This window comes from Curtobacterium sp. Curtsp22 (assembly GCF_059492135.1).
The window spans coordinates 1,419,081-1,476,751 of record NZ_CP168519.1 but is presented as its reverse complement, the minus strand read 5'-3'; the positions used below and the strand labels follow the sequence as shown (position 1 = coordinate 1,476,751).

Below are 57,671 nucleotides of genomic sequence, written 5' to 3'. Positions count from 1 at the left end.
ATGTCCTTGGCGGTCTGCAGGACGTCGAGGATCTGTGCCTGGATCGTCACGTCGAGCGCCGTGGTCGGCTCGTCGGCGATGATCAGCTTCGGGTCGTTGGCGATGGCGATCGCGATCATGGCGCGCTGCCGCATGCCGCCGGAGAACTCGTGCGGGAAGGCGTCGAGCCGCCGCGAGGGGTTCGGGATGCCGACGACGCGGAGGAGTTCCTCGGCACGGGCCCGGGCGGCGTGCGCGGTGAGGTTCCGGTCGTGCAGCCGCAGCCCCTCGACGATCTGCTGGCCGATCGTGTACACGGGCGTCAGGGCGGAGAGCGGGTCCTGGAAGACCATCGCGATGTCGCCGCCACGGAGCTTCGACATCTCGCGGTCGTTCAGGCCGAGCAGCTCGCGGCCGTCGAACCGGATGCTGCCCTCGACCTTGGCCGACGACGGGAGCAGACCCATCACGGCCATCGAGGACACCGACTTGCCCGATCCGGACTCGCCGACGATGCCGAGGAACTCGCCCTGGTTGACGGAGTAGTCCACGCCGCGCACGGCGTACACGGGCTTGGAGCCCGGGTTGAACGTGACGGCGAGGTCGGAGACGGTGAGCAGCGGCTCAGTCACGGTTGGCTCCCGAGGTGGGGTCGATGGCGTCGCGCAGGGCGTCGCCGAGCAGGCTGGTGGAGAGGACCGTGGCGACGAGCGTCGCAGCCGGCAGGACGAACAGCCACGGCCGGGTGACCGCGGACTGGCTGCCGGCGGCGAGCAGGGTGCCGAGCGACACGTCCGGCACCTGGATGCCGAAGCCGAAGAAGCTCAGGGCGCTCTCGGAGAGGATCATCGCGCCGACGCCGAGCGTGGCGTCGATGATGAGCAGCGAGGCCACGTTCGGCAGGATGTGCCGCCGGATGATCGTGAACGACGGGACGCCCATGAACCGTGCGGCCTTGACGTAGTCGCGCTCCCGGAGGGACATCGTCTGTCCGCGGATCACGCGGGCCATGATCATCCACCCGAAGATCGCCAGGCCGACGATGAGCGCCAGCCAGCTGAGGTTCTTGAACAGCGGGCTGAGGAGCACGAGCGCGTAGAACGACGGGATGACCAGGAGCAGGTCGATGCCCCACACGAGCGCCCGGTCGACGAACCCGCCGAAGTACCCGGCGATCGCTCCGACTATGCCCGCGATGAGGGTCGCGGCGGGACCGGCGATGAGCCCGATGAGCAAGGACTTCTGCAGGCCCACCAGGGTCTGGGCGTAGATGTCCTGGCCGATGTCGTTCGTGCCGAACCAGTGCGAGGCGCTCGGCGGCATGCCGAAGGCGAGCCCGTCGGAGTCGACGGCGTTCCAGTGGTACAGGTACGGACCGACGAAGGCCCAGAGCAGGATGAGGAGGAGTGCACCGCCACCGATGCGGGCACGCCAGGTGCCGAGCACCTTGCGCCAGAGCGGGGTGCGGCCACCCTTCACCTCGACGACGTGCGCCGGCTGCCCGGCGTTGCCGTCACCGGGGTCGCCGGCGGTGGTCGTGGTCGTGGGGTCGAGAACTGACACGGGTCACACCCTCACTCGCGGGTCGAGCGCGGCGTAGAGCAGGTCCGCGAGGGTGCCTGCGATGAGCACGAGGATCGCCGTGAAGAGGATCGTGCCCGCTGCCGCGTTGATGTCGTTGTTGCTGATGCTCTGGACGAAGTACTCGCCCATGCCGTGCCAGCTGAAGACCAGTTCGGTGATGCTCGCACCGGTCAGGATGAGGCCGAACGAGTACGCGAAGAACGTCGACATCGGGATGAGGGCGACGCGGACACCGTGCCGCATGATGGCCGATCCACGTGTCCGGCCCTTCGAGCGCGCCGTCCGGATGAAGTCGTTCGACAGCACGTCGAGCATCGCGGAGCGCTGGTAGCGCGAGTACGAGGCGACGGCGCCGACCGTCAGCGAGATCGTCGGTAAGAGCAGGTGCACCAGCCGGTCGCCGAGCACCGGGAAGAACCCGGTCACCCCCGGGGTGTACTCACCGGTGAACGAGATCAGCTGCGTCCCGACCGCCCCGTTGAGGGTCGTCGCGAGGATCATCAGCACCACCGCGATGACGAAGGGCGGCGTCGCGAGCACCGCGAACGACAGGTAGGTCGACACCTGGTCGGAGGTCTTGTACTGCTTGACGGCGTTCCAGACGCCGAGCAGGACGCCGAGGATCGCACCGAGCAGGGTGCCGATCACCAGCAGCCGCAGGCTCGTGCCGGAGCGGGCGACGATGTCGGCCGTGACCTCGGTGCCGCGGGCGCTGATGCCGAGCGAGCCGTGCGTGACCAGGTTCACCCACCAGTTCCACGTGCGGACCAGGAGCGGGGTGTTCGGGTCGGCGCCGAGCTTCTGGAGCGCGGCGTCGATCGAACTCTGCGGGACCGGCGGGTTCTTGCCGAGGTACCGGGACGTCGGGTTGAGCGTCGCGCTGGCGAGGATGTAGCCGAGCGTCGTCGCGACGATCGTCAGGATCACGTAGTTGACGATCCGCTTCGCGAGGAAAGCAAGCATGTACTGGGACCTCAGTGGGGTGCGGCCGTCCGTCCGGACGGCGTTGTTCGGTGGCGACAGGCTAGCCGCTTCCGAGCCGGGGTGGGTGATCCCTGTTGACGCTATGCAACATTCGTTACGAGCATGTTTCGATTCGGTACAGCAGCCCTTGTGCGACCTTCGGATGTGACTAGGGTTCTCAACCAACAGGCGTGGCGGCGGGGGCCGTCGCGTCCCGGCGCTCCGGCGCGAACCACAACGAAAGGGAATCCTCGCCATGCGAATGAGGATCAAGACGACGGCCGTGCTCGCCACAGCAGCCGCCGCGGCACTCGTGCTCGCGGGCTGCTCCGGCGGCGGATCCGCCGGACAGAGCAGCTCGGCCGTCGCCACGTCGTCGCTGAAGTCGACGGGTTGGACGGTCGCCGACCGCGACACGATCAAGGACGGCGGCTCGCTCACCCTGCCGATCGACTCCGCACCGGCGAACTGGCAGCTGTCGAACCTCGACTCCGGGACGGTCGACGACAACACGATCGCGGGCACCTACCTGCCCGGGTTCATCCAGTTCAAGGCCAACGGCGAGTGGGAGGCGAACAAGGACTACGTCGACTCGATCGAGCTGACGAAGGACTCGCCCCAGACCGTCGAGATCAAGATCAACCCCAAGGCGGTCTGGTCCGACGGCACCCCGATCACCGAGAAGGACGTCGAGGCGAACTGGAAGGCGCTGAACGGCACGAACAAGGCCTTCGCCCCGCTCGCCACCAACGTCTGGGAAGACGTCGACTCCGTCACGCAGGGTTCGGACGAGCGCGACGTCATCGTGACGTTCTCGAAGACGAACGCCGACTGGCCGAGCGTCTTCACCGCGATCTACCCCTACTGGGCCGTGGACACCCCCGACCACTTCAACAACTCGTGGGCGAAGGGTCCGTTCGCCGCGGACGGCAAGACGTACGTCTCCGCCGGCCCGTACATCCTCAAGACCTTCGACGCCAACGGCGGCGTCGTGACCTTCGAGAAGAACTCGAAGTGGTGGGGTGACGCGCCGAAGCTCGACACGATCGTCTTCAAGACCGTGTCCCGCGACGGTGTCGCGCAGGCCTACGCGAACAAGGAGTTCGACGCCTTCAACCTGAACGGCAGCGCGGACAACTTCAAGACCGCGAACAGCCGCTCGGACTCGAAGATCGAGCGCTCGCTCGGCACGACCCAGCGTCAGATCACCCTGAACGGCACGTCGGACGTCTTCAAGGACCAGGAGGTCCGCCAGGCGTTCGCCCAGGCGATCAACCGTCAGGTGGTCGCGCAGGCGATCCTCTCGCCGGTGAAGAGCCCGGTGCAGGTCCTCAACAACCTCGTCTACCTGCCCGGCCAGAAGGGCTACCAGGACAACGTCTCCTCGGTCTACGGCTACAGCACCGACAAGGCGAAGAAGAAGCTCGAGGACGCCGGCTACACGATCGGCTCGGACGGCTACGCGACCAAGGGCGGCAAGACGCTCGACGTCCGCTTCGTCATCCCGTCGGACAACCAGAACTCGGCGAACGTCGCGCAGCTCGTGCAGCAGCAGACGAAGCTCGCCGGCTTCAAGGTGACCATCGACACCGTCCCGACCGACGACTTCTTCACGAAGTACGTCACCACCGACGGCCGTGACTTCGACGCCACGTACTTCGCCTGGCAGGGCACGCCGTTCCCGGTGTCGTCGCTGAAGTCGATCTACTACCCGGCCGACGCGGGGCAGAACTACACGGGCGTGACCGACGACTCGCTCGGTGCCGCCTGGGACAAGGCGAACGCCGAACTCGACGCCGACAAGCGCATCGAGGACGCGGACGCGATCGACAAGAAGATCGTGAAGGTCGCGGGCACGATCCCGCTGTTCCCGGAGCCCTACGCCTGGGGTGTGCGCAAGGACCTCGTGAACTACGGTCCGGCGCAGTTCCAGCAGTCCTCGGTGAAGTGGCAGGACGTGGGCTACAAGAAGTAGTCCGCAGCACTCCACCTGGAAACGACATCCCCGACGTCGCACGACGTCGGGGATGTCGTTCTTCGTCGCAGGGATCGCGGCGGTCAGAGCTGCGCGGCCGCCAGGGTCGCGACGAACGCGAGGACCACGATCGCGAGGATCGTCCACCCGTGCACACGGTGCGTGATCGGCGCAGCCGTCACGGTCGCCGGAGGCGGGCCGTCCTGCGCGGGCGGCTCGGGCACGAACGCCCGTATGCGCTCGGCCGCAGCGTCGACGTCGAGGCGATCCGCGCCTCCTGGACGACCGTCGACCACGGCGGCGAGCCGGGCCGACCTGCGGGTGGCGAGCCACGTGCGGCGGACGCCCTCGCTCGTGACGATCTCGATGCCGTACTTGGTGCGGACCTCGGTGACGCGGCGCCAGGTGTAGGTGCTGGTGCGGCGGACGTCGACGATGCGGAGGTGCTCGTCGGTGAGCTCGAAGCGCGGGCGCCAGAGGACCGCCCACGCGATGAAGGCGATGCAGATGCTCGGGACCGGAGCGAGCCAGGCGGTGCCGCCGCTCAGGAGGGCGAGGGGGACGAGCGCGGCGGCCGCGACCCACAGGACGACGGCGAGCAGACGCATGCCGGGGGCGAGGATCGTGATCACGCCGAAGAGGTTACGAGATGCCTCCCCGGGAACGCCCGGGGAGCGGGTGTGACACACCAGCGCGTATCTCCGGACGACCCGATTCCCCGGGGAGGCAGATCCTGTGTGGACCTCTCGTGGCGTCAATCGTCCTCGGCCCCCGTTCGGGTGTCAATACCCCAGACCGTCGCATTTTCGGGGGACCGACACGCCGTGTCACGCCACGAGGAGCTCGATCTGCGCCCGGATCGCGTCCGCCTTGGGGAACCGGAGCCCGACGAGCCCCACGTGCCGCCAGCGGACCACGCCGTCCGGCCCGATCACGAACACGGACCGCCGGAGCCCGATCCCCGGCGCCTGCACGCCGTACGCGCGGATGACGTCCCCGGCGGTGTCGCTCAGCAGGGGGAAGGTGAGCGAGGACCCGCGGGCGAACGCCTCGTGCGAGTCGAGCGCCTGCGGGCTGACGCCCCACACCACGGCGCCGAGGTCGCCGAAGTCGTCGAGCTCCTCTTGGTAGCTGCAGAGCTGTGCCGTGCAGACCGGGGTGGCGTCGCCCGGGTAGAAGGCGAGCACGAGCGTCCGGCCGATCTCGGCCGACAGGGCGTACTCGTCGTCGGTGCGGGTGCCGTCGCGCACGATCATGCCGGGCAGGATGAATCCGGGTGCGGGATCGCCGACCTCGGGGATGCTCATGCGGCCACGGTAGGTGCGGGACCAGGGTCCGGTGCGGCGCCGCGCTGTGGGTTCGCTGTGGGTCCGCCGGGCCGGGGTCGGACGGGTCCGCCGCATCGCCGACGCCCGAACGGGGGATGCCGCGCGGCCGGGGCGGCGGGCGCCCCGGGGCAGGTCGCCGGCCGTGCCGCGGCGACCAGCGTCAGCGGAAGAGCTGCGGGAACGCGTGCGCGACCCACGGGTACCCGACGAACACCGCGGCGTCGAGCAGGCAGTGCGTGATGACGAGGGGGAGGAGCCGGCCCCACCTCGTGTAGATCCAGCCGAACACGATGCCCATCACGGCGTTCCCGACGAACGCGCCGAACCCCTGGTAGAGGTGGTAGCTCCCGCGCAGGACCGCGGTGGACAGGATGACCTGCCAGCGCCCCCACCCGAGGCCGCCCAGCCGTTCGTAGAGGTACCCGACGACGATCACCTCCTCCTGCAGCCCGGAGCGGATCGCCGAGAGCAGCAGCACGGGGATCGTCCACCAGTACGAGTCGAGCGCCGCCGGGTTCACGTTGACGGTGAACCCGAGCGCCCGCCCGGTGAAGTACAGCGCGAGCCCGGGGATCCCGATGCCGAGCGCGATGAGCGCCGCGCCGCCGAGGTCGGGCCGCACGCGGAACCGGTCGATGCCGAGTCGACCGAGGTGCGGGCGGGTGGTGCTCCAGAGCAGGAAGCAGACGAGCGCGACCGGCGCGAGGTCGACCGCGATGCCCACGAGCTGCCGGGCGAGGTCGACGTACTGCACGGTCGTGGTCGAGGTGTTGAGCGCCGTGGACTGCTGCCCGAGTGGCGTCGTCTGCGACAGGTCGTCGATGATCTGGAGCACCGAGTACAGCGCGCTGCCGCCGAGCGAGAGCATCAGCACGATCGTGATCTCGATCCACGTTCGCCGACGGCTCATCGGGGGCACTCCTCTCGGTTGCGAACTACCGGTAGACTGGCGTGTCGGGCGTTCTGCCCACCTCCGGGCAGTGCCACCGCGGCGCGAGCGCCACAGTCGGCCGCCCGATCTTCTTCCGAACACCAAAGGATGTCCTGTATGGCGCTCGCCACCCGGTCCGACCTGCGCAACGTCGCCATCGTGGCACACGTCGACCACGGCAAGACCACCCTCGTCGACGCGATGCTCACGCAGACCAACTCGTTCGACGCCCACTTCGAGGGCGAAGACCGCATGATGGACTCGAACGACCTCGAGCGCGAGAAGGGCATCACGATCCTCGCGAAGAACACGTCGGTGCTCTACAACGGCAAGCACGCGACCGAGTTCGGCGCGGACGGCCCCATCACGATCAACGTCATCGACACCCCGGGTCACGCCGACTTCGGTGGTGAGGTCGAGCGCGGCCTCTCCATGGTCGACGGCGTCGTGCTCCTCGTCGACGCGTCAGAGGGTCCGCTGCCCCAGACCCGCTTCGTGCTCCGCAAGGCGCTCGCCGCGAAGCTCCCGGTGATCCTGCTCGTCAACAAGACGGACCGCCCGGACTCCCGCATCGACGAGGTCGTGTCCGAGTCGCAGGACCTCCTGCTCGGGCTCGCCTCCGACCTGTCGGACGAGGTCGACGACCTCGACCTCGACGCGATCCTCGACGTCCCCGTGGTCTACGCCTCGGGTCGTGCGGGTGCCGCCAGCCGCAACAAGCCGGCCGACGGCTCGCTGCCGGACAACGACGACCTCGAGCCCCTGTTCGAGGCGATCCTCCAGCACGTCCCCGCCCCGAAGTACGACGACGCCCACCCGCTGCAGGCGCACGTCACGAACCTCGACGCGTCGCCGTTCCTCGGTCGCCTCGCGCTCCTGCGCATCTTCCACGGCACCATGAAGAAGGGCCAGACGGTCGCGTGGGTCAAGCACGACGGCAGCGTCGTCAACGCCCGCATCACCGAGCTGCTCGTCACCAAGGCGCTCGAGCGCTACCCGGCCGAGTCGGCGGGCCCCGGTGACATCGTCGCCGTCGCCGGCTTCGACACGATCACCATCGGTGAGACCCTGACCGACCCCGAGGACGTCCGTCCGCTGCCGACCATCACGGTCGACGACCCGGCGATCTCGATGACGATCGGCACGAACACCAGCCCGCTCGTCGGCAAGGTGAAGGGCCACAAGCTCACCGCCCGCATGGTCAAGGAGCGCCTCGACCGCGAGCTCATCGGCAACGTCTCGCTCAAGGTCCTCGACATCGGTCGCCCCGACGCGTGGGAGGTCCAGGGCCGCGGCGAGCTCGCGCTGGCCATCCTCGTCGAGCAGATGCGTCGCGAGGGCTTCGAGCTCACGGTCGGCAAGCCGCAGGTCGTCACCAAGCGTGACGAGAACGGCAAGCTCCAGGAGCCCTACGAGCACATGACGATCGACACGCCGGAGGAGTACCTCGGCGCGATCACGCAGCTCATGGCCGCTCGCAAGGGCCGCATGGAGAACATGACGAACCACGGCACCGGCTGGGTGCGCATGGAGTTCATCGTCCCGTCGCGCGGCCTGATCGGCTTCCGCACGTCGTTCCTCACCGAGACCCGCGGCACCGGCATCGCCAACGCGATCTCGCACGGCTACGACGAGTGGGCCGGCCCGATCCAGACCCGCATCAACGGGTCGATCGTGTCCGACCGCTCCGGTGTCGTCACGCCGTTCGCCATCACGAACCTCCAGGAGCGGATGACGTTCTTCGTCAACCCCACCGAAGAGGTCTACGAGGGCATGGTCATCGGCGAGAACTCGCGCGCCGACGACATGGACGTCAACATCACGAAGGAGAAGAAGCTCACGAACATGCGTTCGGCGAACGCTGACACCTTCGAGTCGATGACGCCGTCGCGCCAGCTGTCGCTCGAGGAGTGCCTCGAGTTCGCGCGTGAGGACGAGTGCGTCGAGGTCACCCCCGACGCCGTGCGCATCCGCAAGGTCGAGCTCGACGCGCAGGCCCGCCAGCGCGCGTACGCCCGCCTGAAGCGTCAGGACGCGTAAGCAGCGGTCCGTCCAGGAGGCACGGCCTCCCTCCGACGGCCCGGTCACCTCGTTCGAGGTGGCCGGGCCGTCGTCGGATGTACCGTGGTGCGCGTGACTCTCGACCTCCTCTCGCTGTACCAGGACCTCCACGCCCACCCCGAGCTCGGCTTCCAGGAGCACCGCACGGCGGGCATCGTCGCCGACCGGCTCGCGGAGATCGGCGGGATCGAGGTCACCACGGGCGTCGGCGGCACCGGTGTCGTGGGCGTCCTGTCGAACGGCGAGGGGCCCGTCGTCTGGCTCCGCGCCGACATGGACGGGCTGCCGGTCCAGGAGCGCACCGGCCTGCCCTACGCCAGCGAGCACCACGGCACCGACGAGGACGGCAACGACGTCCCGACGATGCACGCCTGTGGCCACGACATCCACGTGACGTGGCTGCTCGGGACCCTCGAGCGCCTCGCCGCCACCACGGGCGACTGGCACGGCACCGTCGTCGGTGTCTTCCAGCCGGCGGAGGAGGTCATCTCCGGCGCCCGCGCCATGGTCGAGGACGGGCTCGTCGAGCGCTTCCCGAAGCCCGACGTCGTCCTCGGACAGCACTCCGCGCCGGCGCCGGTCGGCATCGTCGCGGTCGGCAGCGGCCCCGTGATGGCGTCGAGCGACCGGCTGACGGTCACGTTCAACGGCCGCGGCGCGCACGGTTCCGCCCCGCAGGCCTCGCTCGACCCGGTCGTCACCGCCGCGTCGGCCGTCGTGCGCCTGCAGACCGTGGTCTCGCGCGAGGTCTCGCCGAGCGACGCCGGGGTGGTCACGGTCGGCAGCTTCCACGCCGGCACCCGCGCGAACATCATCCCCGACCAGGCCGTCATCGAGATCTCGACGCGGGCCCGCAACGAGGAGACCCGCGAGCGGATCATCGCCTCGATCGAGCGCATCGTCCGCGCCGAGAGCGAGGCCGGTGGGCTTCCCGAGCCGACGATCGTTCGGTCGCCGGGTGCCGAGGTCACCGTGAACGACGCCGAGGCCGCCCAGACCGTGCTCGACGCGATCCGCGCCGCGGTCCCCGGAGCCCGCGACCTCGAGATCGGCCTGGCGATGGCGTCCGAGGACGTCGGCCAGCTCGCCACCGCGGCCGGAGCGCCGCTCGTGTACTGGTTCACCGGCATCACCGACCCGGAGCTGTTCCGTCGCGGCGAGGACATCCCGAGCAACCACTCGCCCTTCTACGCGCCGCAGGCCGAGACGGCGATCCCGGTGGGCGTCGACGCCCTCGTGGCGGCGACGCGCGCGTACGTCGCCTGACGCGGGCGGTCCCGCGGGACCGAGCCAGGAGGCGCGGCGCGACCCCGCCACGCACGTGACGTTCCCAGGGGACTCACGCCGCGCCTCCCGTCTCGCCCCCTAGGGTGCTGGGCATGCGCACCCCGACCCGCACCCTGATCGCCGCCGTCGCCGCCGGCATCGCCCTCGCCGGACTGGCCGGCTGCTCGTCCGACGCCGTGAAGCAGGCCACCGACCTCGGCTCGTCGGTCGCGTCGAGCGTCGCCGAGGGCGTACAGGGCATCGACGGCAAGGCCGTCCAGGACGGCATGGCCTCGGTCGCCGGCGGCATCGACGGCGCACTCGACACCGCGCTCAAGGGCGCGAACGTGACCTCGGACGGCAAGGTCCCCGACGGCTTCCCGACGAAGGACGTCCCGCTCGTCGACGGCACCGTGCTCGGCGGCGGGAGCGGGCCGAACGGATCCGGGTGGGTGGCACAGGTCCGTGCCGCCTCCGTCGACGACTTCCAGGCCGCCGCGCAGCAGCTCACCGACGCCGGGTTCACCGAGTCGGCGAAGCGGGCGGACTCGTCCAGCGCCTTCGGGATGTTCCGGAGCGACGGCTACCGGGTGGTCCTGACCTTCTCCGACGGCAGCGACGGCGTCACCGCGACCTACATCGTGACGCCCCGCTAGCCACCGCTGGGTACGCTTGGACCCGATGTCGAAGGCCCCCGCAACCCGCCCCGAGCGCGTCCTGTTCGTGCACGCCCACCCCGACGACGAGACGCTCTCGTCGGGCGGGACGATCGCCACCCTGCTCGAGCTCGGCGCCGAGGTGACCGTGCTCACCGCCACCCGTGGCGAGCGCGGCGAGATGCTGACGCCCGAGCTCGCGCCGCTCTTCGGCGACGGTCCGCGGGTCGCCGCGCACCGCGAGACCGAGATCGCCGCCGCCCTCGCCGCACTCGGCGGGCCGGCGCACCTCTGGCTCGGCGGGCCGGGTGCGCGTCCGACGGACCTGCCCGAGCGCCGCTACACCGACTCCGGCATGCAGTGGGGCCCCGACGGACGCGCCGTCGCCGCCGGGGACGCCCCGGCGGACTCGCTGACCGCGGCCGACCTCGGCGAGGTCGTCGACGACATCCGCGCCGCGATCCGGTCCACCGGCGCGGACGCGGTGGTGAGCTACGCCGACGACGGCGGCTACGGCCACCCCGACCACGTGCGGGTCCACCACGCCGCGCGGTACGCCGCCCGTGCCGAGGAACTCCCGTTCTCGATGATCGTGGACCCCGACTCCGGGCAGGCCGACCTGACCGTCGACGTCGTGCCGGTGCGGGCGAAGGTCCGGGCGGCCGTCGAGCAGTACCGGTCCCAGGTGACGGTCGACCCGGTCGATCCCCGTGACCCGACCGCGCTGTCGTGGGTGATGCCGCACGGTGCCCGGCACCAGGCGCCGGCGGTCGAGGCGTTCCGTCACGACGCCGACCGGGTCCCGCAGGCGCCGCAGACCTTCGCCGAGTTCTCGCGGCAGGGGAAGGTCACCGCCGTCGTGGTCGCCCTCGTGCTCGGACTCGTCGCCGGGGGACTCGGCACGGTCACGCACCAGCAGACCCTCGGGGCGTTCCCGGTCGGCATCGTGCTCACCTCGTTGATCGTGATCGGGCTCACGGTCGGCATCCGGCTGCTGTACCGGTCGCGGGCGATGGTCGCGGCGGTCGGCATCGGAATCATCGCCGCGACGCAGGTGCTGTCGTCGGTGGGCGGGCAGAGCTCCCCGCTCGTGCTCGCCAACGTCGCGGGCTACGTGTGGACGTTCGGGCCGGCGGCCGTCACGGCGCTCGTGCTCGCGTGGCCCGACCTGTCCGGCATCCGGGCGTCGGCCGCCGAGCGGTCGGGGACGGCCGACCGGGCCTGAGGGTCCGTCCGCCGGGCGGTCAGGTGCGGCCGGGTCGCGCGGGTAGACTCGATCTGCTCAGTCCGAAGGGAGCACCCCAACCGTGACGTACGTGATCGCCCAGCCCTGTGTCGACGTCAAGGACCGCGCCTGCATCGACGAATGCCCGGTCGACTGCATCTACGAGGGTGACCGGTCGCTGTACATCCACCCCGACGAGTGCGTCGACTGCGGTGCGTGCGAGCCGGTGTGCCCGGTCGAGGCGATCTACTACGAGGACGACCTCCCCGACGAGTGGGCCGACTACTACAAGGCCAACGTCGAGTTCTTCGAAGAGGTCGGTTCCCCCGGCGGTGCCGCGAAGGTCGGTGTGATCCACAAGGACCACCCGGTCGTCATGGCCGAACCGCCCCGCGGCTGAGCCGGATCCGACCCGTGGCGCTCGACCTCCCCGACTTCCCCTGGGACCAGCTCGTCCCGTTCAAGCAGCAGGCCGCGGCGGTCGAGGGCGGCATCGTCGACCTCAGCGTCGGCTCGCCCGTCGACCCGACGCCCGCCGTCGTCCGCACGGCGCTGGCCGAGGCGACCGACGCGCACGCCTACCCGCAGGTCGCCGGCACCCCGGCCCTGCGCGAGGCGATCGCGGACTGGTACGGCCGGCGCCAGGGCGTGACCCTCACGCCGGACCAGGTGCTCCCGACCATCGGGTCGAAGGAGTTCATCGCCGGGCTCGCGCTCTGGCTCGGCCTCGGCCGCGGCGACACGGTGGTGTTCCCGGCCGCGGCGTACCCGACGTACGAGCTCGGTGCGGTCCTGGTCGGCGCGGACGCCCTCGCGTCGGACGACCCGGCCGCCTGGCCGTCCACCACGAAGCTCGTGTGGCTGAACTCCCCGGGCAACCCCGACGGCCGCGTCCTGTCGATCGACGAGCTGCGCGCCGCGGTCGAGCGGGCGCGGGAGCTCGGCGCCGTCATCGTCGGCGACGAGTGCTACGCCGAACTCGGTTGGGAACCGCCGTACGATGCCGCACCGACCCCGACGATCCTCGACCCCCGGGTCGTTGGTGACTCGGTGGACGGGGTGCTCAGCGTCTACTCGCTCTCGAAGCAGTCGAACCTCGCCGGCTACCGGGCGGCCTTCGCCGCCGGTGACGCTCAGGTCCTCGCCGAGGTGCTCGCGGTCCGCAAGCACACGGGCATGATGCCGCCGCTCCCGGTGCAGGAAGCGATGATCGTCGCCCTCGCCGACGAGTCCCACGTGCAGGCGCAGAAGGCGCTGTACCGCGCCCGACGGAACATGCTCCGACGGGCACTCGAAGGCGCCGGCTTCCGGGTCGACCACAGCGAGGCGGGCCTGTACCTCTGGGCCACCCGCGGCGAACCGGCGCTCGACACCGTCGCCTGGCTGGCCGAGCGCGGGATCCTCGTCGCTCCGGGGACCTTCTACGGCGCAGCGGGTGCCGAGCACGTGCGTGTGGCGCTCACGGCGACCGACGAGCGCATCGCCGCAGCCGCGCAGCGACTGGCGAGCGGGCGGCGCCTGGCATCCGCCTGACCCTTTCGCGCTCGGCGCAATCCGTGGTTCCCACCAAGTCCTGAGGCTCGATGTGTGCACGACCGACAGTGGGCGCGATTAGGCTGTCACCGTGACTGACACTGCCAATGACGCTCAGAAGACGGCCACACCGCCCACCACGCCCGTCCCCGTGAGTCCCGCCGCCGAGCAGACCGCGGCGACCGCGACGCTGACGTACCCGGGCGGCACGGCGGAGTTCCCGATCCTGCCGAGCGTCGACGGTGCGTCCACCATCGACATCTCGACGTTCAAGAAGCAGACCGGGATGAACACGCTCGACTACGGGTTCGTGAACACCGGGTCGACGAAGAGCGCCATCACCTACATCGACGGCGACCAGGGCATCCTGCGGTACCGCGGCTACCCGATCGACCAGGTCGCGTCGAACCTGACCTTCCTCGAGGTCGCCTGGCTCCTCATCTACGGCGAACTGCCGACGCCCTCCGAGCTCGAGTCGTTCGACGCCCGGATCCGCCGCCACACGCTGCTGCACGAGGATCTCCGTCGTCTGTTCGACGCCCTGCCGCACTCGGCGCACCCGATGTCCGTCCTCTCCAGCGCCGTCAGCGCCCTGTCGACCTACTACGAGGACGACATGGACGTCGACGACCCCGAGAAGGTCGAGCTCCAGACCGTCCGGCTCCTCGCGAAGCTGCCGGTGATCGCCGCGTACGCGCACAAGAAGTCCATCGGGCAGGCGTTCCTGTACCCGGACAACTCGCTGTCCTTCGTCGACAACTTCCTGCGCCTGAACTTCGGCACGATGGCCGAGACCTACCAGCCGAACCCGGTGCTGTCGAAGGCGCTCGAGCGGCTCCTGATCCTGCACGAGGACCACGAGCAGAACGCCTCCACCGCCACGGTCCGGATGGTCGGGTCGACGAAGGCGAACATGTTCGCCTCGATCTCCGCCGGCATCAACGCGCTGTACGGTCCGCTGCACGGCGGCGCGAACGAGGCCGTGCTCGAGATGCTCCAGCAGATCAAGGACTCGGGCGAGCCGGTGACGCGCTTCGTCGAGCGGGTGAAGAACAAGGAGCGCGGCGTGAAGCTCATGGGCTTCGGGCACCGCGTCTACAAGAACTACGACCCCCGGGCGAAGCTCGTGAAGGAGTCCGCGCACGAGGTGCTCGAGGCGCTCGGCGTGCAGGACGACCTGCTCGACATCGCCATGGAGCTCGAGGGCATCGCGCTCGAGGACGAGTACTTCGTCAGCCGGAAGCTCTACCCGAACGTCGACTTCTACACGGGCATCATCTACAAGGCGATGGGCTTCCCGCCGCGGATGTTCACGGTGCTGTTCGCCATCGGGCGTCTGCCCGGGTGGATCGCGCAGTGGCGCGAGCTGAACAACGACCCGCTGAACAAGATCGGGCGCCCGCAGCAGCTCTACGTCGGGCACCCGGAGCGCGACCTGCCCGCACGCTGACGCGCCGCGCAGCCACGCGCGGGCGCGGCGGTGGACGGTACGGATCGACGGACGGGAGGCACGGTGCGGGCTGGCACCGCGCCTCCCGTCCGTCGCACGGCCGGCTCCGCCGCGTGCCCGCCCGCGCCGTTCAGGCGCCGGACGAGCGCGCCGCCCAGGCGGTCACGAGGTCGAGCGCCCGGTCCGAGTCGGGCGACCCCGGCCGGTTGAGGAAGGCGTGCCGCGCTGCCGGGAGCACGTGCCGGTCGACCGCCACCCCGGCGCTGCGCAGCTCGTCGGCGAACCGGTCACCCGAGGCTCGCATCGTGTCGTGCTCGGCGTCCACCATGAGCGTGCGGGGGAAGCCGGAGAGGTCCTCGCCGCCGGGGAACGCGGTGGCGGTGTCGCCCGCGCGGCCGAGGTGGTTCCAGTTCGCCCGGTCGAGCAGTGCCGGGTGGTGCGTGAGCCGCCGGTGCCCGCGGACCGATCGGAGGACTGCCGCATCGCGCGGGGTGCGGGCGTGGAAGAACCCGTACGCGAGGACGAGTCCGTCCGGCCGTGCGGCGTCCGGCAGCGTCCGGGTCACGGCTGCTGCGAGGCACGCGCCGGCACTCGCCCCGCCGAGGAGGACCGGACCGTCGGTCTCGCCGCGAACGACCTCGAGCACGGCGCGGACCTCGTCGTTCGGCACCGGGTGACGGCGTCGACCCCGGGGTCCGCGGCCTCCGACGACGGGCAACCCGGGCAGGGGAGCGAGGCAGTACCCGACCGTGACGACGTCGAGCCCCCGGTCGGCGAGGGTGCTGGCGACGACCTGCGCTTCCGGGAGGTCGAGGCTGCCGCGGAAGAACCCACCCCCGTGCAACCACACGAGCGTCGTGGCCGACGTCGTGCCCGGGGGCGCTGCGTACCGGCGGACCGGCACCGGGCCGTGCGGTCCGTCGACCGTTCCCCCCACGGACGGACCGCCTACGCGTGCAGCGCGGTGTTGAGCTGGATGCCCTGCCCCTGGCGCTGCAGTGCCTCCACCGCGCCGGAGACCGAGTTGCGGCGGAACAGGATGTTGGGCGTCCCGGAGAGCTCGGCGGCCTTGACCGTCTTCGGGGTGCCGTCCGGGTTCGGGGCCGCGCCGACGAGGACGACCTTCGTGCCGGCCGTCACGTACAGCCCGGCCTCGACCACGGAGTCGTCGCCGAGCGAGATGCCGAGACCGGCGTTCGCACCGAGCAGCGCGCGCTCCCCGAGGGAGACGCGGTGGGTGCCGCCGCCGGACAGCGTGCCCATGATCGAGGCGCCGCCGCCGATGTCCGTGCCGTTCCCGACGACGACGCCCTGCGAGACACGGCCCTCGATCATCGCGTCGCCGAGGGTGCCGGCGTTGAAGTTCACGAAGCCCTCGTGCATCACCGTCGTGCCGGGAGCGAGGTGGGCGCCGAGCCGGACCCGGTTCGCGTCGGCGATGCGCACGCGGTCCGGCACGACGTAGTCGACCAGCCGGGGGAACTTGTCGATCGCGTGCACGGCGATGCCGGCGCGCTGCAGGCCGGGGCGGAGGCGGGTCAGGTCGTCGGGGTGCACCGGGCCCGCGTTCGTCCACGCGACGATCGGCAGGTGCGCGAAGACGCCCTCGAGGTTGACCTCGTTCGGCGCCACGTGCAGGTGGCTGAGGAGGTGCAGGCGGAGGTACGCGTCCGGCGTGCTCGCAGGTGCGGCGTCGATCGTGACCTCGGTCGTGACCGCCTCGATCGTGACACCGCGGCGCGGGTCGTCGCCGACGTGTGCGCGCAGGTCGGCGGGGAACACGGCGTCGGCGGGCAGCGCGCCGACGAACGTCTCCGGGTACCAGGTGTCGAGCGTCGTGCCGTCGGCGGCGATCGTCGCGAGGCCGTGGCCCCAGGCGTGGGTCGGGCGGGCGGTGGCAGCGGTCGTGTCGGTCACAGGACCAGGGTACCCAGCGAGGGGAGGGGGCCACCCGTCCGTCCGGACGGCTCCGCCGGGCTGCAAGGGTCGGCCGGTAGGCTTCCCGCATGCCGGAGCCGTTCGACCTCACCGCCTCGTCCATCGACATCACCCGTGCCATCTGCGACATCGAGTCGGTGTCGGGTGACGAAGGGCCGCTCGCCGACGCGATCGAGGCCGCCCTGACGCCGCTGCCCCACCTCGAGGTGATCCGCGACGGCGACGCGATCATGGCACGGACGAACCTCGGTCGTGACCGCCGCGTGGTCATCGCGGGGCACATCGACACCGTGCCGCTCAACGGCAACCTGCCGACCGAGTTCCGGACGGCCGAGGACGGCACCGAGATCCTCTGGGGCCGCGGCACCGTGGACATGAAGGCCGGTTGCGCAGTCCAGCTCAAGCTCGCGTACGACCTCGCCGAGCCGAACGTCGACGTCACCTGGGTCTTCTACGACCACGAAGAGGTAAGCGACGCGCTGAACGGCCTCGGACGCCTGGCACGGACGCGTCCCGAGCTCCTCGCGGGCGACTTCGCGATCCTCGGCGAGCCCTCCGGTGCGCAGATCGAGGGTGGGTGCAACGGCAACCTCCGGGCCGAGGTCCGCGCCTCCGGCAAGCGCTCGCACAGCGCCCGGAGCTGGATCGGCGACAACGCGATCCACAAGGCCGCGCCGATCCTGGCCACGCTCGCCGCCTACGAGCCGCGCACGGTCACGGTCGACGGACTCGACTACCGCGAAGGCCTCAACGCCGTCGGCATCACGGGCGGCATCGCCGGCAACGTCATCCCCGACGAGGTCATGGTGCACGTCAACTACCGCTTCGCCCCGTCGCGCAGCGCGGACGAGGCCGTCGCCCACATCCGCGAGCTCTTCGACGGCTACGACGTGCAGATCGTCGACCTCGCCGCCGGTGCCCGACCCGGACTCGACGCCCCGCTGGCGCAGGACTTCGTCGCCGCCGTCGGCGGTCCCGCGCCCCGCCCGAAGTACGGGTGGACCGACGTCGCACGCTTCTCGGCGCTCGGTGTCCCCGCGGTCAACTACGGACCCGGCGAGCCGGTCTTCGCCCACCACGACGACGAGCAGGTCCCCGTCGACCAGATCACCGCGGTCGAGCACGGTCTGCGTCGGTGGCTGACGGCCTGACCACGGCCGGGTCCACCCGGCTGAGCCCCGCCCGCGCCCGGTGGCACGCCCGCTACCGGGTCGTGCCGTGGTGGGTGCGGATCACGGTCGTGTACGTGCTCGCGCGGATCGTCACGGGTACGATGCTCGCCGCGTTCGCGAGCGTGCAGGCGGCGAACTCGTTCACGGTGCAGCACCCCGGCCTGCTGTCGTTCTCGTCGATCTGGGACGGCGCCTGGTACCGGGTGATCGCCGCGTCCGGGTACCCCTCGACGCTGCCGATCGACGCCGCGGGACACGTGACCGAGAACGCGTGGGCGTTCATGCCCGCCTACCCCTTTGTGGTGCGGGGCCTGATGGCGCTGACGGGCGCGTCCTTCGAGTTCGTCGCCGTGTCCGTCTCGCTCCTGTTCGGCTGGGGAGCGGCGCTCGTGTTCCGACGGCTGATGGGTCGGTTCCTCGACCCGGCCCGAGCGACCTTCGCGACCGTGCTGTTCTGCGTCGCACCCGTCTCGGCTATGTTCCAGGTCGCGTACGCCGAGTCGATGGGCCTGTTCCTGCTCCTCGTCGCGCTGCTGCTCATGGTGGACCGCCGCTGGTGGTCGATGCTCCCGGTCGTCCTGCTGCTCGGGATGACCCGGCCGACCGGGCTGGCCTTCGCGCTGCTGATCGTGCTGTTCCTCGCCGCGTGGTTCGTCCGCCCGTCGTGGGTCCGCGCGTCGTCGCCGCTCACCGTGCAGCGGTTCGTCCCACCCGCGGTGGTCGCGGTCCTGTCCGGGATCGTCGGGCTGGCGTGGCCGGCGATCGCCTGGGCGGTGACCGGGGTGCCCCGGGCGTACACGGACACCGAACTGGCGTGGCGGTCGTCGTACATCGGGTGGCGGGAGCTCGTCCCGTTCGCGCCGTGGGTGCAGGGCTTCGGGTGGTGGTTCGGGCAGCCGGCCGGCGCGATCCTGCTCGCCGTCGTGGCGGTCGGGTTCGCCGCGTTCGTGGCCCTGCCGGCCGCGCGGCGGATCGGGCCCGAGCTGCGACTCTGGGGCGTCGCCTACCTGGTGTACCTGCTGGCCGTGTTCTTCCCGCAGTCGAGCACCTGGCGCATCCTGCTGCCGATCGCCCCGCTGCTCGGGATCGTCGCGCTGCCGCGGTCACGGGTGTACCGGGTGGCGGTCGTGGTGGTCTGCATCGCGCTGCAGTGGGTGTGGATGTACTACTGCTGGTGGATCGACGGCTACGACTGGACCCCGCCGTGATCGACGTCGGCCTCGCGGTCCTCGGCGCCCCGCGCCACCGCCTCGGGGTCGGCTGACGCCGCCGCGTGGATCATCGCGTTCGCGGTCGCGATGAACGGCACCGCGAAGAACGCCCCGACGACGCCGGCGATCGTCGTGCCCGCGGTGACGCCGAGCACGACACCGAGCGGGTGCACACGCACGGCCGACCCGGTGAGGAACGGGTGCAGGACGTGGCTCTCGAGCTGCTGCACGGCGATCACGATGCCGAGCATGACCAGCGCGGGCACCCAGCCGTTGAACACGAGCGCGACGAGCACCGCGACGACGCCCGCGACGATCGCGCCGACCACCGGCACGAAGGCGCCGAAGAACACGATGACGCCGATCGGGATCGCGAGCGGCACCTGCAGCGCGAGGGCGCCGATCACGATGCCGAGCGCGTCCGTCACCGCGACGACGAGCTGGACGCGGATGAAGCTCGTCAGCGTCTTCCAGCCGGCGTGCCCGGCGACGTCGATGCGACCGCGCGCCCGGCGGGGGAAGAGCCGCACCACCCACGACCAGATGCGCGGGCCGTCGACGAGCACGAAGATCGTCGTGAACACCACGATGAAGAGGCCCTCGAGCAGGTGCACGAGCCCGCTCCCGGCCTCGGCCGCACCCGAGGCGATCGACGACGCGTGGGTCTGCAGGAACTTCGTGCCGTCGGACAGCCACTTCGTGACCTGCGACGCCGTGATGCCGAACGGCTCGGTGGCCAGCAGGCTCTGCAGGGACTGCACGTTGTGGTCGAGACGGTGCTCGAGCGACGGCAGGTCGTACCGGATCTGCGCCGTGACGACCAGCGCGAGGACGCCGATGACGATCACGACGGCGAGGAAGCACGACAGCACCGCGAGCCACTTCGGCCAGCGGTGGCGCTGCAGGAACAGCGAGAACGGCGCGAGCAGGGCGCACACGATGAGGCCGATCAGGAACGGCACCACGATGTCCTGCAGCAGGACCACGAGCGCGACGACGACGGCGAGGGCGGCGACGACGACGAGCATCCGCCACGAGAACGCCCCCGCGACGCGCATGCCAGCGGGGACGGCCTCGACGGCGGGGTCGAGCGGTTGACGGCGCTTGGAGCGGATGTACGGCACACGCCAAGGTGACCACTCGGAACCGCGAGAACGTCGCGATCCACGGCCCCCAACCTGGGCGGTTTCGCAGTTCCCCCATCGATACGAGATAATGGGGGTGCATGTACTGCACGAAAGGGGACATCTGATGGCAGCCATGAAGCCGAGGACCGGTGACGGGCCGATGGAGGCTGTTAAGGAGGGTCGACTCATCATCGTGCGGGTTCCGCTCGAAGGTGGAGGCCGCCTGGTCGTCTCGGTCAACGATGCCGAGGCCAAGGAACTCCACGACGCACTCGCCGAGGTCGTCTCGGCCTAGTACGTCGACGCACCAGAACGGAGGGCCCGGAGCGCGTACGCTCCGGGCCCTCCGTCCGTCCGCACGTCCGTCCGCCCGCCCTCCGTCCGCACCGCCCGACGCTGATGTCGGCGTGGCACGGCAGGATGGGCTCCGTGCCGAGGACCCACCTGCCGATCCGTCGCGTCGAGGAGTACTGCGACCCCGACCCGATGCCCCGCGACGTCTGGCCCGCCACCCTCGCCCCCGTCCGGCAGCTCCTCGACGAGGGGCTCGACCTCGACCCCGTCACGGTGTTCGTCGGGGAGAACGGCGTCGGCAAGTCCACCATCGTCGAGGCCATCGCGCTGCAGTTCGGCATGGGGCCGGAGGGCGGCGGCACCGGATCGCAGCACTCGACCCGCGCCTCCGAGTCCGACCTGTGCGAACACATCGCCATCCGCCGCGACTTCGGGGCGCCCCGCGGCGGGTTCTTCCTCCGCGCGGAGACCATGCACGGGTTCTTCACCTACCTCGAGGAACACCCGAACCTGTCTCGGCCCGAGCCGGTCTTCCACGAGCGCAGCCACGGCGAGTCCTTCCTCGACTTCGTGATCGACCGTGCGCGGTGGCCAGGGTTGTGGATCCTCGACGAACCCGAGTCCGCGCTGTCGTTCTCCGGCTGCCTGGCACTCATCGGCCTGCTGCAGTCGATCGTCGAGAGCGGCGTCGGGCAGGTGCTCATGTCGACGCACTCACCGGTGCTCGCAGCCTTCCCCGGCGCGACGATCCACGAGGTCGGCGAGTGGGGTCTGCGGCGCACGGAGTGGGCCGACCTCGACCGCGTCCGGCACCAGCGGTCGTTCCTCGAGTGCCCGGAGCGCTACCTGCGCCACCTCGGCTGAGACCGGTGGACTTTCGGTTCTTTCGATTAGGATCGGTGTCATGTCGACCGCTACCGATCTGCCTGACCGCCGGGCCACGTCGAGAACGTACTTCCCGACTGATGACCGCGAGGACATCGCCGGACTCGCTCAGCTCCTGCGGGAGATCGAGCAGGCAGCTCGTGACGAGCAGCTCGCCGAGCTCCGCGCACCCGACGGACGTGTCCGGAAGATCCCGACCGAGATCTTCGAGGTGCTCGAACAGGTCGCGGACGCGCTCGCGCAGGGCAGCGGCGTCACGGTCGCTCGGAACGACACCCAGATGACCACGCAGCAAGCCGCTGACTTCCTGGGGGTCTCGCGCCCGACCCTGGTCAAGTACCTCGAGGACGGCAGCATCGCGTTCGAGAAGCGCGGCCGCCACCGCCGGGTACTCCTCCGTGACCTCGTCGACTTCCAGGAGCAGTTCCGGACGCGGCGCCGCACGGCACTCCGGCGAGCTGCTCGTGACGGGCAGGCCCTCGAACGTGCGCGGGGCGATCGGCCGGCGGCTGACTGATCGTGGCGTTCCCGGTCTTCTTCGACGCCTGCGCGATCTACGGGATCACGCTCTCGGATGTCCTCCTCCGGCTCGCCGACGAGGGAGCCTTCCGCCCGTTGTGGTCCGAGGAGGTCCTCGACGAGGTTCGCCGGAACGCAGTCGCCGGCGGGATCTCCGCGGAGGGCATCGACCGGCGGCTGGACATGATGCGAACGTACTTCCCGGACGCGCTCGTGACCGGACACGGCGACCTCATCGATGGCCTGAGCTGCGATCCGAAGGACCGCCACGTGTTGGCGGCAGCGATCCGCGCGAAGGCCGACGTGCTCGTGACCTTCAACGTCCGCGACTTCCCGGCCGGATCGCTCGAAGGGTTCGACGTCGAGGTGGTGCACCCCGACGCATTCCTGCTCGACCAGCTCGACCTGTTCCCGGGCATGATCACCAGGGTGCTCCGGGAACTCAGCGAGGACTACGTCGCGCCTCCGCAGAGTGTGGACGACGTCCTCGGCACGCTGCGGCGAGCGGGAGTGCCGCGGTTCACCGACGAGGTGCGCAGGTACCTCTGACTACGCGGAGACCTTCGTCATCTGCAGCAGTCCGTCTCCGGCGGGGGAGAGCGCGCTGATGACCGCACCCGACGTCGACACCTCGGTGAGCAGCAGCCGGAAGTCGGTCGTCGCCCGGTCCCGCTTCACCGGGTCGGCCACCCGGCCCCGCCAGAGCGCGTGTGGCACGAGGACGGTCCCGCCGAGCCGAGCGAGCCGCAGTCCGTGCTCCACGTACTCGATGACGTGCTCCGGGTCGGCGTCGACGAGGACGATGTCGTACGAGGCTTCGTTCATACGCGGCAGCACCTGGTTCGCCCGACCCGGGATGAGTCGGATCCGGGCGGGGGCGGTGCCCGCGGCGATGTACGCGTCACGGGCGTACTTCTGGTGGTCGACCTCGATGTCGATCGTGGTGAGCGTGGCGGACGGTGCGCCGCCGAGCAGGTACAGCCCGGACACCCCCAGGCCGGTGCCGATCTCGATCATGCTCGTGGCGCGCGAGGCGGCCGCGACGACCCCGATCTGTGCGCCGATGGCGGGGGAGATCGCCTCGACCCCGAGTTCGAGGGAGTGCTCCCTGGCTCGGGCGATCACCTCGGACTCCGAGACGATGTCCTCGGCGAACTTCCAGTTCGACTCTTTCTCTGACACGCACACTCCGTTCGGGTGACAACTCTACGGGTGCTCCGGGGTGTGGACGGGTTACGCTCGTACCGTGTTCGACGGCTTCGAGAAGTTCCTGGTGATCGGGATCATCGGCGTCCTCCTGCTCGGTCCGCAGCGACTCCCGCAGTACGCCCAGAAGCTCGCCGAGTTCGTCAAGGCCGTCCGTCGCTTCGCCGACACCGCGAAGGACCGGATGCGCGACGAGATGGGCCCCGAGTTCGACGAGGTCGACTGGCAGAAGCTCGACCCGCGGCAGTACGACCCGCGCCGGATCATCCGCGATGCGCTGCTCGACTCCGGCAGCAGCGCCGCTGCGGTGCAGACCGCGCAGGTGACCGCGTCGAAGGTGCGCGCGACGGCACCCGTGGTGCCGCTCGCCGTCGGCGAGGCCGCACCGTTCGACGCCGAAGCGACCTGACGCGACGTCACGTGAGCCGATGACGGACTGGAGGCGCGGTGCCAGCTGGCACCGCGCCTCCAGTCCCTTGGTGGTGGCGACTACTGCAGGTCGGCCAGGAAGCGGTCCGTCCACGCGAGGGCCGGCGCGCTCGGGACCGAGCTGCAGGTGGACATCGCCGTCGTCGAGGAGCACGGGGTGTCACGGTCGAGGGACCAGTAGTGGACCCCGGCGAGCCCGTTCGCCTTCGCGTAGGCGGACAGCGTGTCGACGTCGGCGAGGGTGAAGACCTCGTCGGAGGCGTCGTTCACGCCGATCATCGGGGTGACCTCGATCTTCGACGGTGCGATGCCGTACGTGTGCTCGAGGTTCGTGACGGCCTGGATCGAGGACTTGCCCATCTCGCAGGTCGATCCGGACAGGACGCAGTTCGCGGTCGTCGCGCGGCCGAAGTCCATCGTCATGAGGTTGACGGTGTAGTTCGTCAGGCTCGACGCCTTGATGGCCTTGACCGTGACGTCACCGGTGCTGTTCAGGCCGCCGAAGCTCCCGTCGCTGGCGGCCAGGGTCGCCAGCGTGAACGAGAACCGCATCCCCGGGTACTTCGACTGCGCGAGCGCTGCGGCTTTGACGAGGTTCTGCACGTCGGCGGCGGACTGCCCGCTCTCGATGTCGAAGTCGACGCCGATCATGTGCGGGGTGGCGTACCGGGCGATGAAGCTCTGCAGCGCCGTACCCGAGCACTTGAACGAGCCCGCCGCGCCGCCGGTGCTCACGACGTAGTCCACGCCCGCGGCGTCGAGCTTCGGGATGTTGGCGCTCGCGAACGCGTCCGCGGCGACACCGCCCCAGTTCTCGCTGCCGCAGGTACCGGTGGCGAAGGCGAGGGTGATCGCCTTGAGACCCGGCTCCCGGGTGGACACCAGGCTGTTGCTCGACCCGACGAGCGGGATGCGCGTGCCGGTGACGGCGGTGTTCATCACGTTCGTGTTCCAGTCGAGGTTCACGGTGACGTCCTTGTACGGGCTGAAGACCATGCCCTTCGCCGTCCCGCCGCCGGTGCCCGGGGTGGTGGTGCCGCCGCCCGGGGTGGTCGTACCGCCGTCGCCGGTGCCGGCGCAGGCTCCCGTGGACGTCCAGGGCTGGCCGCTGCCGGTCGCGCCGGAGTGGGTCGCCGGGTCGTCTCCCTGCGTCCACCAGTTCGCGGTGTAGTTCGTCCCGCTCTCGCTCACCGTCGCGCCGCCGCTGTACGCGGTGCCCGCGCTCCACGCGGAGGCGCACGCCGGTGTGGCCGCCATGGCCGGTCCTGCTGCGACGGACCCGCCCGCCAGTGCAGCCGCGAGGGCCGCGACGAGTCCGATCCTGAGTCTGGTCCTGCTGTTCACACGGTTCTCCTGTCCTCGGTCCGGCGGCGTTGCCGGACACGGGTGGAGCCCCTGCGGACCCGATTCCGCAGGAGCATTGTGGAATACCCCTGCATATTGCTCCGCGGTGGAACGACCTGTCCATGAAAGGACGTACAGGCAGCGTCGATCGGCTGGCGGATCAGTCCTTCGACGCGACGATCGTGAAGGTCGTGGGGAGGCGGTCGCGGTCCTCGCCGGGCCACTCCCACGAGCCGTCCCCGGTGTCGACCATGCGCGGGCTGAACCGCCACGGCAGCGTCCGACCCTCGTCGAGCCGGCGCAGCCGGAGCCCGGCGCCGAGCAGGGCGTTCACGATCTCCGACAGCGGGTGCGGCCACTCGTAGGTGCGGGTGTTCGACACCGTGCCGTCGCCCGCGTAGGTGCCGGCGTCGTCCCACTGCTGGGCGGAGCCGTCCGCGAAGTACCGGTAGCGGGTGACGAGCCCGTCGGCGTCCTCGTCGAGTGCGTACAGCGCGGGGTGGCCGTCGCGGATGAAGAACACGCCGCCCGGTCGCAGGAGTGCCGCGACCTGGGCGGCCCACCGGTCGAGGTCGTCGAGCCAGCAGATCGTCCCGATGCTCGTGTAGACGACGTCGAAGTCGCCCACCACCGCGGCCCGGGCGTCGAGGACGTCCGTCTCGACCCAGGTCACGTCGAGGCCGAGGCGCGCCGACAGCCCGGCGGCCGAGGCGAGCGCCGCGGGGGAGAAGTCGACGCCGGTGACGCGGGCTCCCTCACGCGCGAGCGAGACCGTGTCCGTGCCGATGTGGCACTGCAGGTGGCAGAGGTCGAGGCCGGCGAGGGCGCCGTCCGGCAGCCACGGTCGCAGTGCGGGCAGGTCGTCGCGGACGACGGTCGAGCGGTGGTCCGGGTCGGTCAGGGCGTCGATCTCGTAGGCGCCCTCGTGGATGGGCACCCGGTCGTCCCAGTTCGCGCGGTTGGTGTCGCGGGCCTGCTCCCAGTCGACGCTGACGTGATCAGTGCTCATGCACTCGACCCTACGACAGCGTCAGCCCGAGCTTCCGGCCCGACAGGCCCCGTCCCATCGTGCCGATGCGGTCCGCGATCGCCGCCAGCGCCACCGCCGCTGGGTCCTCGGGATCGCCGAGCACCACCGGGACGCCGGCGTCGCCGCCCTCGCGGAGCGGCACGGACAGCGGCACGCTGCCGAGCACCGGGACGGCGGACTCCTGGTCGCGGGAGAGCCGGCGGGCGGTCTCGGCGCCACCGCCCTCGCCGAAGAGGTGCAGCACGGACCCGTCGGGCTGCACCAGGCCCGCCATGTTCTCGACGACGCCGATCACCCGCTGCCCGGTCTGACGGGCGACGATCCCGCTCCGTTCGGCCACGTCGGCAGCGGCCGCCTGGGGCGTGGTGACGACCAGGACCTCGGCGTGGGGGAGCAGCTGGCCGACCGAGATCGCCACGTCACCGGTGCCGGGCGGCAGGTCGAGCAGGAGCACGTCGAGGTCGCCGAAGTACACGTCGGTGAGGAACTGCGAGACGGTGCGGTGCAGCATCGGACCGCGCCAGGACACCGCGGTCGAGACGTCGTCCACGAACATGCCGATCGAGACGACCTTCACGTCGTGCGCGACCGGCGGCAGGATCATGCTGTCGACCCGGGTCGGGCGAGGGGCCACGCCCGAGGCGTCGGTGAGCCCCATCAGCCCGGGGACACTGAAACCGTGCACGTCGACGTCCACGATGCCCACGCGCTGCCCGCGGGCCGCGAGGGCGGCGGCGAGGTTCACGGTGACCGTCGACTTGCCGACGCCGCCCTTGCCGCTCGTCACCGCGATCACCCGGGTGAGCGAGTCCGGGGTGAACTGCACGCCTCGGGGTCTCCCCGCGCGGAGGCGTTCGGTGAGTGCGGCGCGCGTCGCCGGGGCCATCACGGACACGTCGACCGCCACGCTGGAGACGCCGTCCACGGAACCGGCGGCCGCACGTACGTCGCGCTCGATGGTGTCGGCGGCCGGGCACCCGACGATCGTGAGCTGCAGGTCGACGCGCACCGCGCCTCCTGGCTGCACGTCGACACCACGGATCATGTCGAGCTCCGTGACGGGCCGGCGGATCTCGGGGTCGATCACGCGGCCGAGCGCTGCGAGGACCGCGCTGCCCAGCTGCTCGTCCGACCGGCCGCCGTCAGCCACGGGCCGTCGTGCCGGACTCGTCGGCGAAGCCGGCGTCCTCGGCGTCGCGCCGGTCGAGTTCCTCGAGCAGCGAGCGGATCTCGGCGCGGATGAAGTCCTTCGACGCCATGTCCCGCATCGCCAGGCGGAGCGCCACGACCTCGCGGGCGAGGTACTCGGTGTCGGCGAGGTTCCGCTCGGCGCGCTGCCGGTCCTGCTCGAACTGCACGCGGTCGCGGTCGTCCTGCCGGTTCTGGGCGAGCAGGATGAGCGGTGCCGCGTACGACGCCTGCAGGGACAGCACGAGCGTCAGGGCCGTGAAGCCGATCGCCGCGGAGTCGAACTGCCAGGGCTTCGGGGCGAGCGTGTTGTAGCCCATCCAGACGACGCAGAACAGGGTCAGGCCGACGAGGAACCACGGCGTTCCCATCGCACGCGCGATGCCCTCGGTCGCGCGACCGAAGGCGTCACCGCGACCTCGGCGCCGGGTGGGCAGGACGCGGGTGCGCATGCCCTTGGGAGAGTCGAGTCGAGCATCGGTCCGCTCGCGATCGCGGCGGTCGTCATCCGTTCGGGCCACGGGTGGTCCTCCTTCCCGTCGTCACGGGCGTCCTGCGTGGGCGTTGGCGCGGAAGCGGTGAGGGTTCCCCCTCGCCCTGACTTCGCCAGTCGTCCGGCAGGACGTGGTCGAGGACATCGTCGATCGTCACCACCCCGACGAGGCGGTGGGCATCGTCGACCACGGGGACGGACAGCAGGTTGTAGGTCGCCATGATGCGCGTGACCTCGGCCGCGCTCGCGTCGACGCGGACCGGGTCGGTCTGCTGGTCGATGAGCGTGCCGAGTCGTTCGTTCGGCGGGTAGCGGAGCATCCGCTGGAAGTGCACGAGGCCGAGGAACCGGCCGGTCGGCGGCTCGTACGGTGGCAGCGTCACGCAGACGGCGGCACCGAGCACCGGCGCGAGTTCGTGGCGGCGGACGAGCGCGAGCCCCTCGGCGACGGTGGCGTCGGCGGAGACGATCACCGGTTCGGTCGTCATGAGACCACCGGCGGTGTCTGGCTCGTACTCGAGAAGCATGCGGACGTCCTGCGCCTCTTCCGGCTCCATGAGCTGGAGGAGGGCCTCGCTGCGCTCGTCGGAGAACTGGGCGAGGACGTCGGCCGCGTCGTCCGGCTGCATGTGGTCGAGCACGTCGGCCGCACGGGAGTCGACGAGGCGGGTGAGGATCTCGATCCGCTGCTGGTCGGGCATCTCCTCGAGCACGTCGGCGAGCCGGTCGTCGGGGAGTTCCTCGGCGACCTCGAACCGCCGTTCCTCCGGCAGGTCGAGCAGCGTCGACGCCAGATCGGCCGGCAGCAGGTCGGAGTAGGCGGCGATCACGTGTTCGGCGGACTGGGCCTCGCCGGGGAGCTCGTCCTCGGTGACCTCGTTCCAGGTCGCGAACGTCGTCGGGCCCTTGCCGAACGGGGACGGCGTGGTCTTCGGCTTGCGGAGGAAGAGCTGCGACACCTCCCAGTCGCCCTGCCCGCGGTCCTCGATCGCGACGTCCTCGATGGTGGCGCGGATGCGCTCCTTCTTGATGAGGACCTTGCGGCCGAGCATCTCCGCGATCACCCGGACCTCGCCACCGCGCTGCTCGAAGCGGCGCATGTTCACGAGGCCGGTCGTGATGACCTGCCCGGCACCGATCGAGGTGATGCGGCCGATGCTCACGAAGATCCGGCGCTTGCCCGGGACCTCGACGATCAGACCGACGACGTGCGGCGGATCGGCCCGGCGGTACACCACCAGGACGTCCCGGACGCGGCCGACGCGGTCTCCCGCGGGGTCGAAGACGGAGCACCCGGCGAGGCGGGCGACGAAGACCTTCGTGGCGCTCACCCGACCCAGCGTAGTCGGTGCGTCTGGCCGGATCCGCCGTGGCGGTCGGCGGCTTCCCTGAGAGTGCACGTGCGATTGCAAGGTGTGCGGTGAATGATGGCTGTGTGAGCAATCAGAGCCCGTTCGGCGGCCGGACCGCCCAGGCCTTCCCGACGCTGCCCAAGGGCGACGTCCTCGGCACCTACGACAGCTACCCCGACGCCCAGCGCGTGGTGGCGAAGCTCGCCGAGGCCGACTTCCCGGTCAACCAGCTCTCGATCGTCGGCAACGACCTGAAGACCGTCGAGCGCGTCACCGGCAAGATGACGTACGGCCGTGCGGCGATCGCCGGCGCGCTGTCCGGCCTCTGGCTCGGCATCTTCTTCGGCATCGTGCTGACGCTCTTCTCGCCGAGTGCCGGTGGCCTCATCCTCGCCGCCGCCATCATCGGTGCCGCGTTCGGCATGCTCTACGGCATCGTCTCGTTCGCGATCACGAAGCGGCAGCGGGACTTCACGAGCGTGCACCAGGTCCTCGCGACGAACTACCAGATCGTCGTCGAGCCGCAGCTCGTGGGTCAGGCACGTCGGATCCTCGGTGACGCCGGGCTCGCGCCCACCACGCACTGGAACCCCGGTACGCCGGGTGCACCGGGACCGCAGAGCGGCCCGGGGGCCGGGTTCCAGGGGCAGCCGCCGCAGCAGCCGTGGCGTCCGGGTCCCGGTTCCGGCTCGGGTGCTCCCGGCTCCGGCGGGCAGTCGGCCGGGTCCGGCGGCGGGTGGGGCGCCGGTCAGCAGGGATCGCCGTACGGCGGGCACGCCACACCGCACCACCAGCCAGGAGGCGCGCAGCAGCCCGGCACGCCGCCATCCGGCGCGCAGACGGGGACGCCGCGCTACGGCACGAACGAGGGGCCGCGCTACGGGGAGACCCCGGCGACCGCTCCCGCGCCGGCAGCGCCCGCGTCCGCCCAGCAGCCGCGTGCGGAGGAGCCGCCGCGCTACGGGGAACGGGTGACCGGGGCGACGCCGCCGGCGCCGAGCTCCGCCGAGTCCGCTCCGTCGAAGGACGACGAGTCGCGCTGAGTCGCCGCCGGCGGCCGCCGAGCTCGGTGCCGAGGGCGAGGTCGGCGCCGAGGTCCGGTCGAGGTCGCACGACGCGGTCGGGGTCGGCGCCGAGGTCGCACGACGCGCCGCTCACGTCCGCCGAGGTCGCACGAACGGCCGCTCCCCGTCGCGGGGAGCGGCCGTTTCCGCGACCTCGGCGGCGGCCGTCCCGGCGTGTGGCCCGGCGCCCGCTCGGGGCCCGGGCTAGAGGACCTTCGAGTAGCAGATCGAGGTCGGGACTCCGACGTACGGCCCGAAGTTCGCGATGCGCGTGAACCCCTCGCGCTCGTAGAACCCGATCGCACGCTTCTGCTCGTTCCCGGTCTCCAGCACGAGCGCCGGCGAACCGAGGTCGAGCGCAGCGTCCTCCAACCGACGCAGCAGCGCCGCCGCGACACCGGCACCCCGGGACTCCGGCCGGACGTACATCCGCTTGATCTCGGTGATGCCGTCCTGCACGACCCGCAGCCCGCCGCAGCCGAGCGGCGTGCCGTCGTCGTCCCGCGCGAGGAAGAACACCGCGATGGAGTCCGCCGTCGGCTTGTCGCCGGGTTCGGTGTCGCCGCCGTACGCACGGTCGATCTCCAGGCGCTGGGCGGCGCGGAGCCGCTGGGCGTCGGGTGAGTCGAAGTGCTCGACGTCGATCGAGAACGCGCTCTCGCTGGGGCTGGGGGAGACCTCCGGTGTCGTCACCCGCTCAGGCTAGCGGCCGGAGCGGGCGATCCACCCCTCCACTTCCGAGGGGGTCCGGGGGATGCCGACGGACAGGTTCTCGGCGCCGTCCTCGGTCACGAGGATGTCGTCCTCGATGCGGACGCCGATGCCGCGGAACTCCTCGGGCACGGTGAGGTCGTCCTGCTGGAAGTACAGGCCGGGCTCGATCGTGAAGACCATGCCGGCCTGCACGGTGCCGTCGATGTACATCTCACGCCGGGCCTTCGCGCAGTCGTGCACGTCGAGGCCGAGGTGGTGGCTCGTGCCGTGCACCATGTAGCGACGGTGGAACTGGTTGTCCTGCTGGAGCGATTCTTCGGCGCTGCCGGGCAGGAAGCCCCACTCGGCGGTCTTGCGGGCGATGACCTCCATCGCGGTGGCGTGCACCTGACGGAAGGTGATGCCGGGCTTCACGATGGCGAAGGCTGCGTCCGCCGCTTCGAGCACGGCTTCGTACACGAGGCGCTGCACGTCGGTGAAGGTGCCGCTGACCGGGAGCGTGCGGGTGATGTCGGCCGTGTAGAACGAGTCGACCTCGACCCCGGCGTCGATGAGGATCAGGTCGCCCGGCTCGACGGCGCCGTCGTTGCGGGTCCAGTGCAGGATGCAGGCGTGGTGGCCGGAGGCGGCGATCGTGTCGTAGCCCACGGTGTTGCCGTCGGCACGGGCACGGCGGTTGAACGTGCCCTCGACGATGCGCTCGCCGCGGGGGTGCGCCAGGACCGCGTCGAAGTCGGCGATGACGTCGTCGAACCCGGCCTTGGTCGCGTTCACGGCCTTGCGGAGCTCGTTGACCTCGTACGCGTCCTTCACGAGGCGCAGCTCGGAGAGGTCACGGGCGAGGGCGTCGTCCGTCGCGGGCACGCCGTCGGCCTCGGGCGCGCCGCCGACGGCGCTGCCGATCCGGTCGTCGAGCCCACGGGTGAGGTCGGTGTCGGCGTCGCGCACGACGAGGGCCGAGGCGTCGAGCCCGGCGCGCACGGCGTCGAACGCGCCGAGGTCGGCCGTCGCGAGACCGAGGTCCGCCGCGACCTCGTCCAGCGAGGGGCGCGGGCCGACCCAGAACTCCCCGATCTCGGGGTTGGCGTAGAACTCCTCGGAGTCGCGGCCGGCGGTCGCGCGGAAGTACAGCGTGGCGTCGTGCCCGGAGCCGTTCGGCGTCATGACGAGCACGGAGCCGACGACGGTGTCGGTGCCCCAGCCGGTCAGGTGCGCGAACGCGGAGTGCGGGCGGAACGGGTAGTCGCAGTCGTTCGACCGCACCTTGGCCTGGCCGGCCGGCACGACGATCGTCCGGCCCGGGTGCAGCTCGGAGAGCTTCGCGCGGCGTTCGGCAGCGAAGGCGGCCTGCTCGCGGGGCTCGGGCAGCGGACGGTCACGATCGGCCCACTGCGAGCCGATGTAGTCCTTGAACGTCGAGGATCCGGGGGTGGTGGAACGGTTGCTCGTCGCGCGGGGCGTGGTGTCGGACATGCACCCATCATCGCACCGCCGGTCGCTCCGCGGCCTGTGCGCCCGCTCACCTGTGGATAGCATTGTCGACGTGCCCGATCCGTTCATCGACCTGCACGCGCACTCGAGCGTCTCCGACGGCACCGAGCGACCCGCGGACCTCGTCCGGGCGGCAGCAGCCGCCGGACTGGACGCCGTCGCGCTGACGGACCACGACACGACCGCGGGGTGGGACGAGGCCACGGCGACCGTCCGCGACCTGCCGGTCACGCTCCTCCCGGGTCTCGAACTGAGCACCCGCGTCGGCTACCGCAGCGTGCACGTGCTCGGCTACCTGGTCGACCCCGCCGACCCGGCGCTCGTCGCCGAGACCGAACGGATCCGCGACGGACGCCTCGCGCGGGCCCGCCGGATGGTCGACCGCATCGGCCGCGACCACCCGATCACCTGGGACGACGTGCTCGCGCAGTCCCGCGACGGGGCCACGATCGGCCGCCCGCACATCGCCGACGCCCTCGTCGCCCGCGGGCTCGAGGCGGACCGCAGCGCGGCGTTCCGGGGGATCCTGCACCCGGCCTCCGGGTACTACGAGCCGCACGAGGCACCGTCCCCGCTCCGGGGCGTCGAACTCATCCGACAGGCCGGCGGCGTGCCCGTCATCGCCCATCCCGCCGCGTCGTCGCGGGGGATCGTGATCGACGAGCCGATGCTCCGCGAACTGGTCGAGGCCGGGCTCGGCGGGCTCGAGGTCGACCACCGCGAGAACCTCGCGCACGGCAAGCGCACCCTGCTCGACTGGGCCACGCGGTACGGCCTGTTCGTCACCGGGTCGAGTGATTACCACGGCACGGGCAAGCCGAACCGGCTGGGCGAGCACCGCACGGCGTTGGCGGCGTTCGACGCCATCCGCTCCGAGGCGACCGGCAGCGCGCCCGTGGTCGGCGCGGGCTCCCGCCTGGCCTGACCAGCGCGGCCGCTCCGCCAGGTGGGGACGACGAAGGGCCCGTCGCGTCGGCGACGGACCCTTCGGTGACGGCCTGGAGGCGCTACTCGCCGTCCGACGACCCCTGCGGCGCTGAGGCGGTCGCCTCGGACGAGCCGCTGCCGCTCCCGCGGCGGCGACGCCGACGACGACGCTTCGCGGCGCCGTCGGTCGAACCGTCGGCCGGTGCGCCCTCGGCACCACCGGACCGGGCCGGGGACTCGGCGTCCGCAGGCTGCGAGGCGGACCGTGCCGCGCCTCCCGAGCCATTGCCGGAACCGGATGCCGGACCCGAGCCGGACCGCGTCCGGGTGCGGGGCGGACGCGAGCCGCTGCGCGGACGGTCGCCCGACTGCTTCTCGGCGGGGCCGCCGGCCGATGCCGCGTGCGCCGAAGCGCCGGGCAGACGGCCCTTGGTGCCGGCCGGGATGTCGAGTTCCTCGAACAGGTGCGGCGACGACGAGTAGGTCTCGACGGGCTCGGGGATGCCGAACTCGAGCGCCTTGTCGATCAGCGTCCACTTGTGCAGGTCGTCCCAGTCGACGAACGTGACCGCGATGCCGGTCTTGCCCGCACGACCGGTGCGCCCGGCACGGTGCAGGTAGGTGTCCGGGTCGTCCGGGATGGTGTGGTTGATCACGTGCGTGACGTCGTCCACGTCGATGCCGCGGGCCGCGACGTCGGTGGCGATCAGCACGTCGCGCTTGCCGGCCTTGAAGGCGGCCATGGCACGCTCGCGCTGCTCCTGGTTGAGGTCGCCGTGCACCGCTGCGGCGTTGAACCCGCGGTCCTTGAGCTCCTCGACGAGCTTCGCGGCGGCACGCTTCGTGCGGGTGAAGATCACGGTCTTGCCGCGCCCCTCGGCCTGCAGGATGCGGGCGATGACCTCGTCCTTGTCGAGCGAGTGCGCGCGGTAGATGAGGTGCTTGATGTTCGCCTGCATCAGACCCTCGTCGGGGTCGGTCGCGCGGATGTGCACCGGGCGGCTCATGAAGCGGCGGGCGAGCGCCACGATCGGCGCGGGCATCGTCGCCGAGAACAGCATCGTGTGCCGCACCTCGGGGATGGCCTGGAAGATGCGCTCGATGTCCGACAGGAACCCGAGGTCGAGCATGCGGTCGGCCTCGTCGAGGACGACCTCCTGCACGTGCGACAGGTCGAGCAGGCGCTGGCGCTGCAGGTCGATCAGGCGCCCGGGGGTGCCGACGACGATCTGGGCGCCGGCCTTGAGCTGCTCGATCTGCCCCTCGTACGCCTTGCCGCCGTAGATCGCCGCGATGGTCGTCGGGCGGTTCGAGGTGGCGAGCTCGAGGTCCTCGGTCACCTGGACCGCGAGTTCGCGGGTCGGCACGACGACGAGGGCCTTGACGCCGGGCGCCGGGTCGGCTCCGAGGCGCTGGATGAGGGGGAGGCCGAAGCCGAAGGTCTTGCCCGTACCCGTCTTGGCCTGGCCGATGATGTCCTGGCCGGTGAGGGCGAGCGGGATCGTCTGCTGCTGGATCGGGAAGGGCTCGAGGATGCCCTTCGTCGCGAGCGCGTCGACGATGTCCTGCTCGATGGAGAGGTCTGCGAAAGTCAAAGAATCACCTTAGTTCTGGTGGAAGTCCCGACCAGTCTACCGGCGGGTCGGGCTCGGTTCTCCAGGCCCCTATGCTGGAGCCGTGGTGTCGTGGTGGAACCGGAAGCGCGCGGCGGAGCTCGCGTCCGCGTGGCTCGCGTCGCGGAACCCGCGGAACGCCTCGCCCGTGGAACGTCTGCAGCTGGACGACGTCAGCCCCGAGCTGGACGTCTACCTGGGCCAGGCGGCGTACCTCGAACTCTCGCTCTACGAGACGATGGGCCGTGCCGGGGCCGGTGCGCCGACCCTGTCCGGCCGGCTCGTCACGGGCGTGCTCGCGACGACGGCGCTCGAGCGGCACCGCGCGATCGTCGCCGAGATCGAACGGACCGGTGGCGACCCGGCTGCGCTGATGGCGCCCCACCGCGAGGCGATCGACCTGTTCCTCGAGCGCACGAGCGGCGCGGACTGGTACGAGTCGATGCTCACGGGCTACGTCACCGCGGGGATCCTCAACGACCTGTTCGGCTCGCTGCTCCGGTCGCTCCCGGCCGAGGTCCGGCAGCGCCTGAAGACCGTGTTCGACGCGCGTGAGGAAGCCGCCGTCGTCGAGGAGCTCACCGAACGCATCGCCGAGGACCCGCAGGTCGGGTCGCGACTGGCGATGTGGGGGCGGCGGCTCGTCGGGGACACGTTGCTCGTGGCCCGGTCGGCGCTCGCGTCGCACGCTCGTGAGGACCAGGAACGGCTCGAGCCGGTCTGGACCGAGCTCATCGCTGCGCACACGCGGCGGATGGACGCGCTCGGCCTGACGGCCTGACGGCCTGACGGACCCCGGGTCAGGCGCCGGAGGCCTTGACGCGCTCGTAGTACGCCGCGTCGGCAGCCGTACGGCGCTTGCCGAGGACCCACTCCGCGACGAGGGCGACCACACCGGCACCGACCAGGGCGACGACCCAGATCCAGGTCGCGTCGTACTGCCAGCCGGCCCAGGTCAGGGCCTCCCACAGCACCGCGGCGACGATACCGCCGACCGCGGGGCCGAGCAGGGAGCCACGGCTCGAGCGCCACGGCAGGACCACGTGCGCGACGGCCCCGAGGATCAGCCCGCCGAGGACCGCGAAGAGCAGCTCCACGTCAGGCGACGAAACCGATGCGACGGGACTCCTCCGCGCCGACCTCGACGTAGGCGAGGGACGCGACGGGGACGATGAACCGACGGCCCTTGTCGTCCTGCAGCGAGAGGTGCGTCGCCTTGTCGTCGAGCGCGGCCGCGACGGCCTTCTCGATCTCGTCGGCGGTCTGGGCGGTCTCGAACGCGATCTCGCGCGGGCTGTTGGTGATGCCGATCTTGATGTCCACGAGCACAGCGTATCCGAGCGGCCCCGACGGCCATCGGGCGTTCGCCGCAGGCGCACTGTCGGTCGCTGCGGTTACCGTACGAGGGTGCCCCAGACGACGCTCACGCCCGCACCCGAGGCCACGGGCGTCGCGCGGGCGTTGGCGTCCGACCCGTCGCAGGCCGCCGTGCTCGCGCTGCCGTACGGCCGGCACGCCGCGGTCATCGGCGCACCGGGCACCGGCAAGACGACCACGCTGTCGCGGCTGGTGGCAGCACGGCTCACGCGCGACGACGCGATCTCGCCCGACGGTCACGCCACCGTCCTCGCCCTGACGAGCGCCCGCACGGCCGCCACCGCGCTCCGCGACCGACTCGCCGCCTCGGTCGACCGGGTGATGCCGGGTGCACTCGCACGGACGGTGAACTCGCTGGCCTTCCAGCTCGTCGCGCACGCCGCGGCCGTCCAGGGCCTCGAGACCCCGACCCTGCTGACCGGTGGCGAGCAGGACCGCATCATCGCCGACCTGCTCGACGGGCACGAGACCGACGGCACCGGTCCGGACTGGCCGGCACCGATCACCGCCGTCGTCCGCGAACGCGCCGGCTTCCGCACCGCGCTGCGCGACGTCATGATGCGGGCGGTCGCCGCGGGCGTGGAGCCCGAGGACATGCGCGAACTCGGGGACGACACCGGGCGTCCGGAGTGGCGGGCCGTCGGGGACTTCGTCGACGAGTACCGCGCCGCCGTGACCTCGTTCCGCGCCACCAGCCTCGACGCCGCCGAACTCGTCGCCTACGCCACGGCCGCCGTCCTGCGGGGGCAGGTCCCGGCGAGCGTCGCCGCGCTGCGCCTCGTCGTGGTCGACGACACGCAGGAGCTCGTCGAGGGGGAGATCGCGCTGCTCGGGGCGCTCGCCCGTTCCGGCGTGCAGATCGTCGCCTTCGGTGACCCCGACATCGCCGCGTCGGCGTTCCGCGGGGCCGAGCCCGACGTGCTCGGCCGCCTGGCCTCCCGGCTCGGTGTGGACCGCGTCGACGAGCTGGTCCTCGGCACGGTGCACCGGCACGCGGCACCCGTCCGCGCGCTCGTCTCCGGCATCACGGCGCGCATCGGTGCCGCCGCGGCCGGACGGCAGCGCACCGCCGTGGCGACCACGGCGGACGCCCGACCCGACGCCGTCGTGCACCTCGAGGGCGCGAGCCGTGCCGCGCTCGTCGTCGCGATCGCCCGGCGGCTCCGCGAACACCGGTTGCTCGACGGCGTCCCGTGGCACCGGATGGCCGTCGTCACCCGCAGCGGTGCCGCGATCCCCGAGCTCGTCCGCGCGCTCTCCGTGGCCGAGGTCCCCGCGACCGCCGGGGCCGCGCCCGTCCGACCCCGCGACGACACCGCGGCGCGGTCCCTGCTCGATGCCGCGGCCGTCGCGCTCGGGGTCCTCCCACTCGACCCGGTGCTCGCCACGTCCTTCGCGACCGGGCCGCTCGGCGGGCTCGACACCCTGGCGATGCGGCGACTCCGCCTCGCGCTGCGGCGGGAGGAACTCGCCGGTGGCGGTACCCGCACGGCCGACGAACTCCTCGTGGACGCACTCGGGGCGCCCGAGCGCCTGGCGACCGTCGACGCCGGGTTCGCCCGACGCGCGACGCGGCTCGCACGGAGCCTGGTGCAGGCGCACCAGGACGCCGAGTCCGGTGCGAGCATCGAGGAGATCCTCTGGGGCCTCTGGGAACGGAGCGGGCTCGCCGGCGCGTGGGGCGGCCAGTCGGCTGCCGGCGGGGTCGGTGCGGCCGAGGCCGACCGGCACCTCGACGCCGTGGTCGGGCTGTTCACCGCGGCGAAGCGGTTCGTCGAGCGCACGCCGGACGCCCCCGCGCGGGTGTTCGTCGACGACCTGCTCGGCGCCGACCTGCCCGAGGACTCGATCGGGCCCGACCGCACCGCCGGCCGGGTCCGCGTGCTCACCCCCTCGGCCACGATCGGGCTCGAGTGCGACGTCGTCGTGGTGCTCGGGCTGCAGGACGGCGTCTGGCCGAACACCCGGGTACGGGGCAGCCTGCTCGACCCCGACGGCCTGGTCCGTGCCGCCGCGGGGATCGACCACGAGACGATCGACGACCGCGCCGCCGTGATCGCCGACGAACTCCGCCTGTTCGCCCGTGCGGTGTCCCGCGCCACCACCCAGGTGATCATCGGGACGGTGGCGAACGACGACGAGGCGCCCTCGCCGTTCGTCCGCCTCGTGCCCGTGCCGCCCGACCGGCAGCCGACCGTGCACCCGCTGTCCCTGCGCGGCCTCGCCGGATCGCTCCGTCGGCGCGTGGTGGCCTCGGGCGACCACGAGGCCGCGTCCGCCCTCGCGCGCCTGGCCGAGGCCGAGGTCCCCGGCGCCGCTCCGGACGACTGGTACGGGCTCGCCGAGCCCTCGACCGACGACCCCCTCGTCGACCTCGACGCCGAGCCGGCACCCGAGCACGAGGGCGGCGAGCCCGTGCCCCCGACCGTGTCGGTCTCGCCCTCCCGCATCGGCACCTTCGAGGAGTGTCCCGTGCACTGGTTCGTGCAGACCTTCGGCGGCAGCGCCCCGAGCCCCGCGATGGGCATCGGGACGATCGTGCACGAGACCATGGAGCACGCCACCGCCGTCGACGTGGAGTCCCTGTGGCAGCACGTCGAGGGCCGGTGGGACGAGCTGACGTTCGAGTCGCCGTGGATCGCCGATCGCGAACGCGCCCGCACCCGTCGCATGATCGAGGGACTCAGCGACTACCTCCGCACCTTCGCGAGCGCCGGACGCCGACTGCTCGGGGCCGAGACCTCGTTCGCGCTCGTCACCGGGCCGGCACGGATGCGCGGCAGCATCGACCGGATCGAGGTCGACCCGGACGGCCGGGTCAGCGTCGTCGACCTCAAGACCGGGCGCTCGATGCCGAGCGAGAAGAACGACATGCCCGAACACCCCCAGCTCGGCGCGTACCAGCTCGCGGTCGAGGACGGCGCGGTCGAGGGGGTCCCCGCCGGCTCGGCGATGGCCGATGCCCGGCTGGTGTTCGTGCAGAACGCCCGCAGTGGCCGTGCCTACTCCGAGCGGACGCAGCAGGCGTTCGACGACGACGCGCGTGAGGCATACCGCCAGCGGCTGCACACCGTGGCGACGGGCATGGCCGGACGGACCTTCCTCGCGAACGTCGACGACCACTGCCAGAAGGCCCGGACCGGCGTCGAGTGCCGGATCCACGTCGTGGGCGAGGTGACCTGGTGAACGAGGAACAGCTGCTCGGCCCCGACGGCGCCCGCACCGCCTACCCCGACCGCGTCGAGCCGCCCCGGCACGACGCCGACGCGATCGCCGACGCCCTCGGACGCCCGCGCCCCACGGCGCAGCAGCGCGCCGTCATCGAGTCTCCGCTCACCCCGGCGCTCGTCGTCGCGGGAGCCGGCAGCGGGAAGACCGAGACGATGGCGTCGCGGGTCGTCTGGCTGCTCGCGAACGGGATGGTCCGCCCCGACAACATCCTCGGCCTGACCTTCACCCGCAAGGCCGCCGGCGAGCTGTCGGTCCGAATCAACGACCGCATCCGCGCGCTCGAGGACGTCGGGCTGCTCGAGGCCGGTGACGCGTTCGAAGCGCCGACGGTGTCCACCTACAACGCGTTCGCCAACTCGGTCTTCCGCGAGAACGCCCTGCTCGTCGGCCGCGACGGCGAGTCCCAGGTGCTCACCGAACCGTCCGCCTGGCAGCTCGCGCGCCGGGTCGTCGTCGCAGCGCGGGACGACCGGCTGGCCGGGCTCGACCGCGACGTCGACACCGTGACCGCCGCGGTCGTCTCGCTCGCCGGCGCAGTGTCCGAGCACCTCGTCGAACCGGAGCGGTTGCGTCGGTTCGCGATCGAGTTCGCCGAGCTGCTCCAGCTGCCGGGGAACGCCCGCGGTGGCGCGTACAAGGCGATCACCGACGCCGTCGCCGCGATCGGTGCCCTCGAACCCCTCGTCGACCTGGTGGAGGAGTTCCGTCGGCAGAAGGTGGACCGCGGGTTCGTGGAGTTCTCCGACCAGATCGCGCTCGCCCTCGCCGCGGCCGAGTCGGCACCGCGCGTCGTCACCGACCTGCGGCAGCGGTACGGCGTGGTGCTCCTCGACGAGTACCAGGACACCTCGGTCGTGCAGACGCGGTTCCTCGCCCGGCTCTTCCGCGGGCACCCGGTGATGGCGGTCGGCGACCCCCACCAGTCGATCTACGGGTTCCGCGGGGCGAGTGCCGCCAACCTCGCTCGATTCCCGCGCGACTTCGGCGGAACGTCCGACGACGGCGCCGACGCCGCACGCCCCGTCACCTTCGCGCTCTCCACCAGCTGGCGGAACCCGGTCGACGTCCTCGCCGGCGCCAACGCCGTCGTCGCGCCCCTGTCCGAGGCGTCCGAGGTCGACGTCGAGCGCCTCGTCCCCCGACCCGGGGCGGACGCCGGAACGGTCCACGCCGTGTTCCCGGAGACCCTCCCGGACGAGGCCGCCGCCGTGGCGGAGTGGTTCGCCGCGCGCCGCTCCGCCGACCCGACGGGGTCGATGGCGCTCTTGCTGCGCTCGCGGAAGGACCTCGCCGCGTTCACCGCCGCCCTCGGCGACCGGCGCGTGCCGTTCCACGTGCTCGGCACCGGCGGACTCCTGCAGCGGCCGGAGATCGTCGACCTCGTCGCGTGCCTCCGCGTGCTGCACGACCCCGCCGCCGGCAACGACCTCATCCGGCTGCTCGCCGGCGCCCGGTGGCGGATCGGCGCCGCGGACATCGCCGCCCTCCACGCCCTGGCCCGCTGGCTGTTCGGCCGCGACCACACCCAGCAGCGACTCGACGACGACGTCACCGCAGCGTTCCGGGCGTCGGTCGCCGCGGGGGAGCACGGTTCGATCGTCGACGCCCTCGACTTCGTCGCCACCGCCCCGGACGAGCACGGCGCGCTCGCCGACATCAGCAATACCGGACGCTTCCGGATGCGCGAACTCGGCCGCCAGCTCCAGGCGCTCCGGTCCCGAGCCAGCGGCGACCTCGTCGACTTCGTCACGCTCGTCGTGCAGGAGATGCGGCTCGACATCGAGGTCGCCGCGCACGAGCAGGGGAGCGGGGCGTTCCTCGACGCCTTCATCGACGAGCTCGCGGGCTTCGTGACCACGGACGACCGAGCCGACCTCGGTGCGTTCCTCGGCTGGATCGACGCCGCTGCCCGTCGCGACGACATGGGTCCCCGCTCCGAGGAGCCCGAGGCCGGCACCGTGCAGATCCTGACGATCCACGGGTCGAAGGGCCTCGAGTGGGACGCCGTGGCGGTTCCCCGACTGGTCGAGGGTGCGCTCCCGGCCCGCCCGCTGGAGGGCTCGTCCGGGTGGATCGGCTTCGGCCGGCTGCCGTACGAGTTCCGGGGCGACGCCGACGAGCTGCCGCGACTGCACTGGCGCGGGCACGACACGCAGAAGGACGTCACGCTCGCGATCGACGCCTACAAGGAACAGGTGAAGGCCCGCAACGAGGACGAGGAGCGCCGCCTCACCTACGTCGCGCTCACCCGGGCGAAGCACGACCTGCTCGTCTCCGGCTCGTTCTGGGCTGGCGGGGTCCGACCCACCGAACCGAGTCGGTACCTGCGCGACCTCGTCGACGCCGGTGTCGTGGACGCCGCCGCCGTCCCCGAGACGACCGAGCACGAGGAGAACCCCCTCGGTGACGCCGGGGCCACGCAGTCCTGGCCGCACGTGCCGTTCGGGCAGCGCGCCGCCCGGGTGGTCGCCGCCGCCGACCGCGTGCGGAACGCCAACCCCGGGGCGGCCGGTCGGTTCAGCGCCGACATCGACCTGCTGCTCGCCGAGCGCGCCGCGAACCGGTCGGCCCGGCACCGGGTGGTCGTCCCGCACCGCGTCCCGGCGTCCGGGTTCAAGGACTACCTGGCCGAACCGGACGCCGTGGCCGAGCGGCTGCGGCGCCCGATGCCGGAGCGGCCGTACCGCGCCACCCGCCTCGGCACGCTCTTCCACCAGTGGGTCGAGCAGCGTGCCCGCAGCGGCGGTTCGCTCGAGACGCTCGACGCCTGGCCGGACGAACTCGACCTCGACCCGGACGACGTGGTCGACGCCTCGGCGGACGTCGCGGTCACCGACGACGACGCCCGGCGGCTCGCCGACTTCCAGGCGACCTTCGCCCGGTCACGGTGGGCGGAGCTGACACCCATCGAGGTCGAACGGGAGATCCACATCCCGTTCCTCGGCCACAGCGTCGTCTGCAAGCTCGATGCGGTCTACGAGATCGACGGCCGGGCCGAGGTCGTCGACTGGAAGACCGGCAAGGCCCCGTCGGGCGACGACGACCTGGCGAAGCGGCAGCTGCAGCTCGCGCTGTACCGGGTTGCCTACGCGGAGTTCACCGGGCGTTCGATCGACGAGGTCGACGCGGTGTTCTACTTCGTGGCCGACGACCTCGAGGTCCGGCCGCGCGAACTCCTCGACCGCGCCGGCCTCGAGCGCGCCTGGCGGGACGCGATCGGCTGACGCCGGCCCGGCGCCGGCCGGCCTCGCTGACGCCGGCCCGGCGCCGGCTGGCCGCGCTGACGCCGGCCCGCACGTCGAACCACGAATCCGACGTCGAACCACGCGCGGACGCTGGTTCGATGTCGGAACCGTGGTTCGATCCGGACCGGTGGCGCGGCGGACCGCCGGCGACGGGGCGGAGGCGAGCCGCGCCTCCAGGGCCGACGCGCGTCAGCCGCGCCGAAGCGCGTCAGCCGTGCCGACGCTCGGTCGACGACAGCAGCTGCTCGACCTCGCCGATCTCCATCGTCTCCGGCGAGACCGACTGCAGCGGTGCCGCGCTCGGTGTCTGGACCGCGTCCACCAGCCGGTGCATCATCGCGACCGCGTCGTCGACGACCTCGGTGCTCTTCACCTGCACGCCGTGCAGCAGCCACTGCGCGGTCTCGAGCTCGTGGTGCACCCGCGCGCGCTGCGCGAGCTGCCGGTCCCGGCCGCCGCCGTTCGCCTCGTACGCGCTGAGGACGGTGTCGAACGCGTCCTTGCGGCCGGCGAGCACCCACGCGAGGTCCTTCGCCGGGTCGCCGAGCCGCAGCTCGCCCCAGTCGATGACGCCGGAGACGTCGTCGCCGGAGACCAGGATCGTCTCGGTGCCGAGCGACCCGTGCACGACGGTGGGCGTGAACTGCCAGAGCTGCTGGTCGCGCGCCGCGCCCTCCCACCGCTCCTTGAGCGCCGCCGGGACGAGCTTCGTGGCGACCGCGCGGTCCATCACGGAGACGGCGGAGCGCAGGACCTCGAACGGGGTGAGGGACGGCAGACCGGCGTCGGTGACGAAGCTCGTCGGCAGCTGGTGGATCGCGGCGATCGCCCGGCCGACGCTGGTAGCGAGCTCCGGTCGTTCGACGAGGGCCTGCAGCTTCGGGTGGGTCCCGGGCAGGTACGAGGTGACGATGGCGCGGGTCGAGCCGATCGGCGCCTGTCCGCGGTACTCGGCGACGCCGAACGGGAGGCGCGTGCGGATCCCGGCGCTCAGCGCCCGGATCGCGACGAGGTCGGCGGACTGTCGGGCCTCGGCCCGCTGGTTGCGTGGGCGGCGGATCGCGGACCAGGCGCCGTCGGCGTCGCGGAGGACGGCCGACTCGTAGTCCCCGGACGCGGCCGAGCCGAGCGTGCGCGTGCCCGTGACGACGAGGCCTGAGACGGCCGTGGTCGCCAACGCGGCTAGAGTGAACTGGGATCCCGCCATGCCCCTCAGGGTAGGTCCGCAGCCGGTGGTCGAGCGTGCGCCACGCTGGCCCGCGGCAGCCCGGGCTCCCGCACCGCCGACCCGATCCGACCCGAGGAGCCCCCTGCCGTGACCGTCGAGTTCGCCGCGAGGCTGCCCCTCTCCCGCAACGACCTCGACCGCGACGCGGAGTTCCGCACGACGGACGACCTCGACCGGGTGCTGCGGGACGACCCGTCGACGCGGTACCTGCCCGTCCGCGGCTCCGAGATGCTGCGGAACGCCGACGGCACCCTCCGTTTCGTCTCCGCCGATGCCGTGCCGGTGGACGCGGTGACGCTGTACCTCGGTCGCGCCGTGTCCGACGCCCCCGATGCGCCCGCCGGCACCCGGTTCGTCGCCGCGTTCCTCGACGCCGAGACCGCTGCCCGGATCGAACCGGCCGACGACGCGTGGGAGAGCCTGCGGATGTTCGGGACCGAGCTGTCGCCGCGCGACCAGGGCCTCGCGGTCGAGGCCGTGGCGATGGCGAACTGGCACGCCGTGCACGGCTTCTCGCCCCGCACCGGGTCCGCGACCGACGTGGTCACCGGCGGCTGGGTGCGTCGCGATCCCGAGGGGCACGAGCACTTCCCGCGCACCGACGCGGCGATCATCGTCGGGGTCACCGACGCCGACGACCGGATCCTGCTCGGGTCGAACGCGGCGTGGGACGCGGACCGGTACTCGCTGCTCGCGGGCTTCGTCGAGCCGGGGGAGTCGCTCGAGGACGCCGTCCGGCGCGAGGTCTGGGAGGAGTCCGGCGTCCGCGTCGAGGAACCCGAGTACCTCGGCTCGCAGCCGTGGCCGTTCCCGGCGTCGCTCATGCTCGGCTTCCGCGCCCGTGCGGTGGACGGGGACCCGACGACGGCTCGGCCGGACGGCGTGGAGATCCTCGACGTCCGGTGGTTCTCGCGCGACGAGATCCGGGAGCGTGCGGGCGACACCCTGCTGCTGCCGGGGAAGACGTCGATCGCCCGCGCCATCATCGAAGAGTGGTACGGCGGGCCGCTGGACCTGCCGTGAGCAACGCCGCCGCCGGGGCCGGGGCCGAGCCGCTCCGACCGCCGTCGCCGGACGAGCTCCTCGCCGCGCTCGACGCCGAACAGCGAACCGTCGCCCGGACCCTGCTCGGTCCCGTTGCCGTCCTCGCCGGCGCCGGCACCGGCAAGACCCGCGCCATCACGCACCGCATCGCGTACGGCGTCGCGACCGGTACCTACGCGCCGAACCACGTCCTCGCCCTGACCTTCACCACCCGGGCGGCCGGCGAACTGCGGTCGCGGCTGCGCTCCCTCGGGGCGGGCACGGTGCAGGCCCGCACGTTCCACGCCGCGGCGATGGCGCAGCTCAGCTACTTCTGGCCGGACACCGTCGGCGGCCACGCCCCGAAGATCGTCGAGTCCAAGGGCCGGATGATCGCGCACGCGGCGGACACGGTCGGCCTGCGGGTGGACACCCCGACGCTCCGCGACCTGGCCGGCGAGGTCGAGTGGCGGAAGGTCCAGATGCTCTCGTACGACGAGTACGAGGCCGCGGCGGCCGACCGGGTCATGCCGCGCGACACCGCTCCGCGCCGGGTCCTCGACCTCATGCGCGCGTACGAGCAGCTCAAGGACGACCGGCGGCAGCTCGACTTCGAGGACGTCCTGCTCGCGACGCTCGGCATGGTGGAGTCCGAGCCCAGGGTGGCGTCGTACGTCCGGCAGCAGTACCGCTTCTTCGTCGTGGACGAGTACCAGGACGTCTCGCCCGTGCAGCACGACCTCCTGCGCGCGTGGCTCGGCGGCCGGGACGACGTCTGCGTCGTCGGCGACGCCAGCCAGACGATCTACTCGTTCGCGGGGGCGTCGAGTCGCTACCTGCTCGGCTTCGGCTCGGAGTTCCCCCGCGGATCCGTGCTGCGGCTCGAGCGGAACTACCGCTCCACGCGCGAGGTGGTGCACGCCGCGAACGCGCTCATGCGCGGGCAACCGGGCGCCCTCGACCTCGTCGCGCAGCACACCGAGCCCGGACCACGGCCCGAGGTGCTGGCGTGCGTGCACGACGGCGACGAGGCGCAGACGGTCGCCCGGACCATCGCGTCGCTGGTCGCCGACCCGGCCTCGGGCGCGTCCTACGGGGACGTCGCGGTGCTCTACCGCCTCGGCGCCCAGGCCGCCGCGGTCGAGTCGGCGCTCGGACGCGCAGGCATCCCGTACCGGGTCCAGGGCGGCACCCGCTTCTTCGACCGCCCCGAGGTGAAGCTCGCGGTGCACCACATGCGGGGCGAGGCCGTCCGGCAGACCGACGACGAGCTCACCCGGCGGGTCGGCCTCGTGCTGCAGGTGAGCGGGTGGACGCCGACGCCACCGGAGGGCACCGGCGCCGTGCGCGAGCAGTGGGAAGCGCTGCAGGCGATCATGGGCCTCGCCGAGGACGCTCCCGCCGGCACGACGATGCAGCAGTTCACGCAGGACCTGGTGGACCGTGCCGCGACGCACCACGAGCCGGAGCTGGACGCCGTGACCCTCGCCACGCTGCACTCGTCCAAGGGTCTGGAGTGGCCGCACGTCGTGGTGATCGGTGCGGCCGAGGGGCTACTCCCGATCTCGTACGCCACGACCGACGCCGAGGTCGACGAGGAACGCCGGCTCTTCTACGTCGGGCTGACCCGTGCCCGCCGGTCGGTGACGGTCACGTGGTCGCGACAGGGTTCCACGCGTGGGGGAGCCCGGGTGGCGAGTCGGTTCCTGGCAGCGCTCGGCACGAACAGCGCGGATGGAACGTCACTGGGAGCCGACTGACCGACAGGTCGTCGCGCTCGAAGACCAGCTGGTCCGGACCGGGGTGCTGGGTGCGGGACGGCAGCCGTTCGAGGAGCATCCGGGTCGCAGCCGCCGCAACCGCCGCGATCCGGTAGGGCGAGAGCGGTGCCGCGGGGCGGCCCCACACCTGCGCCGCGATGGCCGGCCAGCACGGGTCGTCGTCGACGTGCGCGTACTCGACGCACTGGAGGCACGGCCCGGCACCCGGGACGACGAACGGCCCGAGGCGCACGCGTCCGTCCCCGACGACGACCGGCAGGTGGGCGGTACCCCGCCGGGTCCAGGCAGCGCGGACCGCCGGGTCGACGACGTGGTCGGCCACCACCACGGCGAGCTGGGGATCCGGGTCGGGGACGGTCACCGGTCCACCACGCGGCGCGGTCGTGCGCGCGACCGTGACGCCCTCGCCCGAGAGCAGTTCGGCGACCGCGTCCGGCAGGGCGCCGGTGCCGTGCACCTCGACCCGGGCCAGCGGTTCCGGCAGGACGTCGACGACCGCGGGCGAGGCGTCCCCGAGCACGCGCGCGGCGAGACCGGGCGGACACCCGCTCGCCGCGGCGACCCCGGAGAGGGCATCACGGCCGGTCTCGCGGCGGAGTGCGCAGAGGAACCGTTCCTCGGCCGTGCTCGGGACCGGCACGACGGCGCGGGGAGGATCGACCCCGAGCTGGACGGTGGTCGGGTCGCGCCAGACGAACTCGAGGGTCGGATCGATGCGGATGCCCATGCCCCCACGCTGGCGGACCAGGCGCCCGCGCGGGGCAGGGACAGCGGATCTGTGGAGAACTACTTCGGAGCGTCGCCCTCGTCGACGTTGCCGGACTCGTCCTCGCGCGGACGGTCACCGGTGGCGTCGTTGAGCAGGTCCTCGAGCGCCTTGTCGAATTCGTCGTCCTCGGCGGAGCGGCCGGGGTTGCGCAGCCGGGCCACGAAGGCGTCCGGCGCGTCGATGTCGTCCGAGGTCGGGACCGCGTCGAAGTGCGACCAGAGCGCGTCGCGCTGCTCGGTGCCGAGCTCGTCGGTGACCCGCTGCCACATCGCCGCTGCTTCGCGGAGGCGGCGGGGGCGGAGTTCGAGGCCGACGAGGGTCGCGAACGCCGACTCGGCCGGACCACCGGCGGCACGACGACGTCGGACCATCTCGGCGATCGCGCCGGACTTCGGCAGACGCTCGGTGGCGGCGGCGGTCACGGTGTCGACCCAGCCCTCGACGAGCGCGAGCATCGTCTCGAGGCGGGCGAGGGCGGCCTCCTGCTCCTCGGTGCGCGGCGGGATGAGGGCACCGGACGCGAGGGCGTCACGGAGCTGCTCCTGGTTCGTCGGGTCGATCTCGGACGCGAGCTCCTCGACGCGGTCGAACGGGATGTGGATGCCCCGTGCGTAGTCGGTGATCGACGAGATGATGTGCAGGCGGAGCCAGCGGGCCGAACGGAAGAGCCGTGCGTGCGCGAGTTCCCGGACGGCCAGGTAGATGCGGACCTCGTCCTCGGGGACGTCGAGTCCCTCGGCGAACTCGGCCACGTTCTGCGGCAGGAGTGCGGCGACCTGCTCGTCGAGGAGCGGCACGCCGACGTCGCCGCCGGACACGACCTCCTTCGAGAGCTGCCCGACGACCTGGCCGAGCTGGATCGCGAACAGTGCGCCGCCGACGCCGCGCATCGCCTTCGAGACGTCGCCGAGCATCGCCTTGAGCTGCTCGGGGGCACGCTGCTCGATCGCCTCGGTCAGGGCGTTCGAGATGCTCAGCGCCACGGGTTCGGCGATCTGCGCCCACACCGGCGTCGTCGCCTTCGCCCACTGCTCGCGCGTGTAGAGGCTCGGCGTCGCGGTGAGCTCGGCGACCGAGGTGGCCTCGTCCAGCCAGAGCGCCGCGACCTGGAACGCCTGGTCGGCCGCCTGCGAGGTCGCGGGGTCGACCGGGTGGCCGCCCTCACGGGCGATCGCGGTGGCGCGCTCGGACGCGACGGAGAAGTCGATGCCGTCACCGCCCGACTGCGCGGCACGCTGCAGCTGGCTCATCAGGTTCGCGACGAAGGCCGGGTCGTTCGGCAGTCCGGCGGCACCGGCGAGCTGCGACGGGTCGATCTGGCCCTCGCCGGAGAGGAGCTTCCGGAGCATCTCCTGGAAGTCGTCGTCCGGCCCCGGCTGCGGTTCATCAGGCATGACGACTACGCTAATCGCTGCTCACGGGGCCGCGCCTGGGACGCCCCCGTGGGAACGCCCGAACCGCTGCGCCGAGGGCGAACAGCCCCCGTGGAAGGACGTTCTCGTGACCCTCTTCGCCGCCGAGCCCCGTCGTCGTCCCCGTTCCCGGACCGTCGGCTGGGCGTTCGTGATCGGTGCCGTCGTCCTCGGGCTCCTCGCCAGCCTGCTGCCGAGCCCCTACCTGATCGAGGTCCCCGGCCCGGTGTACAACACCATCGGGACCCAGGAGCAGGGCACGGGCAAGGACGCGAAGCAGGTCAAGCTCATCCAGGTCGACGGCCACCCGACCTACCCCACCGCCGGTGCACTCGACATGCTCACCGTCGGCATCCAGGGCGACGCCACGAACCGCCCCTCGTGGACGAGCGTCATCCGGGCGCTGTTCACGAAGTCCGAGGCGGTCATCCCGGCGTCCGCGATCTACCCCGAGGGCGTCACCACCGACCAGGTCAACCAGCAGGACACCGCCGACATGCAGCAGTCGCAGCAGTCCGCCGTGGCCGCGGCCCTCATCCAGCAGGGGTACGAGCTGCCCACCGACCTCGAGGTCGGCACGGTCCAGAAGGGCTCGGCAGCCGACGGCGTCATCGAGAAGGGCGACGTCATCCGTTCCTTCGACGGGACCTCGCTCACCGAGAACGCCGACGCGACCTCGCTCCGTGAGCTGGTCGCGAAGCACGGCACCTCGGGCCCGGCGACGGTCGTCGTCGAACGCGACGGCGCCGAGAAGACGGTCGAGCTCACGCCGCGGAGCGAGCAGGGCACGGCCCTGATCGGCGTGGGCGTGACCGAGCAGTACGACTTCCCGTTCCGCGTCTCCATCGAGCTCCAGGACGTCGGCGGCCCGTCGGCCGGGATGATGTTCGCCCTCGGGATCATCGACGAGATCACGCCGGGCAAGCTCAACGGCGGCAAGCACGTCGCCGGCACCGGCACGATCACCGCCGACGGCGAGGTCGGCGCGATCGGCGGGATCCGGCAGAAGCTGTACGGCGCGAAGGACGCCGGCGCGACCGTCTTCCTCGCCCCGGCCGACAACTGCGGCGAGGTCGTCGGCCACGTCCCGGACGGACTCGACGTCTACAAGGTCGCCACGCTCGACCAGGCGGTCACCGACCTGCAGACGATCGCTTCCGGGAAGAGCACCGCGAAGCTCGCGCGCTGCACGTCGTAGACCCGGCCGCGCGCTCCAGGCGACGTCCGCGGTCGTCGCGATCCGTGCCTCCCGAACCGTGTTCCAGGAGGCGCGACCCACCATCCTGAGTCTCCGTACAGTTTCAGGGGTGCTCACGCCACATAGGATCGATGCACTGACGGCCCGCCGCGCCGGGCCCGCCGGTTCGACACGTCTGGAGCACATCAAGTGACGACAACCTCGTCCACCTCGGGGCGGCGTTCGCCGCGGGTCCCGATCGTGGTCACGATCATCGTGCTGGCCGCACTGGTGATCGCCTTCTTCATCTTCGCGAGCCTGTACACCGACTACGCGTGGTTCGCGCAGCTCGGCTTCCAGCAGGTCCTGACCACGCGGTGGATCGCCGGGACCCTGATGTTCCTCGCCGGGTTCCTCGGGATGGCGGTGCCCGTCTACGCGAGCATCGCGATCGCGTTCCGGTTCCGGCCGGTCTACGCGAAGCTCAACTCGCAGCTCGACCGCTACCAGCAGGTGATCGAGCCGCTGCGCCGTGCCGTCATGATCGGGATCCCGGTCGTGCTCGGCATCTTCGCCGGGCTGTCGACCGCCGGCCGGTGGAGCATGGTGCTCGAGTACTTCAACCGGACGCCGTTCGGCAAGACCGACCCGCAGTTCGGGCTCGACATCGGTTTCTACGTGTTCGAACTGCCGTTCTGGCGCGCGATCGTGGCGTACTCGTCCGCCGTGGTGCTCATCGCCGGGCTGGCCGCGCTCGCCGCGTGCTACCTGTACGGCGCGATGCGCTTCGGCGGCCGCGAGGTCCGGATCTCGAAGGCCGCGCGCATCCAGCTCGCGATCACCGCCGCCGTCTACGTCGCGCTGCAGGCCGTGAGCCTCTGGCTCGACCAGTACGCCGCGCTGACGAAGTCGAACTCGCTCATCACCGGTGCGCAGTACACCGAGGTGAACGCCGTCATCCCGGGTCGCGAGATCATGGCGGGTATCGCCGCGATCGTGGCGATCCTCTTCATCGTGACCGCGGTCATCGGCCGCTGGCGCATCTCGATCGTCGGCACCGGGCTGCTGCTCGTCGCGGCGATCGTCATCGGCGGCATCTACCCCTGGATCGTCCAGCGCCTGCAGGTCAAGCCCTCGGAGCGGACGTTCGAGTCCGCGTACATCGAGCGGAACATCAAGGCGACCCGTGACGCCTACGGTGTCGCGGGCGTCCAGGAGCAGAACTACGACGCAACGACCGAGGCGAGCTCCGGCGCCCTCGCGCAGGACGCCCAGACGACGGCGAACATCCGCCTGATCGACCCGAAGATCGTCTCGGACACCTTCAGCCAGCTGCAGCAGTACCGGCAGTACTACCAGTTCCCGAAGGAGCTCGACGTCGACCGTTACGACGTCAAGGGCGAGACCGAGGACACCGTGATCGCGGTGCGCGACATCGACCTCGACGGCCTCAGCGCGCAGGCGAACACCCCGTACAACCGCGCCTTCGTCTACACGCACGGCTACGGCGTGACGGCGGCGTACGGCAACCAGCGCGCCAGCGACGGCAAGCCGGTGTTCCTCGAGTCGGGGATCCCGTCCAACGGTGCCCTCGGCGACTTCCAGCAGCGCGTGTACTTCGGTGAGACCTCGCCGGCGTATTCGATCGTCGGTGCGCCGAAGGGCTCGAAGAACGTCGAGCTCGACTACCCGTCCGGCTCGGACGAGAACGACGACAGCGGCGGCAACGCCACGACGACGTACGCCGGCGACGGCGGCCCGAGCATCGGCAACTTCTTCAACCGGCTCGTCTACGCCGCGAAGTTCCAGTCCGAGCAGATCCTGCTGTCGAACGCCGTGAACCAGGACTCGCAGATCCTCTACGACCGCGACCCGATCACGCGCGTGCAGAAGGTCGCGCCGTACCTGACCCTCGACAACGACGCGTACCCGGCGATCGTCGACCACCGCATCCAGTGGGTCGTCGACGGCTACACGACGAGCGACGCGTACCCGTACTCGCAGAGCCAGAGCCTCTCCGACACGATCGCGGGTGCTGAGAGCTCGGCGTACCGGACCGACCAGGTCAACTACATCCGGAACTCGGTGAAAGCCACGGTCGACGCGTACACGGGCAAGGTGACGCTCTACGCCTGGGACACCAAGGACCCGGTGCTCAAGACGTGGCAGAAGATCTTCCCGACGGCGACGAAGCCCGTGTCGAGCATGAGCGCGGAGCTGCTCGACCACGTGCGGTACCCGACCGACCTGTTCAAGGTGCAGCGGTCGATCCTCGGCACCTACCACGTCACGAACGCGAACTCGTTCTACTCGGGTGACGACGCCTGGAACGTGCCGCAGGAACCGACCTCGGGGACGAACGACACCGACACCTCGGACGCATCGACCACGACCAACTCGGGCACGAACGCGCTCGGGGCGACCACCACGACGACGGCCAAGGGCAACCTGCAGGACCCGTACTACCTCACGATGAAGGTGCCGGGGCAGGGGACCGCGTACACGCTGTACACGACCTACATCCCGCAGCAGTCGGCCGGGGCGAACAACCGGAACGTGCTGACCGGGTACCTCGCCGTGGACTCCGATGCCGGAGGCGCGGGGAAGGGCAAGAAGGGGTCCGGCTACGGCAAGCTCACGCTGTTGACGATGCCGAAGACGGACAACATCCCCGGGCCTGGTCAGGTGCAGAGCCTCTTCAACGGTGACTCGACCGTCTCGCAGGAGCTGAACATCCTGAAGCGCGGGAACTCGACCGTGAAGCAGGGCAACCTGCTCACGCTCCCGGTGGGTGGCGGCTTCCTCTACGTGCAGCCCGTGTACGTGCAGTCGACGTCGAGCGGCTCGTACCCGCTGCTGCAGAAGGTGCTCGTGGCGTTCGGCGACAAGATCGCGTTCGAGGACACCCTCGACGAGGCGCTCAACAGCCTCTTCGGTGGCGACTCGGGTGCGTCGGCCGGTGACTCCGGTGCGTCGGGTGGCTCGAGCGACTCGGGTGCGTCGTCGGGTTCGGACTCCGGTTCGGGCTCTGACTCCGGTTCGGGTTCGTCGGACTCCGGTTCGTCGTCCGGCTCCGGTTCGTCGTCCGGCTCCGGTTCGTCGTCGGGCTCGGGCACGGTCGACAACGCGGCGCTGCAGAAGGCCCTGAACGACGCCAAGCAGGCGCTGCAGGACCGTCAGGACGCCTACGCGGAGAACGACCTGGTCGCCGCCGCCGAGGCTGACCAGCGACTGCAGGACGCGATCCAGGCCGCCACCGAGGCCGAGGGTTCGAACTAGACACACCGTGGCGGGGCACTCGATTTGTGCCCCGCCACGGCCCCGTGTAGGCTGTTCAACGTGCCGCGGGGTGGAGCAGTTCGGTAGCTCGCTGGGCTCATAACCCAGAGGTCGTAGGTTCAAATCCTGCCCCCGCAACCAAGCGTCACAGAGAAGGCCCCGGTCCAATCGGACCGGGGCCTTCTTCGTGTGCGCGTGCTGGCCGGCGTGTGCGGTGTCGGTGGGTGCGTGTGCGGTGCCGGTGGGCGCGTGTGCGGGTGGGCGGCGCCGAGTCTCGGCCGGGCGGACAGTTTCGCGCCCGCACTGCGCGAGGAACGTCCGCGGAGCCGAGTCTCGGGCCGCCCGGTACGCTCGGCGGATGGGCACCCTCACCGTCGCCGCGGCGCAGTTCGCACCCGTGGACGACCCCGTCGCGAACCTCGAGACCGTCCGCGGCGCGGCAGTCGACGCCGCCGCCCGACACGCCGACCTCCTCGTCACGCCGGAGTACACCTCGTACTTCACCGCCGAGATCGACGACCGGTTCGTGGCCGCCGCCCAACCGTTGGGCGGTCCGTTCGTCACCGGTCTGCAGGCCGTCGCCCGCGAGGTCGGCATCGCCCTCATCGTCGGCGTCGCCGAAGCCGCTGACGTCCCGGACCGCTTCCGGAACACCCTCGTCGCGGTCCTGCCCGACGGGTCTATCGCTGCGACGTACCGGAAGGTGCACCTCTACGACGCGTTCGGATCGAAGGAGTCGGACCACATCGAGTCCGGCGACCCCGAACAGCTGCCGGTGTTCGAGCTCGGCGGGCTGCGCGTCGGCCTCGAGACCTGCTACGACCTGCGGTTCCCCGAGGTCACCCGGCGCCTGGCCGCACCCGAACACGGCGCCGCCGACGTCGTGGTCCTGCCCGCCGAGTGGGTCCGTGGCCCCGGCAAGGAGCACCACTGGAGGACGCTGCTCACCGCCCGTGCCATCGAGAACACCGTGTGGGTGGTCGGGGTGGGACAGACGCCGCCGGTCGGCATCGGAGGCTCGGTCGTCCTCGATCCCTCGGGCGTCGCGGTCGCCGCTGCCGGGGCGGTCCCGGGGATGCTCGTCGCGGGGATCGACACCGCCGTGACGGACGCCGTGCGCCGCACGAATCCGTCGCTGGCGCTCCGCCGCTACGAGGTCACGCCCCGCCCCTGACCCGCGCGACGTTGCGCCGAGGAGGCGTGCGCGTGTGCGCCCCGCCGAGCGGGCGAAATGCGTTGCTCTGGAGGCACGAGCGGATCCCATTCCGCCCACTCGCAGTGGCGCGGGTGCCGAGCGGGCGAAATGCGCCGCTCGGCAGCGGCGACCGGGTACTTATTCACCCGCTCGCGGTGGGCGCGGTCGCGCCCGTGCCGAGCGGGCGAAATGCGTGGGCCTGGAGGCGCGGGCCGGGTTGATACCGCCCGCTCGCGGTGGGGCGCGGGGGAGGCGTACGTGTGTGCGCCCCGCCGAGCGGGCGAAATGCGTTGCTCTGGAGGCACGAGCGGATCCCATTCCGCCCACTCGCAGTGGCGCGGGTGCCGAGCGGGCGAAATGCGCCGCTCGGCAGGCGCGGGCGGGCACATATTCGCCCGCTCGCGGTGGCGCTCGTGCCGAGCGGGTGAAGTGCGTGGGCCTGGAGGCGCGGGTCGGGTTGATACCGCCCGCTCGCGGTCGGGCGGGCGGGTCCGGTCCGCCCGCCCGCGGGGGAGTCAGCCGCGCAGGGCGAGACCGGCGAGCCGAGCGGCGGCGTCCTCGAGCACCGAGCGCCGCTTGCAGAAGGCGAACCGCACGAGTGACCGGTAGCCGTCGGCGTGATCGGATCGGACGAACGCCGAGACCGGGACACCGACCACCCCGGCGAGCTCGGGGAGCTGCAGGCAGAACGCCCGGGCGTCCTCGTACCCGAGCGCGGCCGTGTCGGCGATGACGAAGTACCCGCCGTCCGGGCGCATCACCTCGAAGCCGGCCGCTCGGAGTCCCGCGGCGAGCAGGTCGTGCTTGGCGGACAGCTCGGCGGCGATGCCGGCGAACACACTGTCCGGCAGTCGGAGCCCGGTCGCCACGGCGGGCTGGAAGGGCGCGCCGTTCACGAAGGTCAAGAACTGCTTCACGGTGGTGATCGCGTCGACGAGCGCCGGCGCCGCCGTGAGCCAGCCGATCTTCCAGCCGGTGGTGCTGAAGGTCTTCCCAGCGCTCGAGATGGTCACGGTGCGATCGGCGGCACCGGGCAGGGTGGCGATCGGGACGTGCGGGACGTCGAAGGTCAGGTGCTCGTACACCTCGTCGGTGACGATCACGGCGTCGTACTTCGTGGCCAGTTCGACGATCGTGGTGAGCACCTCCGTCGGGAGGACACGGCCGGTCGGGTTGTGCGGGGTGTTCACGAGCACCGCACGGGTCCGGTCGGAGAACGCGGCGCGGAGGGCGTCCTCGTACGGGAGGAAGTCGGGCGCCCGCAACGACACCGTCACGTGGGTCCCGCCGGCGAGACCGATGAGCGCGCCGTACGCGTCGTAGAACGGTTCGAAGGTGATGACCTCGTCGCCCGGCTCCACCAGGGCGAGGAGTGTCGCGGCGAGGGCCTCGGTCGCGCCGGCGGTGACGAGCACCTGGCGGTCGGGATCGACCTCGAGGCCGTACCACCGGGCCTGGTGCTCGCTGATGGCCGCTCGGAGGTCCGGGGTCCCGCGTCCGGGCGGGTACTGGTTGACGCCGTCGCGGATGGCTGAGACCGCTGCCTCGAGGACCTCGGCGGGACCGTCCTCGTCCGGGAAGCCCTGCCCGAGGTTGACCGCGCCCGTGGCCGCCGCGAGCGCACTCATCTCGGCGAACACCGTCGGCGCGGGGACGCCGTCCGGGCCGAGGAGCATCGCTCCTTCTGCTGCTCGCAACCAGGGTCCTGCGTGGCGCATGTGGTTCCCTCCGAGGTGTCGACCGCACTCGCGGCGCTGAACGGACCCCAACCTAGCGGCCGGGCCGAGAGCATCTCGGGAACGGCCGCACAGCCCACGCATAAGATCGCCATAGGTGGCTTGCAGCGTCACCAGGAGCACCGCTCAGGTGGGTGCGACAGACTGCACGAGCTTGAAAGGAGCACGTCCAGCATGACCGACACCACGCCCAACGGGCAGGGCGACGACATCCGTCCGGACGACGCGGCCGCGAGGGCCGCATCCGAGGACGCTTCGCCGAACGACTCCGAGCACTTCGACCACGCGTTCCGCGACGACGCTCCGAGCAGCGATGCTCCGACGGACGACCGTTCTCCGCACGACGGCTCCGCGGACCACACCGACGTGATCGCTCCCGCGAGCGACCCCGATGTCATCGCGGCCTCGAACGACCACCCGACCGACCGGTACACGGCGCCGTACCCGACGCTGTCCCAGCACGACTCCGACGCCGGTCAGACGAGCCAGTACGGCCAGACGGACCAGCACGGTCAGGCGAGCCAGTACGGCCAGCCGGACCAGAACGTCCAGACGAGCCAGTACGGCCAGCCGGACCAGAACGGCAAGCCCAACCAGTACGGCCAGACGAGCCAGTACGGCCAGGCGCCGGCCGGGTACGGCGCGCACGGCACCCCGTACGGCACCGACCACGCCCAGCAGTCCCAGTACGGCCAGCAGCAGTACGGCCAGCCGCAGTACGGCCAGGACCAGCAGCAGCAGTACGGCCAGTCCCAGTACGGCCAGCAGCAGTACGGGCAGCAGTACGGCCAGTCGCAGTACGGACACCAGGCGCAGTACGGCCAGCAGCCCCGCTACGGCGAGTACGCCCAGCCGACCTCGGCGCCGGCATCGGCCTCCGAGTACGCCGGAGCCCCGTCCGCCCAGGCCCCCACGAGCGCGTTCGGCGACGTCGACGGCTCGAACCAACGCAACGGCCACTACTTCGACACCGGAGCCGCCGGAGCAGCCGGGGCCGCCGGAGCAGCAGGCGCAGCCGGAGCAGGCGTCGGAGCAGCAGCCCCCGGCCGCCGCACCGGCACCGGTCGTGGCCGCCTCGCCCTCCCGATCATCGCCGGTGTCGTCATCGCTGGCCTCGTCGGCGGCGGCGCCGGCTGGCTCGCCGCGTCCAACACGCAGGGCGGCAGCAACGTCGTCGGGTCCTCGAGCGCGCAGGGCGGCGGCAACCTCACCGTCAACGACTACAACAACGCCACGGTCGTCACCGCGGTGGCCGCGCAGGCGACCCCCT

50 protein-coding genes and 1 tRNA gene (2 of these 51 cut by a window edge) are annotated in these 57,671 nt (G+C 71.6%); 27 read left to right on the top strand and 24 right to left on the bottom strand.

All coding sequences use genetic code 11. The features are described 5' to 3' along the window. The 3 genes in view from ACEN8D_RS06925 to ACEN8D_RS06915 are tightly spaced (at most 3 nt apart) and all read right to left on the bottom strand, a layout consistent with a single transcriptional unit that may run on beyond the window. Positions 1–611, bottom strand: the start of a protein-coding gene (locus tag ACEN8D_RS06925) for a dipeptide ABC transporter ATP-binding protein (RefSeq protein ID WP_413399126.1). The gene continues 1,534 nt to the left of window position 1, outside the view; the window shows 611 of its 2,145 coding nt (coding positions 1–611); its start codon is at positions 609–611; the stop codon falls past the left edge of the window. Continuing rightward, positions 604–1,542 carry an ABC transporter permease gene (locus tag ACEN8D_RS06920; protein ID WP_083295025.1) on the bottom strand — a complete coding sequence of 313 codons (939 nt, stop codon included), beginning with the start codon at positions 1,540–1,542 and terminating at the stop codon, positions 604–606. Before ACEN8D_RS06920 ends, ACEN8D_RS06925 begins: the two co-directional genes overlap by 8 nt. 3 nt (positions 1,543–1,545) lie before the next feature. After that, on the bottom strand, positions 1,546–2,526 hold the full coding sequence (locus tag ACEN8D_RS06915; RefSeq protein ID WP_070416712.1) for an ABC transporter permease: 981 nt from the start codon (positions 2,524–2,526) through the stop codon (positions 1,546–1,548). Between the two features lie 262 nt (positions 2,527–2,788). Between ACEN8D_RS06915 and ACEN8D_RS06910 the strand changes: the two genes are divergently transcribed. Further along, on the top strand, positions 2,789–4,501 hold the full coding sequence (locus ACEN8D_RS06910; protein ID WP_070416711.1) for an ABC transporter family substrate-binding protein: 1,713 nt from the start codon (positions 2,789–2,791) through the stop codon (positions 4,499–4,501). 83 nt (positions 4,502–4,584) lie between these two features. Here the strand turns inward: ACEN8D_RS06910 and ACEN8D_RS06905 are convergent, their stop codons facing one another. The 3 genes from ACEN8D_RS06905 to ACEN8D_RS06895 all read right to left on the bottom strand — a co-directional run bounded on the left by ACEN8D_RS06905 (position 4,585) and on the right by ACEN8D_RS06895 (position 6,739). Then, complete coding sequence (locus ACEN8D_RS06905) at positions 4,585–5,133, bottom strand: hypothetical protein (protein ID WP_413399125.1); 549 nt, start codon at positions 5,131–5,133, stop codon at positions 4,585–4,587. Between the two features lie 195 nt (positions 5,134–5,328). Next, entirely contained in the window at positions 5,329–5,808 is a 480-nt protein-coding gene (locus ACEN8D_RS06900) for a peroxiredoxin (RefSeq protein ID WP_413399124.1), read from the bottom strand. A gap of 181 nt (positions 5,809–5,989) precedes the next feature. Next, positions 5,990–6,739: a CPBP family intramembrane glutamic endopeptidase gene (locus ACEN8D_RS06895; RefSeq protein ID WP_071294976.1), complete on the bottom strand. Its 750-nt coding sequence runs from the start codon at positions 6,737–6,739 to the stop codon at positions 5,990–5,992. A 138-nt stretch (positions 6,740–6,877) separates the two neighbouring features. Between ACEN8D_RS06895 and typA the strand changes: the two genes are divergently transcribed. The 7 genes from typA (at position 6,878) to ACEN8D_RS06860 (ending at position 14,951) form a co-directional block, all read left to right on the top strand. Next, complete coding sequence (typA, locus tag ACEN8D_RS06890) at positions 6,878–8,800, top strand: translational GTPase TypA (RefSeq protein ID WP_413399510.1); 1,923 nt, start codon at positions 6,878–6,880, stop codon at positions 8,798–8,800. 93 nt (positions 8,801–8,893) lie between these two features. After that, positions 8,894–10,087, top strand: a complete 1,194-nt coding sequence (locus ACEN8D_RS06885) for an amidohydrolase (protein ID WP_413399511.1) — start codon at positions 8,894–8,896, stop codon at positions 10,085–10,087. A gap of 113 nt (positions 10,088–10,200) precedes the next feature. Beyond that, the gene (locus ACEN8D_RS06880; RefSeq protein WP_261646318.1) at positions 10,201–10,743 is read left to right on the top strand and encodes a hypothetical protein; all 543 of its coding nucleotides are present in this window, start codon (positions 10,201–10,203) and stop codon (positions 10,741–10,743) included. A 25-nt stretch (positions 10,744–10,768) separates the two neighbouring features. Further along, on the top strand, positions 10,769–11,968 hold the full coding sequence (locus tag ACEN8D_RS06875) for a PIG-L family deacetylase (protein ID WP_495601211.1): 1,200 nt from the start codon (positions 10,769–10,771) through the stop codon (positions 11,966–11,968). Between the two features lie 82 nt (positions 11,969–12,050). Then, on the top strand, positions 12,051–12,368 hold the full coding sequence (fdxA, locus tag ACEN8D_RS06870; protein ID WP_058728223.1) for a ferredoxin: 318 nt from the start codon (positions 12,051–12,053) through the stop codon (positions 12,366–12,368). 14 nt (positions 12,369–12,382) lie between these two features. Continuing rightward, positions 12,383–13,501, top strand: coding sequence for a succinyldiaminopimelate transaminase (dapC, locus tag ACEN8D_RS06865; RefSeq protein ID WP_413461632.1), 1,119 nt, complete (start codon positions 12,383–12,385; stop codon positions 13,499–13,501). Positions 13,502–13,652: 151 nt separating this feature from the next. Beyond that, the gene (locus ACEN8D_RS06860; RefSeq protein ID WP_413400096.1) at positions 13,653–14,951 is read left to right on the top strand and encodes a citrate synthase; all 1,299 of its coding nucleotides are present in this window, start codon (positions 13,653–13,655) and stop codon (positions 14,949–14,951) included. 130 nt (positions 14,952–15,081) lie between these two features. Here the strand turns inward: ACEN8D_RS06860 and ACEN8D_RS06855 are convergent, their stop codons facing one another. Together ACEN8D_RS06855 and dapD are read right to left on the bottom strand one after the other, a co-directional pair. Further along, positions 15,082–15,888 carry an alpha/beta hydrolase gene (locus ACEN8D_RS06855; protein WP_413398998.1) on the bottom strand — a complete coding sequence of 269 codons (807 nt, stop codon included), beginning with the start codon at positions 15,886–15,888 and terminating at the stop codon, positions 15,082–15,084. A gap of 11 nt (positions 15,889–15,899) precedes the next feature. Continuing rightward, the gene (gene dapD, locus ACEN8D_RS06850; RefSeq protein ID WP_413398999.1) at positions 15,900–16,868 is read right to left on the bottom strand and encodes a 2,3,4,5-tetrahydropyridine-2,6-dicarboxylate N-succinyltransferase; all 969 of its coding nucleotides are present in this window, start codon (positions 16,866–16,868) and stop codon (positions 15,900–15,902) included. Positions 16,869–16,957: 89 nt separating this feature from the next. On the opposite strand from dapD, the gene dapE reads away from it, so the two are divergent. Then, positions 16,958–18,040, top strand: coding sequence for a succinyl-diaminopimelate desuccinylase (gene dapE, locus ACEN8D_RS06845; RefSeq protein WP_413399000.1), 1,083 nt, complete (start codon positions 16,958–16,960; stop codon positions 18,038–18,040). Next, a complete protein-coding gene (locus ACEN8D_RS06840) occupies positions 18,025–19,269 on the top strand; it encodes a putative hexosyltransferase (RefSeq protein ID WP_413399001.1) in 1,245 nt (414 codons plus the stop codon). The genes dapE and ACEN8D_RS06840 overlap by 16 nt, the downstream gene beginning before the upstream one ends. On the opposite strand, the gene ACEN8D_RS06835 is transcribed toward ACEN8D_RS06840, so the two are convergent. Further along, positions 19,248–20,396, bottom strand: a complete 1,149-nt coding sequence (locus tag ACEN8D_RS06835; protein WP_413399002.1) for an AI-2E family transporter — start codon at positions 20,394–20,396, stop codon at positions 19,248–19,250. The genes ACEN8D_RS06840 and ACEN8D_RS06835 overlap by 22 nt on opposite strands. 127 nt (positions 20,397–20,523) lie before the next feature. Between ACEN8D_RS06835 and ACEN8D_RS06830 the strand changes: the two genes are divergently transcribed. From ACEN8D_RS06830 to ACEN8D_RS06815, 4 genes are all read left to right on the top strand, one after another. Then, complete coding sequence (locus ACEN8D_RS06830) at positions 20,524–20,694, top strand: DUF3117 domain-containing protein (RefSeq protein WP_017887054.1); 171 nt, start codon at positions 20,524–20,526, stop codon at positions 20,692–20,694. A gap of 134 nt (positions 20,695–20,828) precedes the next feature. Further along, positions 20,829–21,557 carry an AAA family ATPase gene (locus ACEN8D_RS06825; RefSeq protein ID WP_413399003.1) on the top strand — a complete coding sequence of 243 codons (729 nt, stop codon included), beginning with the start codon at positions 20,829–20,831 and terminating at the stop codon, positions 21,555–21,557. Positions 21,558–21,597: 40 nt separating this feature from the next. Continuing rightward, positions 21,598–22,095, top strand: coding sequence for a helix-turn-helix domain-containing protein (locus ACEN8D_RS06820; RefSeq protein ID WP_070416698.1), 498 nt, complete (start codon positions 21,598–21,600; stop codon positions 22,093–22,095). 2 nt (positions 22,096–22,097) lie between these two features. Continuing rightward, entirely contained in the window at positions 22,098–22,646 is a 549-nt protein-coding gene (locus ACEN8D_RS06815; RefSeq protein ID WP_070416697.1) for a PIN domain-containing protein, read from the top strand. Here the strand turns inward: ACEN8D_RS06815 and ACEN8D_RS06810 are convergent, their stop codons facing one another. Further along, positions 22,647–23,279 carry an O-methyltransferase gene (locus tag ACEN8D_RS06810; RefSeq protein WP_413399004.1) on the bottom strand — a complete coding sequence of 211 codons (633 nt, stop codon included), beginning with the start codon at positions 23,277–23,279 and terminating at the stop codon, positions 22,647–22,649. Between the two features lie 64 nt (positions 23,280–23,343). On the opposite strand from ACEN8D_RS06810, the gene ACEN8D_RS06805 reads away from it, so the two are divergent. After that, positions 23,344–23,712: a twin-arginine translocase TatA/TatE family subunit gene (locus ACEN8D_RS06805; protein ID WP_070416695.1), complete on the top strand. Its 369-nt coding sequence runs from the start codon at positions 23,344–23,346 to the stop codon at positions 23,710–23,712. 80 nt (positions 23,713–23,792) lie between these two features. Here the strand turns inward: ACEN8D_RS06805 and ACEN8D_RS06800 are convergent, their stop codons facing one another. The 5 genes from ACEN8D_RS06800 to ACEN8D_RS06780 all read right to left on the bottom strand — a co-directional run bounded on the left by ACEN8D_RS06800 (position 23,793) and on the right by ACEN8D_RS06780 (position 29,118). Beyond that, positions 23,793–24,989, bottom strand: coding sequence for a carbohydrate-binding protein (locus tag ACEN8D_RS06800; RefSeq protein ID WP_413399336.1), 1,197 nt, complete (start codon positions 24,987–24,989; stop codon positions 23,793–23,795). Between the two features lie 247 nt (positions 24,990–25,236). After that, positions 25,237–26,085: a class I SAM-dependent methyltransferase gene (locus ACEN8D_RS06795; protein ID WP_413461744.1), complete on the bottom strand. Its 849-nt coding sequence runs from the start codon at positions 26,083–26,085 to the stop codon at positions 25,237–25,239. Between the two features lie 10 nt (positions 26,086–26,095). Further along, positions 26,096–27,256, bottom strand: a complete 1,161-nt coding sequence (locus ACEN8D_RS06790) for an Mrp/NBP35 family ATP-binding protein (RefSeq protein ID WP_413399338.1) — start codon at positions 27,254–27,256, stop codon at positions 26,096–26,098. Then, positions 27,249–27,746, bottom strand: coding sequence for a DUF1003 domain-containing protein (locus ACEN8D_RS06785; RefSeq protein ID WP_070416691.1), 498 nt, complete (start codon positions 27,744–27,746; stop codon positions 27,249–27,251). Before ACEN8D_RS06785 ends, ACEN8D_RS06790 begins: the two co-directional genes overlap by 8 nt. Before the next feature lie 52 nt (positions 27,747–27,798). Next, the gene (locus tag ACEN8D_RS06780) at positions 27,799–29,118 is read right to left on the bottom strand and encodes a magnesium transporter MgtE N-terminal domain-containing protein (protein WP_070416690.1); all 1,320 of its coding nucleotides are present in this window, start codon (positions 29,116–29,118) and stop codon (positions 27,799–27,801) included. Positions 29,119–29,222: 104 nt separating this feature from the next. Between ACEN8D_RS06780 and ACEN8D_RS06775 the strand changes: the two genes are divergently transcribed. Then, positions 29,223–30,182 carry a YflT domain-containing protein gene (locus ACEN8D_RS06775; RefSeq protein ID WP_495601210.1) on the top strand — a complete coding sequence of 320 codons (960 nt, stop codon included), beginning with the start codon at positions 29,223–29,225 and terminating at the stop codon, positions 30,180–30,182. Between the two features lie 225 nt (positions 30,183–30,407). Here ACEN8D_RS06775 and ACEN8D_RS06770 read toward each other — a convergent pair whose 3' ends face one another. Together ACEN8D_RS06770 and ACEN8D_RS06765 are read right to left on the bottom strand one after the other, a co-directional pair. Then, entirely contained in the window at positions 30,408–30,896 is a 489-nt protein-coding gene (locus ACEN8D_RS06770; RefSeq protein WP_092384196.1) for a GNAT family N-acetyltransferase, read from the bottom strand. A 9-nt stretch (positions 30,897–30,905) separates the two neighbouring features. Continuing rightward, a complete protein-coding gene (locus ACEN8D_RS06765) occupies positions 30,906–32,390 on the bottom strand; it encodes an aminopeptidase P family protein (protein WP_071302018.1) in 1,485 nt (494 codons plus the stop codon). Positions 32,391–32,460: 70 nt separating this feature from the next. Here ACEN8D_RS06765 and ACEN8D_RS06760 point away from each other — a divergent pair, with 70 nt between their 5' ends. Continuing rightward, positions 32,461–33,333 (top strand): PHP domain-containing protein, encoded by an 873-nt coding sequence (locus ACEN8D_RS06760; protein WP_083403228.1) that lies wholly within the window; start codon positions 32,461–32,463, stop codon positions 33,331–33,333. 82 nt (positions 33,334–33,415) lie between these two features. On the opposite strand, the gene ACEN8D_RS06755 is transcribed toward ACEN8D_RS06760, so the two are convergent. Further along, the gene (locus ACEN8D_RS06755; protein ID WP_495601209.1) at positions 33,416–34,930 is read right to left on the bottom strand and encodes a DEAD/DEAH box helicase; all 1,515 of its coding nucleotides are present in this window, start codon (positions 34,928–34,930) and stop codon (positions 33,416–33,418) included. Positions 34,931–35,012: 82 nt separating this feature from the next. On the opposite strand from ACEN8D_RS06755, the gene ACEN8D_RS06750 reads away from it, so the two are divergent. Further along, positions 35,013–35,729: a ferritin-like fold-containing protein gene (locus tag ACEN8D_RS06750; RefSeq protein WP_070416686.1), complete on the top strand. Its 717-nt coding sequence runs from the start codon at positions 35,013–35,015 to the stop codon at positions 35,727–35,729. Positions 35,730–35,748: 19 nt separating this feature from the next. On the opposite strand, the gene ACEN8D_RS06745 is transcribed toward ACEN8D_RS06750, so the two are convergent. Both ACEN8D_RS06745 and ACEN8D_RS06740 read right to left on the bottom strand, forming a co-directional pair. After that, on the bottom strand, positions 35,749–36,045 hold the full coding sequence (locus ACEN8D_RS06745) for a hypothetical protein (RefSeq protein WP_070416685.1): 297 nt from the start codon (positions 36,043–36,045) through the stop codon (positions 35,749–35,751). Between the two features lies 1 nt (position 36,046). Beyond that, the gene (locus ACEN8D_RS06740) at positions 36,047–36,271 is read right to left on the bottom strand and encodes a DUF3107 domain-containing protein (protein WP_070419176.1); all 225 of its coding nucleotides are present in this window, start codon (positions 36,269–36,271) and stop codon (positions 36,047–36,049) included. A gap of 84 nt (positions 36,272–36,355) precedes the next feature. On the opposite strand from ACEN8D_RS06740, the gene ACEN8D_RS06735 reads away from it, so the two are divergent. Together ACEN8D_RS06735 and ACEN8D_RS06730 are read left to right on the top strand one after the other, a co-directional pair. After that, positions 36,356–39,511, top strand: a complete 3,156-nt coding sequence (locus tag ACEN8D_RS06735) for a PD-(D/E)XK nuclease family protein (RefSeq protein WP_495601208.1) — start codon at positions 36,356–36,358, stop codon at positions 39,509–39,511. Then, positions 39,508–42,780, top strand: coding sequence for an ATP-dependent DNA helicase (locus tag ACEN8D_RS06730; protein WP_413461773.1), 3,273 nt, complete (start codon positions 39,508–39,510; stop codon positions 42,778–42,780). The genes ACEN8D_RS06735 and ACEN8D_RS06730 overlap by 4 nt, the downstream gene beginning before the upstream one ends. A 229-nt stretch (positions 42,781–43,009) precedes the next feature. Here ACEN8D_RS06730 and ACEN8D_RS06725 read toward each other — a convergent pair whose 3' ends face one another. Then, positions 43,010–44,008: a phosphotransferase gene (locus tag ACEN8D_RS06725; RefSeq protein WP_070416684.1), complete on the bottom strand. Its 999-nt coding sequence runs from the start codon at positions 44,006–44,008 to the stop codon at positions 43,010–43,012. A gap of 108 nt (positions 44,009–44,116) precedes the next feature. Here ACEN8D_RS06725 and nudC point away from each other — a divergent pair, with 108 nt between their 5' ends. Continuing rightward, positions 44,117–45,052: an NAD(+) diphosphatase gene (gene nudC / locus ACEN8D_RS06720; RefSeq protein ID WP_071294993.1), complete on the top strand. Its 936-nt coding sequence runs from the start codon at positions 44,117–44,119 to the stop codon at positions 45,050–45,052. Continuing rightward, positions 45,049–46,812: an ATP-dependent helicase gene (locus ACEN8D_RS06715; protein WP_413399667.1), complete on the top strand. Its 1,764-nt coding sequence runs from the start codon at positions 45,049–45,051 to the stop codon at positions 46,810–46,812. Before nudC ends, ACEN8D_RS06715 begins: the two co-directional genes overlap by 4 nt. Here the strand turns inward: ACEN8D_RS06715 and ACEN8D_RS06710 are convergent. Together ACEN8D_RS06710 and ACEN8D_RS06705 are read right to left on the bottom strand one after the other, a co-directional pair. Further along, positions 46,703–47,560 (bottom strand): hypothetical protein, encoded by an 858-nt coding sequence (locus ACEN8D_RS06710; protein WP_309778921.1) that lies wholly within the window; start codon positions 47,558–47,560, stop codon positions 46,703–46,705. The two genes, ACEN8D_RS06715 and ACEN8D_RS06710, sit on opposite strands and share 110 nt — an antisense overlap. 59 nt (positions 47,561–47,619) lie before the next feature. Next, positions 47,620–48,996 carry a zinc-dependent metalloprotease gene (locus ACEN8D_RS06705; protein WP_070416680.1) on the bottom strand — a complete coding sequence of 459 codons (1,377 nt, stop codon included), beginning with the start codon at positions 48,994–48,996 and terminating at the stop codon, positions 47,620–47,622. Positions 48,997–49,102: 106 nt separating this feature from the next. Here ACEN8D_RS06705 and ACEN8D_RS06700 point away from each other — a divergent pair, with 106 nt between their 5' ends. The 4 genes from ACEN8D_RS06700 to ACEN8D_RS06685 all read left to right on the top strand — a co-directional run bounded on the left by ACEN8D_RS06700 (position 49,103) and on the right by ACEN8D_RS06685 (position 54,644). Further along, a complete protein-coding gene (locus ACEN8D_RS06700; protein ID WP_229085201.1) occupies positions 49,103–50,212 on the top strand; it encodes a YlbL family protein in 1,110 nt (369 codons plus the stop codon). A 240-nt stretch (positions 50,213–50,452) separates the two neighbouring features. Further along, complete coding sequence (locus tag ACEN8D_RS06695; RefSeq protein ID WP_413399127.1) at positions 50,453–53,470, top strand: UPF0182 family membrane protein; 3,018 nt, start codon at positions 50,453–50,455, stop codon at positions 53,468–53,470. A gap of 64 nt (positions 53,471–53,534) precedes the next feature. Further along, positions 53,535–53,611: transfer RNA gene (locus tag ACEN8D_RS06690), tRNA-Met, on the top strand. Between the two features lie 217 nt (positions 53,612–53,828). Further along, on the top strand, positions 53,829–54,644 hold the full coding sequence (locus tag ACEN8D_RS06685) for a carbon-nitrogen hydrolase family protein (RefSeq protein WP_070416678.1): 816 nt from the start codon (positions 53,829–53,831) through the stop codon (positions 54,642–54,644). A gap of 536 nt (positions 54,645–55,180) precedes the next feature. On the opposite strand, the gene ACEN8D_RS06680 is transcribed toward ACEN8D_RS06685, so the two are convergent. Next, positions 55,181–56,383, bottom strand: a complete 1,203-nt coding sequence (locus ACEN8D_RS06680) for an aminotransferase class I/II-fold pyridoxal phosphate-dependent enzyme (RefSeq protein ID WP_413400097.1) — start codon at positions 56,381–56,383, stop codon at positions 55,181–55,183. 192 nt (positions 56,384–56,575) lie between these two features. Here ACEN8D_RS06680 and ACEN8D_RS06675 point away from each other — a divergent pair, with 192 nt between their 5' ends. Beyond that, on the top strand, positions 56,576–57,671 hold the 5' portion of the coding sequence (locus ACEN8D_RS06675; RefSeq protein WP_413461836.1) for a S1C family serine protease. Its footprint extends 998 nt past the window's final position; 1,096 of the gene's 2,094 nt are visible here — the first part of the coding sequence; its start codon is at positions 56,576–56,578; its stop codon lies off the right edge, out of view.

What these genes read in the sequence shown, in the direction of transcription:
- ACEN8D_RS06915 (WP_070416712.1), bottom strand. Translation starts at nt 2,526, where the DNA reads ATGCTTGCTTTCCTCGCGAAGCGGATCGTCAACTACGTGATCCTGACG.
- ACEN8D_RS06910 (WP_070416711.1), top strand. Translation starts at nt 2,789, where the DNA reads ATGAGGATCAAGACGACGGCCGTGCTCGCCACAGCAGCCGCCGCGGCA.
- ACEN8D_RS06900 (WP_413399124.1), bottom strand. Translation starts at nt 5,808, where the DNA reads ATGAGCATCCCCGAGGTCGGCGATCCCGCACCCGGATTCATCCTGCCC.
- ACEN8D_RS06895 (WP_071294976.1), bottom strand. Translation starts at nt 6,739, where the DNA reads ATGAGCCGTCGGCGAACGTGGATCGAGATCACGATCGTGCTGATGCTC.
- typA (WP_413399510.1), top strand. Translation starts at nt 6,878, where the DNA reads ATGGCGCTCGCCACCCGGTCCGACCTGCGCAACGTCGCCATCGTGGCA.
- ACEN8D_RS06880 (WP_261646318.1), top strand. Translation starts at nt 10,201, where the DNA reads ATGCGCACCCCGACCCGCACCCTGATCGCCGCCGTCGCCGCCGGCATC.
- ACEN8D_RS06875 (WP_495601211.1), top strand. Translation starts at nt 10,769, where the DNA reads ATGTCGAAGGCCCCCGCAACCCGCCCCGAGCGCGTCCTGTTCGTGCAC.
- dapE (WP_413399000.1), top strand. Translation starts at nt 16,958, where the DNA reads ATGCCGGAGCCGTTCGACCTCACCGCCTCGTCCATCGACATCACCCGT.
- ACEN8D_RS06830 (WP_017887054.1), top strand. Translation starts at nt 20,524, where the DNA reads ATGGCAGCCATGAAGCCGAGGACCGGTGACGGGCCGATGGAGGCTGTT.
- ACEN8D_RS06820 (WP_070416698.1), top strand. Translation starts at nt 21,598, where the DNA reads ATGTCGACCGCTACCGATCTGCCTGACCGCCGGGCCACGTCGAGAACG.
- ACEN8D_RS06800 (WP_413399336.1), bottom strand. Translation starts at nt 24,989, where the DNA reads ATGGCGGCCACACCGGCGTGCGCCTCCGCGTGGAGCGCGGGCACCGCG.
- ACEN8D_RS06795 (WP_413461744.1), bottom strand. Translation starts at nt 26,085, where the DNA reads ATGAGCACTGATCACGTCAGCGTCGACTGGGAGCAGGCCCGCGACACC.
- ACEN8D_RS06785 (WP_070416691.1), bottom strand. Translation starts at nt 27,746, where the DNA reads ATGCGCACCCGCGTCCTGCCCACCCGGCGCCGAGGTCGCGGTGACGCC.
- ACEN8D_RS06765 (WP_071302018.1), bottom strand. Translation starts at nt 32,390, where the DNA reads ATGTCCGACACCACGCCCCGCGCGACGAGCAACCGTTCCACCACCCCC.
- ACEN8D_RS06725 (WP_070416684.1), bottom strand. Translation starts at nt 44,008, where the DNA reads ATGGCGGGATCCCAGTTCACTCTAGCCGCGTTGGCGACCACGGCCGTC.
- ACEN8D_RS06710 (WP_309778921.1), bottom strand. Translation starts at nt 47,560, where the DNA reads ATGGGCATCCGCATCGATCCGACCCTCGAGTTCGTCTGGCGCGACCCG.
- ACEN8D_RS06705 (WP_070416680.1), bottom strand. Translation starts at nt 48,996, where the DNA reads ATGCCTGATGAACCGCAGCCGGGGCCGGACGACGACTTCCAGGAGATG.
- ACEN8D_RS06685 (WP_070416678.1), top strand. Translation starts at nt 53,829, where the DNA reads ATGGGCACCCTCACCGTCGCCGCGGCGCAGTTCGCACCCGTGGACGAC.
- ACEN8D_RS06680 (WP_413400097.1), bottom strand. Translation starts at nt 56,383, where the DNA reads ATGCGCCACGCAGGACCCTGGTTGCGAGCAGCAGAAGGAGCGATGCTC.